The following is a 55,755-nucleotide window of genomic DNA, read 5'->3' as shown; positions in this document are numbered from 1 at the left end:
GATGTCCAGACGTTGCAGCGTCAGGGCCGTCTCATCGAGAATGGCCTCGATCCGGCGCGTCCGAGTCGCGATCGCCTGTTGCGGGCCCTGTCCGATATTGACCGCGATGACGCCGTGAATGGTATCGTCGGAGGAGATCGCACGCAGCAGCCAGAGCTCGCTTCTGGTCTCGTCGACGATGGTCCGCGACATCGGTCCGACACCGGAGTTCATGGCGGCAGCACCCGATTGCACCGTCGGAGGCGCAAAGCGTGAATCCGGTGGCTCGATGTGGCCATCGGACGTCGTCACGAAGAAGGTGGCGGGATGACCGAAGGCAAGCGCGAAATGCTGCTGAATGGCCGCGATCAGGTCGGCGATGGTAAAGCAGGACGCGAGCCTGCGCGAGAAGTCGTAGAGCGCCTGCATGTCCTTCTCGCTCCGACGGAGCCGTTCGGTCTCCTGGCGCAGCCGGGATGCCAGATTGCTGCTGACCAGCGATACGATCAGGAACAGCAGCAGATCAACCGCCTCTTGCGGATCGTCGACACGAAAGCTGTAGAGCGGGGCGAAGAAGAAGAAGTCCGCGGCCGCCATGGCCGCGATCGATGCCACCATGGCAGGCCAGATGCCCCACCTGGTCGCTGCGAAGATCACGGGGATGAGATAAGCGATCGGTACCAGGCTGGTGGCCACGTTCCGGCTGAAGGCGAGCAGGGGCGCCGTGAACAAGGCAACGCCGAGCACCGACAGCAGAAGAGGCGACACGGTGCGCCAAAGCGCGCGCGGCCGCTGATGCTCGTCCGCCGCCATGAGGCGGCCGGCTTCAACGCCAGGTCTGGTCGTCCGCATGCTCGCCGTTGAAGGCATGCGGCCAAGTGGGAGATTTACAATCAAAGTACGTGCGTGCCTTCAGGAAAGGACATCAATGATCCCAGCGAGAGCCCGTCGGCACCCCGCAGCGGATCACGTCAGGGCGCAAATCCACCCCGCGATGTCGTCAACTTACCCAGCAGGCCAACGATGGGCCGAATTGGCGTAGAAAATCTATGTCGTTGAATGCGGGCGGAAATAAAAAAGTAATAGCCGTTCAGCTCCGTAGATCTACGGAGTCGAGCAGCATGCTTGCATATTGAAGAGCGCGCCGCTCGCCCGACAACTCGGGTCGCGACGCGTGATAAAGGCCAGGCTCGTCATGCGATCGGCTGGCGGGAGGCGCGAGCGTGGCAATGGCGGCTGCGCTGATCTGCTTCGGCGGATAGAGATAGAAGTCCATCAGCGGCATGTGCGATCCGTGAGCGTTGCGCCGGAGCACGTCGCGCGCGCTCTCGCCGGCGACCGGATAGATGGCGTTCCAGCCGGCAAAGCTGCTCGCCAGGATTTCCAGCGCGAGAATCGTGCTCGCGATCTGGACAAACCCTTCATTGGCTTTCTTGGCGCTACGCGTGGTCGAGGCCTTGCGCAGCACTTGCCGAAGCTCGTTGTGGCGCTCGATCAGGGGGCCCATGCGAAACTGCCAGAGCATGTTCGGCAGCGACGCGAAGCCGTGAACCTCATGATAGGATTCGATCAGGCTGCGGCATTGCCCCATCAACGTCCCGGGCAGGAACGAGAGATCAGTTGCAGTATCGTCCCGCAAGGGACCACCTGCGACGCCCGCAGCATGAGTCACGGCTTCCATGGTCGAACCTCGCAAAGCAGAGTCTAGTCCGTACGAGAAGACTAGCGAGTCCGGCCATAAATCTTCGATCAACAATCCGGCCCACCGGCGTAGCAAAAAAATAGCCGCGTCGGGTCGCGCGATCGCATTTGCGCTCAATTCGAGCAGACACTTCGAACGACTATGTCGAAAATGACACAGCGCGAGGGAAACGTTTGCGCTGCGACATCATTCGTCCGCAAAATGTTCATGATTTCGCTGAGGCCTTGAGCAAACGGCGCGGGCAATTGATCAGTATGCGTGCAAACGACGGAGAAGCGCGTCGTTGCGCTATTTTATTTTAACGAACGCGCGCGGCAATCCGTATCGCCTTTTTCTGCGCCCCGCACGAAGGATGACGCCAAGCTTAACCAAACCGAAGAACGCCTTGAAGGCGTCGGTACCAACAGCTTGGGGCAACATGATGAGAAAGTATCTTCTGGCAGGCGCATCGCTGGTCGCGATGATGGGGATGGGCGGCGCCGCCAATGCGGGAGACACGCTTCCGCCGGCAGGCAAGACGTTCTGCGATCCGTACAAGAATTACGGCTGCCTGGACTCCTATCTCGGCAACGACTTCTTCACCCGGTTCATCAACTACTACCGGCTCGAATGGGGCAAGGACGCCGCGCCTTCCGATCCCAAGGCGCCGGCATCGCGCCGCGACGCCTGGCCGGCGACGCCGCAGAGCATTCCGCCGATGCCGTTCAGCGAATGGCCCTATGGCGGTACGACCAGCATCGGCGTCACGCGTCCGAATTCGGTCGACAGCCCGTTGATGAGTGCGCTCGGCAATACTTCGGTCGGGCAGGCGATGAACGATTCGCACATCCAGGTGTATGGCTGGATCAATGCCGGCGGAAACCTCAGCAACAACACCGTTCGCGGCGGCAACTCGCCTGCGGCGTATGATTACAATCCGAATACGGTGCAGCTCGATCAGGCTGTGGTCTACATCGAGCGCCTGCCTGATACGGTGCAGAAGGATCATGTCGATTGGGGCTTCCGTATCGCGCCCATCTATGGCGAGAATTATCGCTATACGACGGCGTACGGCCTGTGGAGCAACCAGTTGCTCCAGCAGAACAAGAATTACGGCTACGACATGCCGATGGCCTATGGCGAAGTCTTCATCCCGTACCTTGCCGACGGCCTGCTGCTCCGCTTTGGCCGCTACATCTCGATCCCCGACATCGAGGCACAGCTCGCACCGAACAACTATATGTATACGCACTCGATGACGTATACGTTCGACAATTACACGAACACGGGCATCAACGCCTCGCTCTCGCTCAACAAGAACTGGATGGTGCAGGGAAGCGTCTCCGTGGGAACGGAAGCGATGCCCTGGCATGTGGGCGCCAAGATTCCCAACGCGAACCCCAATCCATTGTTTCCCGACACGACCATGCTGAAGGATCCCGGCGCCCAACCCTCCTTCAGCGCCGGCGTCCGCTATGTCACCGACAGCGGCAAAGACGGCGTCTACGTCGTCGCGAACGGGATCAACAACGGCACCTGGGGCTACAATAACCTCCAATGGTACGGGTTGACCTACTATCACAAGTTCAACGACCAGTGGCACATCTCGTTCGAGACCTACAACGAGCACCAGAACAACGTTCTCAATCTCGATAATCCGGCTTCGGTCGCGCTCGTCGCGAGCGGAACGCCGTTCTCGCTCGACGTGATGCCGTGGAATGCGCCGTTCGGCGCGCATTGCGGCAACACGACCCAGTTGTCGTGCACCGCCTCGGTGCAGACGTTCCTGACCTATGTGAATTACAGCCCGACGAAGCTCGACAACATCTCGTATCGCCTGGAATGGTTCGACGACAAGCAGGGGCAGCGCACGGGTGTAAAGACACGTTACGTCGAGACGGGTCTGGGCTGGCAGCACTGGTTCTCACCGCAGATCGAGATGCGGCCCGAAGTGTCGATCTATCGTGCCTTGGATGCACCAGCGTTCAACGGCAATGCGAACCTCGGGATCCCGCCGAACAAGAAGACCGCCGTCATCGGTTCGGCCGACATCATCATCCACTTCTGATCCTGCGCGCGGGCCGGCGCTCGGAGCGCGCCGCCCGCATCGCGGGGCACACATTCGACAGGGGCAAACCATGAAGAAACTCATTCTCTCGACCGTCGCGTTTTGCGCATTGGGGGCGATGTCGCCGGCGCTCGGCGCCGATCTGCCGATCTACGGCAAGGCGCCACCGCTCGCGACGCCCGCTTACGACTGGTCCGGCTTCTACGTCGGCGTGTTCGGCGGCTGGGGTCTCGGCAATCATAACGTCAACAACGCGACTGGTCCGGCCGGCTTTGCCAATTTCACCGCGAACTACGAATCGACCGGTGGCCTTGGTGGCGGCGAAGTCGGCTACCAATGGCAGAGCGGAAGCATTGTGGTTGGTGTCGAGGCAGACGGATTCGGCTCGAACATCAAGGGCGGTGATAATTTCGCGCTCGGCTGGGACGACGCGACCAAGCTCGGCTGGGGCGGTACGCTGCGGGCGCGCGGCGGCATCGCGGTCGATCGGCTGTTGCTGTTCTTCACGGGTGGTTGGGCCTATGGCGAGCTGACCCACACCAACACCAATCCAGGCTTTGGCGTCGACACGTTCAAGGCGACGCGCAGCGGTTTGGCTGCCGGCGGCGGCATCGCCTATGCGATCACCGACAATCTGATCGGGAAGTTCGAGTATCGCTATCTCGATCTCGGCACTTTCCACCGCGACGCGCCGACCAACGGTGCGCTGCCTTATACGGTCGCCAACACCTATTCGGTCGTGACACTCGGACTCGACTTCAAGTTCGGTGGCAACGCGGTCGTTGCCAAGTACTGACGCGCCCAGGGGGAGGAGAACATGACCGCTAAACGGCCGGCTCGGATAGTCGCGACGATGATCATTCTGGCAGGGCTCGGCGCTTGCCTTGCCGGCTGCGTGAGCGATCTCGGCGCGACCGCGGCAGGTTCATCCGATATTCACCAGATGCGCTATTACGGAGGGCCAAAATATCCGATGTGGCCGAGTCAATGAATAGTCCTGTCCGGCCCCGGTGGCGGGGCCGGGCGAGGGCATTACCGCACCAGGTCCAGCGCCAGCGCGGGATGATCTCCCGGCATGACCGAGCCCAAGAGGGTCTTGGCCAATGGCATTCCGGCATCGGAGGATGTCAGCACGACGATCGCATCGCGTGACTGAAGGTTGGCCATGGCGAGCGCGCGAAATCCGGGATTGCTGCCCCAGTGCCAAATCGCGACCGGATGGTCCTTTTCCTCGAGTCCCCAACCAAGCCCCCAGGAAAGACGTGGTGCGGAAAGTTTCCGCGGATCGCGCGTGATCGACGAGAGCAATTGTTCGTCGTTGAGGACCGCGGCCATGAAGCGGGCATAGTCGTTCGCCGTGGTGTAGAGGGAGCTGGCGGCGATCTCATAGGGGAAACGGAGCTGGCGGGGCGAGCCCGCAACGAGCTGTGTTTGGATCGCAGGCGTCAGTTTGAACGCGGTATTGGTCAATCCAATCGGCGCAAACAGCTCCTGCTCCGCCAATTGCTGCAGCGGCCGGCCGGTCAGGGTTTCCAGCATGCGTTGCAGCAGCACGTAGCCTTCGCCGGAATATTGCCAGCGCGTGCCTGGAGCAGAAGTCTGGGTCAATGGCCCATCGGAAGCCCAATTGGGAAACCCGGCGCCATGGGACAGCAGCAAGCGCGGCGTCACGGTGCGCAAGACGTCGACCGGTACCGTGTCGACGATCGGAGCGGCCTTCAAAGCGAACAGGTTTTGGCGGTGTTGATATCCGTCAGGAAATATCTCGCTGAGCGGACGGTCCAGCGAGAGTTCTCCTCGCCGCGCCAACCGGAGCACGACGTAGGCGACAACCGGCTTCGACAGCGACGCCGCTTGAAAGACAGCATCGGATCCGGGATTCGCTCCACAGCCGGAGGCCGACAGCGCGCGCGCCTCGTGCCCATTTTTCAACATGTTGGCGGACACGGCGCAGACGTGTCCCTCGGACGCCAGCCTCGCCACCTGATCATCAAGATCGTCGGCATGGCCACGACCGGCTAGCGCCAAGGTTGCGCAAGAAGCCAACAGAAACCCGCGTCGATCCATGGGACCCTTCCGTTTCCGGCAGATGAGTTCGTCGCGTGCCGGGTCGTTCCGGCACCGTATCGCATTCGAATTGCGCCATCCTGGTGACCGATCCCGCGGCGATTGTCGTTCGGTGGATGTTCGCGTTTACCAAGCTTACGTGGATCTGACAGCGAAGGCCTGATGCCCCCAGGCCGGCGCGCATTCGCTTTTTGCTGGCGAACCCGGCCGAATGGTGGAAAAAGCAGCGATATGATCTCAATTGCGGTGGCGGCGGCCACCGGCTGGATATCGAGCGTCAAGCAAATGCGCCTTCTGATCGTCGAGGACAATGCCGAGCTGTCGCGGCTCGTGGCCAGCGGGCTGGCGGCGGCCGGCTACGAGAGCGACATCGTGGGCAGCACCGAGGAGGCGCGCGAGGCGGTGCACAATGTCAATTATGCCGCGATGATCCTCGATCTCGGCCTGCCCGACGGCGATGGCCTGTCGGTATTGCGCGAACTGCGGCGGCAGATGGAACCGCTGCCGGTGCTGGTGTTGACCGCGCGCGGCGGCGTGCAGGACCGCGTCAACGGCCTGCGCAGCGGCGCCGACGATTACCTGGCGAAGCCGTTCGCGATGGAGGAGCTGGTGGCGCGGCTGGAGGCGATCCTGCGCCGTCCGGGCCAGCTGCTCGGCCGCTCGCTGCGGCTCGCCAATCTCGTCTACGACACCGAAAGCCGCCAGATCTTCATCGACGACAAGCCGCGGATCATCTCGTCGCGCGAGACCTCGGTGCTGGAGATCCTGCTGCGCCGGCAGGGGCGGGTGGTGCCGAAGAAGAACGTCGAAGATCACATCTTCGGCCTCGAGGGCGAGGTCGCCTCCAACGCGGTCGAAGTGTACGTCTCCCGGCTGCGCAAGCAGCTCACCGAACATGGCGCCAAGGTCGTGATCCACACCATCCGCGGCGTCGGCTACATGATGGCCGAGGAGAAATAGCGTGGGCGCCGCCGGGTCATTCGCCAGGCCGTCGTTCAAATCGCTGATCTCGCGCATCGTGTTCTTGCACATCATCGCGATCGCGGTGGTCGCGATCTTCCTGCCGCTGGTGTTGTTCTGGCTGTTGAACTCGGAGATCGACCAGCTGCATCGCGCCGCGATGCGGGCCCAGGCCGAGACCCTGGCCGAGCGCATCGCGGTCCAGCCCGACGGCAAGGTGACGTTCAATCTGCCCGACAGCCTGCGCGGTCTCTATTCGGAAGCCTATGGCCGCTACCAGTACGACATCCGCGATGCCGACGGACGCCTGCTGTTCTCGTCGCACAAGAAGACCGGTAGCGTCGAATCGGAGTCGATCTCGGGCGCCGACGTGACCCAGACGATCGGCGACACCACCGTCCGCATTCAGGTGGCGGAAGACCTGTCACATCGCGACGTCATCACCGACGACATCGTGTCCAACTTCTTCCGCCGGGTCGGGTGGATCACCATTCCCATCCTCCTGATCCTGCTCGCCATCGACATCTTCATCTTCCGCCGCGCGATCGCGCCGCTCTGGATGGCCTCGGAGGAGGCCAGCAATATCGGCCCGTCGCGCACCGACATCCGGTTGCCGACGGAGCAGATTCCGCGCGAGATCATGCCGCTCGTCACCGCCGTCAACCAGGCGCTGGATCGTCTCGAGGACGGTTTTCGCGTGCAGCGCCAGTTCACGGCCGATGCCGCCCATCAACTGCGCACGCCGCTCGCGATCCTGCGCACGCGGATCGAGACGCTCGGCGACGGCGCGGCGAAGCAGGCGCTGCATGACGATATCGCGGGCATGAGCCGGATCGTCGCCCAGCTCCTGGAGATCGCCGAGCTCGACACGCTGGTGCTCGATCCCGGCGAGACGGCCGATTTGCGCGCCGTGTGCGCCGAGGTGGTCGGCGCGATCGCACCGTTCGCGATCGCCCAGCACAAGGACATCGCGCTCCGGGGCGCCGACGCGCCGGTATTGATCCACGGCAATTCCGAGATGCTCCAGCGCGCAGTCTTCAACCTCGCCGAAAACGCCATCAAGTTCACCGCGAAGGAGACGTCGGTGGACGTCGAAGTCGGCGACGATGGCTCTGTGCGCGTGCGCGATTGCGGTCCGGGCGTCACGGAAGCCGAACGCGAGCTGATCTTCCAGCGCTTCTGGCGCAGGGATCGCCAGCGCAGCGACGGCGCGGGCCTCGGCCTTTCGATCGTGCGCGGCGTCGCCGACGATCACGACGCGACAGTCGCAGTGGACAATCTCCCCGGCGGCGGCGCCGAGTTCACGCTGCGGTTCAGGCTGGCGGAGGAGGGGGCCTCCGCCGTCGGCCGAAGCTGACCGCTATTTCAGCTTGCCGGTCGACAGATCCATGATCATGCGCGTGGTCAGGTAGAGGCGCGGCACGATGGTGTCGAGCTTCACGTATTCGGCGTCGTTGGAATGCGCGCCGAAACCCGACAGGCCCATGCCTTCGACCACGGCGCCCTTGGTCTTGAGCGCGGCAAACGCGGCGTCGGTGCCGCCGCCGGTCGCCTTCTCGTCGACCTTGAGCGGCATTCCGAGCTCCTGATAGATCGTCTTGCCATAGGCGGCCACGCGACGCGAAGCGTCGTTGGCCTCGAGCGGCGGACGGCGCACCTCGAACTTCAGCTCGACCTTGGAGTCGGGCAGCAGGCGATTCTTGATCTTGTCCTGCAGCGCCTTCTCCAGCTCGTCGAAATCCGACACCTTGAGCGCGCGCGCATCGGCCTGCGCCGTGGCCTCGGCAGGGATCACGTTGCGGTTGGTGCCGGCCTTGGACACCGTCCAGTTCAGCTTCAGGCCCTGCTCGGGCTTCGACAGGTCCTTCATCTGCAGCACCTGATGCGAAAGCTCGTAGAGCGCGTTGATGCCGCCCTCGGGCCGCGCGCCGGCATGCGAGGACTTGCCGGTCACCGTGAGATAGGCCGAGCCGATGCCGCTGGTGGCGAGCCGCAGCGTGCCGTCGGTGCCGCCGCCCTCGAACGAGAACACGACGTCCTGATCGGCGGCGAATTTGGTGATGGTGCTGCGCCAGCCGGGCGAGGAGATCTCCTCGTCGCCATTGGTGAGCACGGTGAGCGTGCCATAGTCCTTGAAGTTCAGTTTCTGCAGCATCGCCACGGTGTGGAGGATGAGCGCGACGCCCTGCTTGTCGTCGGCAATGCCGAGGCCGTAGGCCTTGTCGCCGTCGATGCGAAACGGCTGATCCTTCAGCATGCCCTTCAGGTACACCGTGTCCATATGGGCGATCAGCATGATCTTCCTGGTGCCGGTGCCCTTGAAGGTGGCGTGCACGGCCGGGCCGATCTTGTCCGGCGTGTCGTCGAGACGATAGATGTCGGTGGGCTGCAGGATCTCCACCGTGCCGCCGAGCTGCTTGAGCTGGTCGGCCACGCGGCCTGCGATTACGTTCAGGCCCTCGACATCCCTGCTGCCGGTTTCGATGTTGACGAGGTCGCGCAACGTGTCGAGCAGCGGCTGCTGCTCCTTCTGCGCCAGCGCCTGGACGTCGGCCATCGGCTCGGCGTGCGCCACAGCGCAGGCGAGCCAGAGCGAGGCGATGAACGTGCCAGCGAACGATGGGGCAAGGAGCGATCGGGACATGCGCGACGGACCATTGGTTGGATGATGGCCCGGTATGCCTCCGTTTCCGGCGCTTGTCACGCTACAGTTACGCTGCACCCCTCGCCGTGTGGGTGAGGGGGATCGCGTCGACAGACGCTACTCGGTAAGCGACGATCCGTCCTGCGCTCACGGCGGCAGGAGTTCCGCTGCCTGATCAAGCTGGTCAACCGACGCAGCTTCGCTTGGCCGCTCGAAGACGAAGCGCGAGATCGTTGATATCGTGGCGTTGGCACTGCCGTCCTGGCCGATGAGGATGAGCCCGGCTCCGCCATTGGCGACGTTCAGAATGACCTCCTCGCCGATCCAGGTCTTGATCGGGTCCATTCCAATGACGAGAAATTCACCCATGGGCTGGTCAAGATATTGAAGCCGCAGTTGCGGGCCGATCTCTGCTGCGGCAATCCCCAAACCGAGCCGTTTCGCGCGCGCGTAGATTGCGGCCAGGGTCACAGTGTCGGTACCAAAGCCAAGCGCGGCGGCCGACACGGTGACGAGATCCACTTCCTTCCTTCTGGAGCTGACGGTGAAGGTCGGCCGGGCCATGATTTCCGTAGCTGATCCCCCCACATGGCAGCCGATTGCATCCAACGCGTTACGAAGGGCGAGCGGACTTGAAAGATTGCCGACAGTGATCCTCTTCCACACCGGGAGATCGGCAACGGATCTGACCGGGCTGATCGGCGCATAACTCGGGGGTGCCGCCTTCAGCTTCAATTGGTTTTGCAACACATCTCGCGCGCTGCATTGCGCGTCAGCTTTGGTCGCGAACTGGAATAGGCACAGCGCGCAGAATATCGCGGTCAGGAGCGGGCAGCGACGATGAGTTGCGGCTGTCGAAGAATGTTGCCGTGATCGGCAGTCAACGTCCTGATGAGAACAACCTTGGTCCATGGCAACCTCGCTTGCATGAGGTGCGGACAAAATGAATCAACGTGTTTTTCAATTTCTGGTCGGCCGGTCCGCGTCGTAACGGATCCCTCAAAGGGGATGCGAGCTTAAATCCGACGGCGGAGCGTGAACATTGGAAACTTCGGGGTGCGACGAATGTATCAAGGCAAGTCTGCTGACGGGACTCGCACGATAACGGTGCGCGAGCACCGATCTATCGCGGATCGCGCACCCTTTGATCGTGCTCGTGCGCAGTTCAATTCCAGCGCGATAGCCGATGCCGAACTGCGTCCTCCAAAACGGTGACCCAAGGTGGCCAGCGCACCTTGGGTCCACAACGGGAGCAGGGGGGGCAGTCGCGTCCGCGTCGACTATTTCTGCGGCGGGCCGAGATCCAGCGGCGGCAGGTCGATCTGCGGCACCTCGATCTTGACCTTGTCGAGGTCGACATTGACCGGCTTGTCCAAGAGGCCCGTCACCGTGATCGGGAAAGCGATCACGATCAGCACCATGATCATCTGCAGGCCGATCCAGGGCATCGCGCCCCAATAGATGTCCGAGCTCTTCACTTCCTTCGGCGCCACGCCGCGCAGGTAGAACAGCGCGAAGCCGAACGGCGGATGCAGGAACGAGGTCTGCATGTTGACGCAGAGCATGACGCCGAACCAGATCAGCGCCGGTCCGTCGCCGACGACGGGGCCGAGGATCTTCTGCGCGATCGGCGCGATCATCGGCAGGATGATGAAGGCGATCTCGAAGAAGTCGAGGAAGAACGCCAGGAAGAAGATGAAGAGGTTGATGAAGATCAGGAAGCCCCAGACGCCGCCGGGCAGCGAGGTCAGGAGATGCTCGAGCCAGACGCCGCCGGAGACGCCGAGGAACACCACCGAGAAGCAGGTCGAGCCGATCAGGATGAAGGTGACCATGCAGGTGAGGCGCATGGTGGATTCGTAGCCCTGCTTGATGAGGTCGCGCAGGTCGGGGATGCGGGCGGCCGAGATGCAGATCCAGGCCACCGCCAGATAGGTCAGGGCGAACGCGATCTTGAAGATCAGGTTCTCGGTGAACAGCATCGCGACGATAGTGCCGATGCCGGCGGCGATCACGCCGACGATCAGGATCTTGCGGTCGGTCGAGGTGAAGTCCTTGTGGTGGATCGCAGCGAGCACGATGGCGCCGACTGCGCCCATCGCGCCGGCTTCCGTCGGCGTCGCGAGGCCCATCATCATGGTGCCCAGCACGACGAAGATCAGCACGGCCGAGGGGATGATGCCCATCAGGCACTTCTTCCACAGCGCCCAGCCGGTCAGCGTGCGCGCTTCCAGCGGGACCGGCGGCACGTGCTCCGGCTTGATCAGGCCGAGAATGAAGGTGTAGCCGGCGAACAGCATGATCTGGAACACCGAGGGGCCCCAGGCGCCGAGATACATGTCGCCGACCGACTTGCCGAGCTGGTCGGCGAGCACGATCAGCACCAGCGAGGGCGGCACCAACTGCGTGATGGTGCCGGAGGCCGCCAGCACGCCGGTGATGTAGCGCATGTTGTAGCCGTAGCGGATCATCACCGGCATCGAGATCAGCGCCATGGCGATGACCTGCGCCGCGACCGTGCCGGTGATGGCGCCGAGGATGAAGCCGACGATGATGACGGAATAGCCGAGACCGCCGCGGACCGGGCCGAACAACTGGCCCATCGAATCCAGCATGTCCTCGGCCAGGCCGCATCTTTCCAATATCGCGCCCATGAAGGTGAAGAACGGGATCGCGAGCAGCAGCTCGTTGGAGAGCACACTGCCGAACACGCGGCCGGGGATCGCCTGGAGGAAGTTGAGGTCGAAGAAACCGAGATGGATGGCGAGGAAGCCGAAGGAGAGGCCGACCGCCGCCAGCGTGAACGCGACCGGGAAGCCGAGCAGCATCACCAGAACCAGGCCGCCGAACATCAGCGGCGGCATCATCTCCAGCGTGATCATTGGGTCGGCCTCTCGTACTTGGCGTCGATCGTCACATAGCCCTGGAGAGCCGCGATACGCTTGATGACTTCGGAAACTCCCTGCAATGCCAGCATCACGAAGCCGGCGGGGATCACGAATTTGATGGGCCAGCGGATCAGGCCGCCGGCATTGCCCGACATCTCGCCGACGTCATAGGCCTGCATGAAGAACGGCCAGGACAGGTAGGCGAGCAGGAGGCAGGAGGGGATCAGGAAGAACAGCGTGCCGATCAGGTCGAGCCAGATCTGGCCGCGCTCGGATAGCATCAAGTAGAGGATTTCGACGCGGACATGCTCGTTGCGCTTGAAGGTGTAGGACGCGCCGAACATCACCAGGATCGCGAACATGTACCATTGCAGCTCCAGCCACCCGTTCGACGAGTAGCTGAAGGCGTAGCGGATCATGGCGTTGGCCGCGCTGACCAGGCAGGCGAGAAGCACGAGCAGGTTACAGACGTACCCAATCTTCTCATTGAGGGCGTCGATGGCGTTGCTCACCGCCAGCAATGGACGCATTTTACCTTCTCTCCGTCGCGGCCTAACACTTTGGCAGGAGGCTTCAGCGCGCAAATCTCGGCCCGCGTGCGCAAAGCACGCGATCGCACGGATCACAGTCCGAGAACGATTGCGGCGTCAGTCCTCCCCTCGTGCCTTGCCGTCTTGACCGCGACCGCCAACGGGGCGGGCCGGCTTATTGCTGCCGGGCAAGCAAAGGCGAGGGCACCAAACCAGCGGGCTTGTGCGCCGTCAATCGGAAAATGGACAAATTGACGGCGGGTCAAAAGCTTAAGGCGGCGGCGGGCGATTCTGAAAGGCCTTCATCCGGCCGATCAAGAACCGGAGCAGCTGGCTGGCCGCGTTCGGCAGTTCGCGACCCAGGCGGGTGATGATGTGCGCTTCCGCCGACGCGAGCAGCGCATTTTCGACCGGAATGGCAACGAGCGATCCGTCCTCCAGATCGGCCGCAACCGAGAAGGCCGGAAGCAAGGTCACACCCAGGTCGGAGCGAACGAAATGTCTCAGGATGCTGATCGAGGTCGTGGTCAGCTTGGGTGAGAGCCCGATCTTCTCGGACGTCTCGGCCATCGTGAGCAACTGGCGCGTGCCGTAGCCGGCATGCATGATCCCGAGCGTGTGTTTGGCGATCTCGCGGAGCTTGACCGCGCGGCGGAGCTTCGCGAGCGGATGGTCAGGGCGCGCGATCAGGCAAATCGGCTGGCGGATCGCGGCGCAGGAGCGGATCCGCGGATCCTGGGGCGGGTGATAGACCAGCCCGATGTGGCAGTGATCGTCCGCGATGGCGCGGATGACCTCGCTGGTGCCCGCGAGTTCCAGCGAAATGGTCAGTCGCGGATGGCGGCGCCAGAACTCGCCGAGCGAGCCTCCCATGAGATCGGCGACAAAGCCCTCGCCCAGCACGATGTCAATGTGACCGCGATGCAGGCCCTGGAGCTCCCGCAACCGGGCCAGGGTGTCGTCCCGGTCGACCGTGTGGCGGCGATAGTGCTCGATCAGCAGCTCTCCGGCTTCGGTCGGCCGTACCCCGCGGCTGTGCCGGTCGAGCAGGGCTGCGTCGAGCTCTTGCTCCAGCAGGGCGATCTGGCGGCTCACCACGGACGGGTTCACGCCGAGCGCGTCGGCGGCGGCGCGTACGGCGCCGTAGCGCGCGGCCTCGGCTAGGTAGCGAAGCCGGTTCTCGTCGATTGGATTGATCATGGCCGGGTTACTCCTGCCAAAGTGTTGCCTATGAGGCAACATTAGGCAACCGCGCCGCTGATGCCCGGGCCGGCCCCGGATCCCTATGATTTCACGGCAATCTGAGGCGAGGGACAGGGACATGGCAGTCGTTGGCGTCGTTGGGCTCGGGAATATGGGGCGCGGCATGGCGCTCTCGCTCAAGCGAGCCGGGCATGAGGTGCTCGGGACCGATGCCTCGGCAGCGGCCCGCAGCGCGATCGCAGCGGAGGGCATCGCGGTTTTCGAAGGCGTCGGACCACTCTGCGCCCGCGCGGATCTGCTGGTCCTCTCCTTGCCGACCGCCGAGATCGTCGAAGCCGTCGTGGCCGGCCCGGGCGGCGTCATCGCCCATGCGAGGCCGGGCCTGCGTGTGGTCGACACCTCGACCTCCCATCCCGACACGACCCGCCGGCTCGCCGCTTCTCTTGCCGCGCAGGGCATGGCGATGATCGATGCGCCGGTCAGCGGCGGTCCGAAGGGCGCCATCACCGCGACCATGACCATGGTGATCGGCGGCGCGGATGACGATGTCGCCGCGGTCGAACCGATCCTCAGCGACATGAGCGCCAAGCGGGTCCATGTGGGATCGGTCGGCGCCGGGCACGTCTGCAAGATCATCAACAACCTGCTCTGCGCGGCACATCTGCTGACCGCGGCCGAAGCGATGCGCATCGCGCGCGACGCCGAGGTCGATCCGGCAAGGCTGCTCGAAGGCCTCAATGCCGGCTCCGGCCGATCCGGTGTCACGCTGGTCAATCTGCCGACATGGATCCTGAACGGCGCCTTCGATTCCGGCTTCACCATGGCGCTGATGCGCAAGGATGTCCGCCTGGCCACTCAACTCATCGCCAAGCTCGCGCTCGATCTACCGATCGCGCAGGAAACCGCGCGGATCTGGTCGGAGAGCGCCGGCTCGATCGGCGATGGCGAAGACTTCAACAGGATCGTCGAGCTGCAGCTCGGCAGGATGTGAGCGACACCATGACCCCCTTCATCGACACGCGGCTGCGCGATGCGCTCACCCCGTTCTGGCCTGACTGCGCGGCGATCGGATCTCACGTCGCGGGCCGTATCGCTCTCGGTGCGGGCGCGCTCATCACGATCGACGATCCCGCAACGGGTGCGCCGCTCTATGCCTATCATGATGCCGGCGAGGCCGTGGTCGCCGAGGCGGCCAAAGCGGCCGTCGCGGCACAAGGTGCCTGGACACGGCTGACCGGCGCGGGCCGCGGCCGCGTCATGCAGGCGATCGCGCGCGCAATTCAGGGCAAGGCGGAAGAGCTGGCGCGCCTGGAGTCGCTGTCGGCCGGCAAGCCGATCCGCGATACCCGCGTCGAGGTCGCCAAGGTCGCCGAGATGTTCGAGTACTATGCCGGCTGGGCCGACAAATTCCATGGCGACGTGATCCCGGTGCCGTCGAGCCATCTCAACTACACCAGGCGCGAGCCCGTCGGAATCGTCCTGCAGATCACGCCCTGGAACGCCCCGATCTTCACCTGCGGCTGGCAGGTCGCACCAGCCATCGCGATGGGCAACGGCGTGCTGCTGAAACCTTCGGAGCTGACGCCGCTGACCTCGATGGCGCTTGCGCTTCTCGCCGAGCAGGCGGGGCTTCCGGTCGGTCTCGTCAACGTGCTCGCAGGCTACGGCCACACGACGGGGCAGGCTGCGCTTGGCCAGCCGGCGGTGAAGAAAGTGGTGTTCGTGGGGTCGGTGCCGACGGGCCGGCTGATCGCGGAAGCAGCCGCCAAGCGGCTGCTGCCCTGCGTGCTCGAGCTCGGTGGCAAGTCCGCCAACATCGTGTTCGCCGACGCCGACCTTGCGCGCGCCGCGATCGGTGCCCAGTCGGCGATCTTCGCCGGCGCCGGGCAGAGCTGCGTCGCCGGCTCGCGGCTGCTGGTCGAGCGCTCCGTCTACGATCGCTTCGTCAAGATGGTCGCGGATGGTGCTGCGCGGCTGAAGGTCGGTGCACCCGATGCGGCGGATACCGAGGTCGGGCCGATCAACAACGCCCGGCAATACTCCCGCGTGCTCGCGATGGTGAAGCAGGGCCTGGCAGAAGGTGCGACGCTTGCGACCGGCACCGACGGGAGCACGAAGCAGGGCGGCTTCTTCGTCGCTCCGACCGTGTTGCGCGACGTCAGCAACAGCATGGCGGTCGCGCGCGACGAGATTTTTGGGCCGGTCGTTGCCGCAATCCCGTTCGACACCGAGGAAGACGCGATCGCGCTCGCCAACGACAGCGATTTTGGTCTGGCAGGCGCGGTGTGGACGGGCAATGTCGCGCGCGCGCATCGGGTCGCCGCGCAAGTCAGGGCCGGGACGTTCTGGATCAACTCCTACAAGACGATCAGCGTCGCATCGCCCTTCGGCGGCTTCGGCATGAGCGGCTATGGTCGTTCGAGCGGTGTCGAAACTCTCTTCGAGTACACCCAGGTCAAGAGCGTCTGGGTCGAGACCGCGGCCGAGCCCGCTGTGGGCTTCGGCTATGCACCGGGCGTGCGGGAGTGACGCCTGCAAGACATTCATCTCATCGTGGAACGGGGGCTTCGCATGAGCAACGTCACATCGGCATCGCCAACCGCAATCGATGCAAATCGGTCGGGCCTGCCAAAGGTCTTCGTCGGCGTCTTCGTCACCGTCCTGCTCGCTGAATTGATCGGCGCGGTCGCAGTCCCACTCGGCGGGACCTACAAGGTCGTGCTGTTGCCCTTGCTCTGGGCGCTGCTTCTTGGCGCGGCCTGGGGTCTTGCGAGTCCGCGTCTTCCGGCCGTGGTGCGGTTCGAGCTGGGGACCCAGACGATCGCGGCGGCCGCGCTCCAGCCGGCCTTGCTTCTGTTTGTCGCCAAGCTCGGATTGCTGGTCGGCGGATCGCTGCCGAAAATCCTGACCGCCGGCTGGGCGCTGGTGTTCCAGGAGTTCGGGCATTTTTTCGGCACGATGGTGTTCGGCCTGCCGGTAGCCCTGCTGCTCGGCATCAAGCGAGAAGCGATCGGCGCAACCTTTTCCGTCGGGCGCGAGCCGAGCCTCGCCATCATCGGCGAAAAGTACGGGATGAACAGCGCCGAGGGGCGTGGTGTCCTCGCCGAATACATGACCGGCACGATCTTTGGCGCCGTCTTCATCGCCATCTTCGCGGGTGTCATCACCGGTCTCGGCATCTTCGATCCGCTCGCTCTCGCCATGGGGGCCGGCGTCGGCTCAGGCAGCATGATGGCGGCCGCGTCCGGTGCGATTGCAGCTCAACAGAGCGCTGATCTTGCCAAGGATATCGCTGCCTTCGCCGCGGCGAGCAATCTGATCACGACGACCATTGGCACGTACTTCACGCTGTTTCTGTCGCTGCCTTTCACGGTCTGGGCGTACGGCGTGCTCGAGCCGATCCTTGGTCGCGGCCGCGAGGCCACTTCGGAGGAATTGACGTCGCCGGCCGCCGCCGACGCGACGCTTGCGCATCAACAGACGGCCGACGTGTCGGCGATCGAGCGCTTCTCGATCTGGATCGTGAGCACGCTCATTGCCCTGATCGGCAATTACATCGCCTACAAGACTGTGCCGGACGCGTCGGTTCTCGCCGGCGCCGCGATCATCGTGGCGGCCGTGATGATCGGTCACCTCATCTACCTGCTCACGAAGGGCTGGGTGCCGGCCGTGGTCTGGGTATCCCTTGTCGCGATGGCCCTGACCAATCCTGCCATGCCCTTTGCTGCCGAGATCGCAGCCATGACCGGCAAGATCAACTTTCTCGCGCTCGCGACGCCGCTCCTGGCGTTTGCGGGTCTATCCATCGCCAAGGACATGCCGGCGTTTCGATCGCTCGGCTGGCGGATCGTCGTTGTCTCGCTGATGGCGAATGCGGGTACGTTCCTGGGTGCGACGATCATCGCCCAGTTCTTCATGCACAAGCCGGCCTGATCGTTCCCGGTCGTGCTAGCCGCCGGTCACGCTCATGTGCCTGGAGACGCTGGGGCGGTCGTGGCGGCGGTCGATGATGAAATCGTGGCCCTTGGGCTTCAGCCCGATGGCGCGGTCGATCGCAGCCGCCAGCAGCGTGTCGTCATCAGATGCACGGAGCGGCTTGCGCAGATCCGAGGCATCCTCGTGTCCGAGGCAGGTGTGCAGCGTGCCCGTGCAGGTGACGCGCACCCGGTTGCAGGATTCGCAGAAATTATGAGTCATCGGCGTGATGAAGCCGAGCTTGCCGCCGGTCTCGGCAACGCTGACATAGCGCGCCGGCCCGCCGGTGCTCTCGGCGAGATCCGTCAGCGTGAATTGCTGGGCGAGCCGCGCGCGCACCAGTGACAGCGGCAGATACTGGTCGATGCGGCCTGAACCGATCTCGCCCATCGGCATCACCTCGATCAAGGTCAGCCCCATGTTCTTGCCATGCGCCCAGCGCATCAGATCGGGAAGCTCGTCCTCGTTGAGGTTCTTCAGCGCCACCGCGTTGATCTTCACCGCGAGCCCTGCAGCGCGCGCCGCCTCGATGCCTTCAAGCACCTTGTCGATTTCGCCCCAGCGCGTGATCTCGCGGAATTTCTTGGGATCGAGCGTGTCGAGCGAGACGTTGATGCGGCGGACACCGCAATCGGCAAGCTCCTGCGCATGCTTTGCCAGCTGCGTGCCGTTGGTGGTCAGCGTCAGTTCGCCCAGCGCGCCGCTCGTCAGATGGCGCGACAGCGAGCGTACCAGCGACATCACGTTGCGCCGGACCAGCGGCTCGCCGCCGGTGAGCCGCAGCTTCTTCACGCCCTTGGCGATGAAGGCGGAACAGAGCCGGTCGAGTTCCTCGAGCGTCAGCAGGTCGGCCTTGGGCAGAAACGTCATGTCTTCCGACATGCAATAGAAGCAACGCAGATCGCAGCGATCGGTCACGGAGACGCGCAAATAGGAGATGGTCCGTCCGAACGGATCGGTCATCGCGCTCGACAGCGCGGCGAGGGGGCTCGCTGGAGCGGGAGGGCTCGCGATAGGTCCGTTCATACCAAATGCCTTGTCACTTACGGCGACGGGCGCACCTTTGCTTCAGCGGTGCTTGAGACGCAATCTAAGCATCGGACGCGGCTGAGACAATCGGGTGGTATACGTAGATTAGCGCTTGGATTAGCGCTTGCCCGCGTTCGGATCGGGGAACGCAGAGCCGGCTGCGGGCGCTGCAGCATCGGCCGGCGCCGCGTCGGGTGCGGCTGCGGCCGGTTTCGGCTTCTTCGGCCGGTGCGGCTTCTTCTTCACCGGCTTGGGCGGCACCGCCGGCTGAAGCTCCGCGAACACCGGGTTCGGATCGGTGGTCACCGTCGCGGGCGTGGTGAAATCGCCGGGATTCTTGATCACGTTCACCGGCACGCTGGTCGGCTGGTACTTGTTGAGGACGTAATCGACCGTGAACGGAGCCTCCGGCGCGGGAACCGAGACCGAGCAGGGGGTCTTGCAGCCCGGACCGAGCGAGGTTTTGGCGTCGGCGCCCGGGGGATTGGATTCGAGCCGGACCTGGACGGTCGGCGGCGCCGATTTGAACATGTCCCAAGACATCGAGGAGCAGCCGCCAAGGCTCGCTCCCGCTAGCGCAATCGCGATGACACGACGCATGACCATCCACTTCTACTGCGACGAACCGCCACATAACCCCGCGCGGACCTTATGAGCGTCGCCTGGGGCAAGCAACCGGCGGACTGCGCATAGTTAATAGATGGTTAACGCAGGGTTCCGTGGAATAACGCAGCTATGTCAGGGCCTTGCGCGGAGGCTAGGCCGTCATCAGGCTGTTTGCGGCAGCCGGCAGGTCGCGCATGTGATGGATCAGACGGTCCGGCTTCAGATCGGCGATCGGCACGTCCGTGTAGCCGAAACTGACCCCGATCACTGGCACCCCGGCGCGACGGGCCACGCCGACATCGGTTCCGGCGTCGCCGACCATGATGCTGGCTTTGACCTCACCGCCGGCCCGCGCCACGGTCTCGCGGAAAATGGTCGGATCGGGCTTCTGGACCCCAAAAGTGTCCGCGCCGCAGATCGCCGCGAACCGCCGGCTCAGGTCGAGCTGGTCCAGGAGCCGCTTCGACAGCCATTCCAGCTTGTTGGTGCAGACCGCGAGACGATGGCCCTGGGCCGAGAACAGGTCGAGCGCCTCCAGGAGCCCCTCGAAGGGGCGCGATTCGACCGCGATATTGTCGGCGTAATAGGCGATGAAATCCGCCGTCATCCGGTCCATGTCGGCCGGCGTGACCGTGCGGCCCTCGGCCTCCAGGCCTCGCTCGATCAGCTTGCGGGCGCCGGCGCCGATCATGTTGCGGGCCGAGGCCACCGGCACGGGCGGCAGGCCTTCGCGGTCGAGCACGTAATTCAGCGCGGTGATCAGGTCGGGCGCCGTATCCACAAGCGTGCCGTCGAGATCGAAGACGAGAGTGTAGGGGGAGGTCTTTTGGGAGGAGGTCATGATCCAAGCGCTACCGGCCCGGCCGTACCGGTGCAAGGGGCGGAGCTATAAGATCGGCTTATAGACCTGTTCCCGGACCCTGTTCTCCGGGGAAAAACGAGGCTACATAGGCCCGCCGCAACCGACGAGACCTGCGGCACCCCTGACTTGAGAGGCGGCCCGGACGTGAACATGGACCAGTTGAAGCGGCAGGCTGCGGCGCGCGCGCTGGAAGAGGTGCGTGACGGCATGCAGCTCGGCCTCGGGACCGGTTCGACGGCCAAGCACTTCGTCGAGCTGCTGGGCGAACGCGTCGCCGCCGGCCTCAAGGTGATCGGCGTGCCGACGTCCGAGGCGACGCGTGCCGACGCGGAGCGCTGCGGCGTGAAGCTGACCACGCTCGATGAGATCGACCATCTCGACATGACCGTCGACGGCGCCGACGAGATCGATCCCGAGCTCAATTTGATCAAGGGCGGTGGCGGTGCGCTGCTGCGTGAGAAGATCGTCGCGGCCGCCTCGGATCGCATGATCGTGATTGCCGACGACACCAAATGGGTGCCGATGCTCGGCCGCTTTCCGCTGCCGGTCGAGGTCATCCCGTTCGGGCTCGGCGCGACCCGTCGCGCGATCGAGCAGGCATTTGCGGAATGCGGCGTTTCCGGGCAAATGGCGGTCCGCAAGGCCAAAGGCGGGGTCAAGGATGGCCACGTTTTCGTCACCGATGGCGGACACTGGATCGTCGATGCCGAACTCGGACGTATTGCGGATCCGCCCCGTCTTGCCAAGGCGTTGAGCGCGATCCCCGGCGTGGTCGAGCATGGGTTGTTTATCGGCTTGGCCAGCTCCGCTGTTTTGGCGGGTGGCGAGGGAATTCGCGTGATTGAACGGCGAAAGCCGAAAGGAGACTGGAAATGAAGAGCGCTTTGAAGATCGTGCCCGCTGCGTGCCTCGCCTTCGTGCTGGCACTGGGGGCGGTGCCGGCGGCCGCGCAGCAGCCGGCAGCTCCCACTCCGGGCGCGATTGCGGCGGCGAGGGAGATTTTGACCCTGAAGAACGCCAGCGCGATGTACGCCGGCGCGGTGCCCGGCATGGTCGAGAAGGTCAAGTCCACGCTGATCGGCCAGAACCTCAACTACCAGAAGGATCTCAACGAGCTCGCCCCGGTCATCGCCAAGCAGCTTGCCGGTCGCGAGCAGGAGATCGGCGAGGGCATGGTCGGGGTCTATGCCGGCGAGTTCACCGAGCAGGAGCTGAAGGATCTCGTCACGTTCTACAAATCGCCGCTCGGCCAGAAGCTGATCACCAATGAGCCCAAGGCCATCAGCCTCAGCATGCAGGTCATGAACGATTGGGCGCGGAACTTCTCCGAGGTCGTCGCGAGCGCCTTCCGCGCCGAGATGAAGAAGCGTGGCAAGGACATGTAACAGCACCTATCTGAGAGGGTAGCTGATCAGGAAGCCCCAGAGCCCGTCGCGGTTTGGGTTGAAGAGGTCGGAGTGGACAATGGCTGAATTCGACGTCGACCTCTTTGTCATCGGTGGCGGTTCGGGCGGCGTGCGTGCCGCCCGCATCGCGGCCGGATACGGTGCCCGCGTCATGATCGCGGAAGAGTACCGCATGGGCGGCACCTGCGTGATCCGCGGCTGCGTGCCGAAGAAGCTGTTCGTGATCGGCTCGCATGTCCGTCACGAGCTCGAGGACGCCGCCGGCTTCGGCTGGACCGTTCCGCCCGCGACCTTCGATTGGCCGACGCTGATCGCCAACAAGGACAAGGAAATCGCGCGGCTGGAAGCGGCCTACACGACGAATGTCGAGAAGTCCGGCGCGCAAGTCGTCAAGAGCCGCGCGGTGATCGAGGACCGGCATACGGTTCGACTGCTCGCGGATGACAAGAAGATCACTGCAAAGTACATCCTCATCGCCACCGGCGGCGCGCCCAATCATGGCGCCGCGATTCCCGGCATCGAGCATGTGATCTCGTCCAACGAGGCGTTTCACCTGAAGAAGCTGCCGAGGCGGATCGTGATCCAGGGCGGCGGCTACATCGCGCTGGAGTTCGCCGGCATCTTCGCCGGCTTCGGCTCCGACGTCACCGTGATCTATCGCGGCGACAACATCCTGCGCGGCTTCGACGAGGACGTCCGTGCCCACGTCCGAGCTGAGATGGAGAAGCAGGGCATCACCATCCTCACCGGCTGCACGGTGAACAAGGTCGATCGCCACGGCGAGGAATTCACCACGCATCTGTCGAACGGATCGAGCCTCGCGTCCGACCAGGTGATGTTCGCGATCGGCCGTCATCCATCCGTGGCCAATCTCGGCCTGGAGAAGGCCGGCGTCGCCATCAATCCGAAGAACGGCGGCATCGCGGTCGATCATTTCTCGAAGAGCTCGGTCGACAGCATCTACGCGATCGGCGACGTCACCCATCGCCACAATCTGACCCCGGTCGCGATCCGCGAGGGCCACGCCTTCGCCGATACCGTGTTCGGCAAGCGTACGGTGCAGGTCGATCACTCCTACATCCCGACTGCGGTGTTTTCGCAGCCGGAGGTCGGCACCGTCGGGCTGACCGAAACCGAAGCGCGCGCGCAGTTCAGCCACGTCGACATCTACAAGACGTCGTTCCGTCCGATCAAGGCGACGATGTCCGGCCGCGACACCCGCGTGCTGATGAAGCTCGTCGTCGACGGCTCGACCGACCGCGTGCTCGGCTGCCACATCGTCGGCGATTGCGCCGCCGAGGTGACGCAAGTGGTCGCGATCGCGGTGAAGATGAAAGCGACGAAGGCCGATTTCGACGCGACCATCGCGCTGCATCCGACCGCGGCCGAAGAGCTGGTGACGATGCGCACCCCGACCGCGCGCCACGTGCGCCAGGCGGCGGAGTAGGGCGCGCCCCAAGCGCTTCTCACCGACGGGGAGCCGCGAGCGGCTCCCCGCTGTTTTCACGGCGCTCAGAAATCGAACGTCATACCGGTCGTGACGGCTTCGGCCTTGTTGCCGGCAACGACGTTGTTGTTGGCGTCGCGTCCGCATACCCCGTAGCCATGTCCGCTGACACCGAGGCAATAATGCGCGCCCGGCCCGTTGCGCAGATAGCTACCCACCATGTACCAGCTCACGAACGGGCTGAAGTGGTACTTCACGCCGATGGCGTACTGATCGGCGCTGGAGTCGACTGTGTTGAGCGCGAAGTCGGCAGCGCCTGCGGGCGCGGAGACTGCGACCCCGGGCGTGGGATAGGCGTTCAGGACGCCCGTGCCCGGTGAGCCCGGCGAGGCGTTGGCGTGAGCCCAGGACGCGCTGACGTCCCATTTATCGACCGTCTGGGTCGCGCTCAGGAAGTAGCCGTCGCGCGAACGCTCGTTGAAGGCGGCCACCGTATTCTGACGACGCATGATCTCGTAGATGCCGTAGAGCTGGAGGCTGCCGATCACGTCGTTGAACTTGTAGCCTGCACCGACCTTTGCCGCCCACTCGTTGGCGATACCGACCGAACCCGGCGGCACGGTGAGAACGGTGCCGTTGCTCAGGGGCGTCACCGCCTCGTCGCCGGTGCGGTTGGTGCCCTCGTGCAGCTCGTACGCTGCGACGCCGGTGAAGCCGCCTTGGTTGTAGGTCAGCGAGGCGCTGTAGAGATTGCCGTATGAGCCGTCGGTGCAGCCTTCCGGCGCCGATGTCAGCGGGAAGCCCGAGCCGCTGCCGCGCGATGACGTCGCCGGGCAGTTGAAATCGCCAAGCGCATAGTCGCTGTTGTCCTTTGCGGTGTTCTGTCCCGGCGAGACCATGAGCGTGGCCTGGAAGCCGTTCCAGATCGGCGATTCATACCAGATCGCGTGCGCGGCGCGCCAATCGAACTCGGCGCGGAGATCGCCGCCGGTGTTGCCCATGATCGAGTTGTAGTCGCCGAGCGTGGCCGAGAACGGATCGAACTTTGCCGTCGCCTTCTTGTAGGGCGTGTCTGCCTTGCCGGCCTTGATCGTACCCCACGGGCTCTCCATGCCGAGGAAGCTGTCGCGCGTGCCGAACGCCGCGCGCTCGGTCGGTACGGCTGCGACCTCGACGAGGGACTCGAACTGCGCGACGGCCGCCCATCCGGGATAGCCATAGGGGTCGAGATTGTGCCGCGCGCGAACGCCGAAATAGGTGAGGTTGCTGGAGACGCCGAACTTCGTGCCTTGGTCGTAGACGCCGGGATTGAAGACGTCACCCGAGAGATCGACATGGCCGTAGAGCGTCACGGTGGTGTTGTCGATGAATGGATTGGCGCCGGGCGCCTTGCTGTAGAGCGGAGCGCCACCGATGCTGACAACGGTGTGCTCGGGCGCAGGAGCCGGTGAGGGCGCGACCGCCGCGTGCAGAACCGGATTGCCCTTCGGCGAGGCCGGGGCAACGGCAGTCACTGCGGCCTTCTCGCCCATATGATTGACGCGTTCACGTAGCTGCGCGTTCTCCTTCGCGAGCTTCGTGTTGCTGCGCTCGAGCGCGTCGAGGCGCGCAATGACATCATCTATAGTTGCTGCTTTGATTGAATGTATACTTGTGGTTGCGCAAAGGGCCGCAAAGCCTGTGCCGAGCAGAAAGGCCTTCTTCATTGGTTTCCCCTCTATCGCCGCAGGCTCTCAATGGGCCCGGGATAAAGTAGAAGGTAATGTATACCAGATACGGCATACAATACGCCTGGTGTGATGCTACTCACTTTCTGGGCTGAGTGTGTCCAAGCAGCAACTATTCCCAGCAAAGCGTGTCGCGCGGCGATCTGCCGCATTGCGTCGCACCCAGCCTGTTCCAGTGGAAAAAGCGAACGGCGTCCGAGGCTTGCTTCAATGGCCCCACGGCGGTTGGCCGCGCCCAAGACGCTCGGCGATATCGGTCTGAAACACCGGCGGTCCGAACGCGAACCACTCGTCGGCGACCTGGTAGACGAGCAGCCGTCTGTTCTCGGCGCAAAACCGCGTCAGCCAGTCCAGTGCCTTCTTCTTCGGCCGCTCACCGACCGGCACCACGACGTCGACCGGCAGGCCGCGCCAGAAGAAGTTGGCGGCCAGCATGATCATGCTGGATTGATCCGGCCGCATCCAATCCGGCAACGGGCTCGACGCGACCAGCCAGCCGCAGACGAATTCGCGGCACGGATGCTGCGGGCGTTCGGGATAGATCGAACATCGATGTGCGACGCTGAATGGGCATGGTTGCCCCCTGTGCACCTTGTGCCCGCGCACCTCGATCTGCAGCCAGCCATCGCAGCAGGCGCTGCAGCTTCCGCAGGTTCTGGTGATCTCGGGGCTCACGGGCGAAGCTGGTGCTCCAGGCGCATCTCGATCGCCTATGAACTACCAGCACCATTTGCGGACGGGCAAGATCTTCAGTGCACAAGATCTTCAGGGGACACGACCTGCGGCGGACGAGGCCGGGTTGGTTGGCGGCGGGCCTCGCGACTAGACGTACAAATATCCGACCGGCCTGCCTTCGGTGCGCAGCGGACGAATGTCCTTCTGCGTGATGATCTGGCTGGCCAAACCGTCGATCTCGTCGCGCTGTGTCGGTGTCCAGCTGCGAAGATCGTTCATGCCCTTGAGCAGGCCGAGCCGGAGCACCTGCGTGTTCTCACCAACGCCAGCGAGGCTGATCGAGCCCTTGCCCGCCGTCACGACATCGCCGGCTGCGAGTTCAAAGCTTTCGCCGGACTTCTTCTTGAACTCGGCCGTGCCGCGAATGACGCGGTAGATCACGACCTCGCCCTTGCCAAGGCAGTCGGCGTCGGCGGCGATCGAGGCGCTCTTCGGCAGCAGCGAGTGGCCAGGCGGATCGGTCGCGATGATGTGGCCGGTGACGAGATGGCCGCTTGGAATCTCGATCCCGATATCGCGGACGTAGACCGGCAGCGCCGATTTGACGGGGCCGTCGACGAGCGGCCTGAACAGCGCATCCAGTGCCAGCGGATCCTGAAGCCAGAAGCCGGCATCGGCCGGACGATCGTGCAGCGAATGGCTCCACGCCACGCGCGGCGTCTCGGCTTCGTTGATCTGGTCCGGGCCGACGATGGTCGGATTCGGAAAGGTGGTGGGATCGGTGATGAAGGCTTCGAGGAATTTGCCGGAATAGCCCATCGAGATCGGATCCGGCACCACCGTCTGCGGCGTCTTCAAGTTCTCGTCGGTCGACAGCCCCGACCACGTGTAGAACAGCTGGCGATGCACGATCGCGCTTTGCAGCATCACGGCACCGGGGCCGACATTATAGAAGCGTCCGTCATAGTCGAAGGTGAAGGCGCCCGAGGTCACCAACACGAGCTGAAAGCCGCCCGGCGGCAGGTGCAGATGGAAATCGGTGGGGCCGGTGTCGGGCCGATAGATCGGCAGGTTGGTCGCGACTTCGTGCAGCAGGAAGGTTTCGTTGTTGGCGTGAAAGCCTTCGTTGGCGCGGTTGTAGAGCGCTTGCGGACGATAGGTCGCTTCGAACTTCGCATTTTTGTCGCGATCGATCGCGACGAAATCCTGGGTGTTGAGGCGGAGCGGCGCGCCGTTCGGATGGGTGAGGCCGGTGGTTTTGAGATCGCCCGCAGCATGCACGTTCATGACGTTCTCCGCTCTGCGTCATTGCCAGCTTGCAATGTCATTGCGAATTTTGGGCCAGTTGGTTTGCGGAGCAGCAAACGGGCCCGGCGCTGTGGCGCGGCGAGCAAAAATCCGGTGGCTGCGCCGCGGGTTAGATCGTCCGCTCGCTCCGAGCACGCGACGCCGCGCCGAGGCCGGCGATTGCGAGACGGCAACGTTTTTTGTCTAATTTGTCGGCAAGCCTCGTCAGCGCGCGTGCACGCGGCGATTGACAATATGTTCATGTTTTGTTCTTATGCTGCGACCGAGATGGAGGCAGCCATGGACAACCGCATCAACGACATCCGCAGAACGATCAGGGCGCTCCGCGTCAGCATGCGCGAAGCCGAAGCGATCATGCATGAACAGATCAACCGCGACGAGGACTGCAGTTTCGTCGCGCAGGAAGTCATCAAGATGCGCTCGGTCATGAGCGAACTGGTGAAGGAGCGGACCGCGCTCGGCGACAACGAGCCGATCGTCGTGAGCAGCTTCTTCATCCCGCGGCGAAGGCCGACGCGAAAGCCGGCCGCTGCTGCTGCCCCGACCATCGCGTCGGTGTTCCGTCCACGCCTGGTGGCGAGGGTTTGACGGCGAGGGGGCTCAATCAAAGGAGTGAGGCGCGGCCCGATCCGGTTTGCCGGCCGGGCTGTCCGCCCACTTCGCCATCTCCATGGTCCGGGCGTCGACGCCCTCGCACCAGAAGCAGCTCGGCGTTGTCAGGCCCTTCGCGGACAGGATCGGGACCAGGCTGTGGCCGCAACCGGCGCACCAGGTGATGTCAGTCATTCATTCCCCTACGGCGTAGCAAGTTCGGAAAGAGATCTTGTCGTTGGCGAAGCTTGTGCGGGCGCTATGACGGTGCTGGAGCGCGCTGTCCGGTGTCGGTGCGCGTCTCCGATATCGTCGATGCCGCAATCCATCGCGACGCGGCGGTGATGTCGTCGCCATTTTCGCGATAGGCGCGCAGCTGGAATTCAGCCGAGCTTCCGCGCGCCACGATGGTGCGGCAGTGCTCGACCTCGGCGCTGCATTCCAGCGCGGCGGCATCCTCGGTGATGTCGTTGATGATTCGTGCAAGCCACTCCGAGATCGTCACCGGCCCGTCTTGTGACGCAAAGATGCAGTCGGTGCCGTAGCGCTGGGCGCGCCATTTGTTCTCGACCGCAACCGCGCGCTCGACCGCGGTCACTTGCTTCGACAGATGCGGCCTCAGATAGAGGTGCCGCGTCAGGCAGCGATACAGCGAGGCGACGGCAATGGCGTCGTCGACGAAGGTGCAGGTGTCGGGCGCGCGAAGCTCCAGCGTCGGGTGCTTCATGGAGGGGCGCATCGCCCACCAGATATGGCTCTCATCGGGGATCACGCCGGAACGCTGCAGCGCGCCGACATAATCGTCGTAATCGCGCCTGCTCTCGAACAGCTCGGGCAGACCGGTGCGCGGAAGCTCCGAATAGGCGGCGAGCCGATAGCCCTTCAATCCCGTCTTGTGCGAATTCCAGAACGGCGAGGACGCCGACAGTGCGATGAACAGCGGCAGATGCGGCAGCATCGCCCGCATCACCGCCATCCGCTTCTCCGGATCGGGCAGTTGCACATGCACATGCATGCCGCACATCATGTTGCGGTGGCCGATGCTGCGCAGATCCTCGATCATCTCCTCGTAGCGCGGCTTCGGGCTCGGCTGCGACATGCGCCAGATCGCGGTCGGATGCGTGCCGCAGGCCATGATGACAAAGCCGTATTGCGCGGCGACGTTGGCGACCTCGCGGCGTAGGAACCTCAGCTCTTCCCGCGCGTCATTGACATCGACATGGACGTTGGTGGCGACCTCGAGCTGGGATTGCAGCATCTCGCGCATGGCCTGGCCGCCGGTCGACCAGTTCGCCGATTCGAACAGCTCGTTGGGCGTCTGGATCGCGACCTCGAGGGTGCGGCGATCGGCGAGGAAATATTCCTCTTCGATGCCGAAGGAATATTCGGCCGTCTTGCCGCGCCCGCCGGCAGAACGGATCACGAGATGCTGCTTGTCGTCGGAAGTATCCAGTCGCAGCAGTTTCAAAACGTCTGAAGCAAATGTCATGGGCCACCCGGCAGTGGTATTACCTGCCGGCGATAATCCTCCTGGCCGGGGCGGGTTCCGCCTCGGCCCCACCGGAAATTGCAAGCTCGAACGGAACAATTTTCACGTGGTCTGACGCGCGCGCGATCAGCGCGTGGTTCGGCGGCACCTCGGTCCAGTCGGTTTCCTTGTCGAACGGCTCGGATACGACGACGACCTGGCCGTCGCCGGCCTCGCGATAATAGAGCGTGTTGGCGGCGTCGTTGACGGCGACGCGAAACGCGTAGAGATCGCGTCCGTTGGCGATCGCGCTGGTGAAGCGCAGCCGTTCGCGCAACTGGCCTTCGTTGACGAGACCGACGAGCGATTGCAGCACGGCGCGCGTTGCGCCGAGCGGATCGGCGTCGAGACCGGCACCCATCATGGCGAGGAACACGGCCTCCGAGTCGGTCGTTCCCAGCCGCGACGGATAATAGGCATCGGGGATCAGCGCCTCGACCTTGCGTCGCAGCCGGTTCCAGCTGCCGACAAAACCGTTGTGCATGAACATCCATTGGCCGCAGGCAAAGGGATGGCAGTTCTGCCGCGTCACCGCGGTGCCGGTGGCGGCGCGCACATGGGCAAAGAACAGATGCGAGCGCAGATGGCGGCAGAGGTAGCGCAGATTCTCATCCGACCAGGCCGGCCGCGTCTCGCGATAAAGGCCGGGCTCGGGATGCTCGCCATACCATCCGAGACCAAAGCCGTCGCCATTCGATCCTGCCGTCGACTGCAGCGAGCGAATGCTCTGCGCGATCAGCGAATGCTCGGGCTCGGTGACGTAAGGTTCGAACGAGGTCGTCTCGCCCCGATATGCGATCCAGCGGCACATGCGGATTCCTGTCAGGCGGAAGATGGTGTGCTGAGATGCATCAACACGCCTGACGGGACGATGGTTCCCGGCCATGCATGCCGGGAACAGTCGCCTAGGTCGGCAGCGGGATCAGCGGCGCGACCTCGCGGTCACCATGGTTCTCGCTCGCCGCAAGACCCTGCGCGACGCCGACGCGATCGGCCTCGGGCCGGTTCTGGCTCATCTTGCGCTTGCCTTCGAACCGCACCACGGGGATGCGCACGCCGACGATTCCGCGCAGCTGCGCGGCAATGAAGTCCGCGGGGGCATCACTGACCGCCCACGGCTTTGCACGCGCGCCTTCGTGCTTTCTGGTCAACCGCGTCACGACCTCGAGCAGGCGCTCAGGGTCCTGGAAGAATTCCACCGGGCCATAGGCATGCACGGCGATGTAATTCCAGGTCGGCACGACCTTTTCGGTTTCCTGCTTGGTGGCGTACCAGGACGGCGTCACATAGGCGTCGGGACCCGAGAAGATCGCGAGCGCATCGCCGATCGGCGCCAGCTTCCATTGCGGGTTGGCCTTCGCCACATGCCCGTACAGCACGCCATGCTCGCCCTCGCTCTCATCGAGGAAGAGCGGCAAGGGGGTTGCGACCGGACCTTCGGCGGTGGCGGTGACGAGGCTGGCGAGGCGGGCGGCGCGGATGGTTGCGCGGATGCTCTCGATGTCGTCGTCCCTGAAGGCGGGGGGAATGTACATGGGGTGTCTCCGTTCTTGACCCGGAGATAGCCGCAATCTGGACTATAAGAAACTGCCAGTTTTATGCAATTTGATCAGTCCAGTTCAGCGACCGCCTGTGCCAGCAGCTTGCAGCCCCGCTCGATCTGCGCCGTTTCCAGCGCCGAATAGCCCATGACGAGGCCGACCGACTTCCGCGCTCGGGGGCCGGCGAACAGCGCGGAGACGGGATAGATGCCGACGCCCCTGGCACGGGCGGCCTCGATCAGCGCGCCCTCATGCTTTTGCGGCAGGCTGTCGAACCACGCCACCACGTGCAGGCCGGCGGCCGCGCCCTCGATCGTGACACGATCGCCGAAGCGGCGGTGAAGGGCGGCAAGCAGCGCCTGCTGCCGCTCGGCGTTGCGCCGGCGTGCGCGCCTGACGTGACTGTCATAGGCGCCGCTCTCCAGCATCGCCGCAAGCGCCTCCTGCTCGATCAGCGGCGTGTGCCGGTCCATGATCTGCTTGGCGGCGGCGAACAGGGATCGCAAGCCCGGCGGCACCACAAGATAGCCGATCCGCAAGGTCGGTGAGAGCGTCTTGGAGACGGTACCGAGATAGATCACGTTGTCGCGGCCTTCCAGCGCATGCAGCGGCGGGATCGGCTTGGTGTCGTAGCGATACTCGCTGTCGTAATCGTCCTCGATCACGTAAGCGTCGTTCGCTCTCGCCCAGGCGAGCAATTGGTGCCGGCGTCCGATCGGCATCACGCCGCCGAGCGGGTATTGATGCGACGGCGTCACATAGGCGAGGCGGGCGGCGATGCCGTCGAGCCGCACGGTCTGGAGGCCCTCGGCATCGACCGTGACCGGCATCGCGACGGCGCCCGTCGCAGCAAATGTGTGCCGTGCCATCTGGTAGCCCGGATCCTCCATGATGAAGCGGTCGCCGGCATCGAGCAGCAGCCGCGCGCAGATATCGAGGCCCTGCTGCGAGCCGTTGACGACGACGATCTGGTCGACCTCGCAGCGGATGCTGCGCGATCGCCAGAGATAGCCCTGAAGCGCGGTCCGCAGCCGCAGTGACCCGCAGGGGTCGTCATAGGCGAGCCGCTCGGGCTTGCGCGCCATTGCAGCCGTCACGGCTTTCTTCCATGCGAGCACCGGGAAGTCCGACGGCGACAGCTCGCCATAGCGGAAGTTGGCGACGAGCCCGCGTGGCGGCTCGTTCCAGCGCGGCGGGTCCTGGCGCAATCGCTCGCCGAATGCGGACAGCCGCACCTTGCGCGTCGATGGCCGAGACGTCGCGCGGGCGCGTCCACGCTCCACCACGGCGCGCGCGACGCGCGGCCGGGCGCCAGGACGCGTCTCGATAAATCCTTCCGCCGTGAGCTGCTCATAGGCGATCGTGACGGTCGAGCGGGCCACGCCCATCTCACTGGCCAGCGCCCGCGACGACGGCAACAGGCCGTCAGTGCCGTAGACCAGCGACATGATCTGATCGCGCAAGGCCTCGTAGATCTGGCGAGCGCCCATGCGGCCGGCGCGGCGGTCGGGATTGGTTCTCTTCTGCATCATCCACATTCCAGGCCGGCACTTGCTACGGACCGGCGAGCTTGGAATGTGTTTCTAGCCCTGTTCGCCGAGCGTTTCGGCGTAAGTTTTGCCGTAGGGATAAAAATGTTCCTTGCGGCCCTGATCCCATTGCGCCTTGAAGCCGGGCGCCGTGATGTCCCAATCCGGGCGGCAGATCTTGCTGACGGCCCGGAGATCCCCGCGAAGCTCCTCGACGGTCGGGCGCCCGAAGAACCAGTAGCCGTTGTAGATCTTGTGAATGCGCAAGCCGGGCTCCAGCACGATGACATGCGGAATCATCGGATTGTGCACGGGGTCGGTATATTCGGCGATGTCGAGATCCTTCTGAACGATGCGCCGTGAGTCCGAGAGGAACGGCCAATGCGCGCCGACGCCGCTGCGATATTCGTTGGTCTGGGTGATGTTGTCGGTGGTGATCGTCACCAGCCGGCAATAGCCCACCTCCATCTCGCGATGAAGTTGCAGCAGCCCTTCGGCCTGGCGGCGGTCCTTCGGACAGAAGCCGCCGCGGCCGAGAACGACGATCATCGGATCGATGCCCTGCAGCTCTGAGAGCTTGCGGTGCTTGCCGGTGTGATCGCTCAGCTCGTAATCCGGAAAGGTCGCTCCCGGCACCATGTCAGTTCGCATAGGACTCTCCCATGTTCTAGAGATCGATCACGATGTCGCCTTGCGGGCGTGCGCAGCAGATCAGGACATTTCCGTCCGCCGGTGCGTCGAGCGGATCGGGCTGATAGCTGACGTCGCCGGCAACGAGCCCACTTTCGCAGTTGTGGCACACGCCGCTCCGGCACGACCAGCGCACGGGGACGTCGCAGGCTTCAGCCAGTTCGAGCAGGCTGGCGTAGGATGGTCCCCAGCAGACATTGAGGCCGCTGCGGGCAAAGGACACCATCGGTCCGGGGCCCGGTACGCCCGGCGGCAGATGCGCGGACTTGTTCGATGAAGCCGCGATGCCGGGCGTCAACGAGGGCCTGGCGCCGAATAATTCGGTGTGGATGCGATCCGGTGCCACGCCCGATGCGTGGAGGGCGGTCGTGAGGTCGCTCATGAACGCGGCCGGTCCGCAGAGATAGAAGTCGCCATCCTGGGGTACGTTGATGGTCTGGAGCAGCTGCTGGTCCAGATGTCCGGTGCTGTCGAAATCGACCTTTGGGCGATCGCCGGGATCGGGCGTGCTGTAGCAGACATGGCTGTGATGGTGAGGAAGCCTGCCCAGCAGTTCGCGCACCTCGGCGGCGAAGGCATGCTCGCGGCCGTTACGGCTGCCGTGCAGCCACCAGACCTCCCGTGTCGTTCCTTCCGCCGCGAGCGCGTGGAGCATCGCGAGAACCGGCGTCACGCCGATGCCGGCGCTCAGCAGGACAATTGGCCGCGTGCCCTGATGCAGCGTGAAGCTGCCGCGCGGCGCACCGAGCTGAACGATGTCGCCGGGTTCGAGCTCGTCGGCGACGTACGTGCTGGCGATGCCGTGTGCTTCGCGTTTGATGCTCAGACGATAGGACGCCGCATCGGCGTGGCGCGACAGCGAATAGCTGCGCGTCATCGCAGGCGTGGCGGAAGGTCCGAGCCGCACGATGACGAACTGGCCGGGCAGGGCAGCGACCCCCGGATGTCCGTCCGCCGGTTCGAGGATCAGCGACGTCACGTTGTCGGTTTCGGCGATCTTGCGCGCGACGCGATACGGTCGGAAGCCGCGCCAGGCGGGAGATGGGCTTGCCGCCGGACCAAGCCCGGCATTGCCTGTCGCCGGATTGTCCTTCTGCGCGAGCATGGCTGCGAAGGAACGACGCCAACCACGGCTCAGCGCCGGGATTTTGAGCGCGCGCTCCAGGCGCTCGCGCGGGTGAGGGGGCAAATAGAGTAGCGTGTTGATCTCGAACACGCTCATGCTCTCAGGGCCGCTGGCGACCCGCGTAATCTCATCGCCCGCCTCGACGTCACCTTCCTCGATCACACGAAAATAGAATCCGGGCCGGCCGTGCTTGACCAGCAGCGCGGCCATGTCCGGCTCCTCCATGCGAATGCCGAGCCGGTAGCAGGTGACGCGCGGCTGCGTCACCTCGAACACGGCCGAGCCGATCCTGTACCGATCGCCGATGCAGACCTCTGCGTCGGCGAGGCCTTCGACGGTGAAGTTCTCGCCGAATTGACCAGGAACGAAGTTCGATCGACCGAGATGCTCCTGCCAGTAGCGATAGGACGCATCCTGATAGACATACACGGCACGCTGCTCGCCGCCGTGACCCGCAATGTCGCCCTGGCCGTCGCCATCGATGTTGAGCCGCCGCACCCTGCGCGGGCCTTCGACAGGGGCTTTCCAGATGCCGGTATGGACCGTCCGGCTTTGCCAGGCGATGTCGCGCGGCAGGCCGACATTGACGGACAGCAAACGTGCCATGTCTGTTCTCCCTGCGACCCGCGCTCCGGCGGATTCCGGATCGCGACAACGCTAATCTGCATCCCGGCCGGCTGTTTGGCGCGTTAGGCGTTGTTAGACGTTGCGAGGCCGGCTTGCCGCGGGCTGCCCACGTTCCGATCTAGGGAAGGCCGAAACCGCAAAGCGGGAGATCGAGATGGATGACCAGGTCAAATTGGCGGCGCTGCAGCGCCACTGGGACGCGTCGGATGCGAACGATTTCGAGACCGAGCATGACATCTACCGCGACGACGCCGTGCTCGACTATCCGCAGTCCGGCGAGCGCATCCGCGGCCGACGGAACATCCAGCAGAGCCGCTTCGTGCAGCCGAACCAGAAGCGCTTCACGGTGCGGCGGATCATCGGTGGCGGCGATCTCTGGGTGAGCGAATTCGTCCTGACCTATGACGGGGTGCCGTCCTACGTCGTCAGCATCATGGAATTCCGTGACGGATTGGTGGTGCACGAAACGCAATATTTCGGGGGCCGGTTCGATCCGTCACCGACGCGTGCGCATCTCGTGGAGGTCGTTGGTTAGGAGCGACGCTCACGCCTGCACGCGTAACGGCGGCACGCACGGAACCCCGATGCGGCGGCTGGTCGCACGCGTCTCGTCTTGATTCCGGCTCATCCGGCTTTATGTCTGGGGAGAACAAGAATCCGGGCCCCTCTGGCGAGGACGCTGACAATGTCAGCAAAACCTCGCGATGTCGGATGACCTGTCCCGCGCGAATGCGATGGATCGGCCGATCGTCGGGCCTTCTTACGTTCCCTCCGACCAATCGTCCCCATCTGTAGCTCCGCGCGGCCATTTCGCAAGATTGAGGAGCGACGATGTCTGACGCCAATAATTCCAATCCGATCGAACTCGAGATCACCGAGCCGCGCAGCTTTAGCGAGCAGGCTGCGGTGGCGCTGGTGATCGCCGGCGCACTGGTTGCCGTGGCCGACCGGCGCGTGTCGCCGGTCGAGCGCGACGAGGTGATCCGCTTCATCAGGGAACGCGGATTGGCGCCGCATATCAGCGAGGAGCGCCTGTTTGCGATATTCGACGATCTCGCTGAACGGCTCGAAGAGCCTGATTTCGCCAATGTGGTGATCGACACCCTGCGGCCGGTCTCTGACCTGCCGCTGTCGTCCCATCTCATCGAGCTGTCGGAGCGCGTCGCGGCCGCGGACGAAGACGTGCATCCGCACGAGGTGCAGGCGATCAAGCTGTTGCGCCTGCTGACGCTGGTGCTGCCGCGCGCGAAGCCGGTCGGGGCGGCTGCGGTCGGCGCCGCCGCGAAGGCGTGAGCATGAGCGCGGCTTCGGACGAGCAAAAGACGAGGTCCGCTGGTGCCACCGGTCAACCGGCCGGTGGCGACCCGCGGCTTGACGCGCTCGTTCATCGGCTCCCGCCGCGCCTTGCCGGCACCGTCGACTATCTCCTGCAACCGTCCAGCCGCTGGGTCCGGATTCCCTCGGGCGCGCTGCTCGTCGTCGGTGGCGTGCTGTCCTTCCTGCCGGTTCTCGGCATCTGGATGCTGCCGCTCGGCCTCGCGTTGCTCGCCGAGGACGTACCGGCGCTGCGTGCGTCCCGCTCAAAGGTCTTCGATTGGATCGAGCGCCGCAAACCGCACTGGCTGGATCCGTCAGTTTCGAAAAATGATCAGTCATGATTGAATTCATCACCGCCGAAGCGCTGACCGCGCTGCTCCAGGTCGTCCTGATCGACCTCGTGCTCGCCGGCGACAATGCCGTCGTCATCGGTCTCGCCGCTGCAGGCCTCCCGGCCGATCAGCGCCGCCGTGCCATCGTCGTCGGCATCGTGGCCGCGACGGGCTTGCGCATCGTCTTCGCCGGCGTCGCAACCCAGTTGCTGCAAGTGATCGGCCTGCTGCTCGCCGGCGGTGTGCTGTTGCTGTGGGTGTGCTGGAAGATGTGGCGCGAGCTGCGTGAGCAGGCCGCGCATGCGAACCACCTTGCCTTCAGCCATGGTGGTGGAGCGACCAGCGCGGCTGCGCCGCGCAAGACGTTCAAGCAGGCTGCCTTGCAGATCGTCGCCGCCGACGTCTCGATGTCGCTCGACAACGTGCTCGCGGTCGCCGGTGCGGCGCGCGAGCACCCTTACATCCTGGTCTTCGGCCTGGTCCTGTCAGTCGCGCTGATGGGCGTCGCGGCCGACCTGCTCGGCCGCGTGCTCCAGAAGCAGCGCTGGATCGCCTATGTCGGCCTGGCCATCATCGTCTACGTCGCCTTCGAGATGATCTATCGCGGCTCGCTCGAGCTCGCGCCCGTCATCGCGAGCCTCTAAGTCCTGCCTTCCTGCCTACGTTTTCCTGGAGTGATCGATGTCGTCTGAACCCCAAGCACCTTTGGCCGCGCGTGCGCCGCAGCCGCCGATCGGCCTGTTTCCGCGGCTGATCTTCGGCTCGCGCTGGCTGCAATTGCCGCTCTATGTCGGCCTCATCGTCGCGCAGGCCGTTTACGTGCTGCTGTTCCTGAAGGAGCTCTGGCACCTGGTCGCACACTCCTTCGACGCCAGCGAGCAGCAGATCATGCTGGTCGTGCTCGGCCTGATCGACGTCGTCATGATCTCGAACCTGCTCGTCATGGTGATCGTCGGCGGCTACGAGACCTTCGTCTCCCGCCTGAACCTGCGCGGCCATCCCGACGAGCCGGAATGGCTGAGCCATGTCAACGCCAGCGTGCTCAAGATCAAGCTCGCGATGGCGATCGTCGGCATCTCCTCGATCTCGCTGCTCAGGACCTTCATCGAGGCCGGCAATCTCGGCACCACGCGCAGCAATTTCACCGAGACCGGCGTGATGTGGCAGGTGCTGATCCACCTGACCTTCATCATCTCGGCGATCGGCATCGCCTGGGTCGATCGCCTCAGCGAAAACGGACATCGCAAGGAGAACGGTCACGCCTGAGCGCGAGCCGCTCGCTCAGGCGCCGACGGCAAAATGAAGCGGTCGCCGTCCGCGCGCCAGCGTCTCGGACGGTGCTTCGCCGAAGGCCTGCTTGTAGCCCCTCGAGAAGTCGCCGAGGTGCCAGAAGCCGTTGCCGAGCGCCGCGGCCTTCACGGTCAATCCGTCGCCGCCGGTCATGAGCTGGATGCGAACGGCCCACAGGCGCTTGAGACGCAGATAGTGGTGCAGGCTGATGCCGTGCACTGCTTGCGTCGCGACCTGGAGCGTGCGCGCGGACACGCCGAGCGCAGTGGCGAGGTCGTCGCTGTAGAGCGGCTTGCTGCCGGACAGCTCGACGACCTCGTCGAGCTGCGCGATCAGCTTGCGGTGCCGGTCGAACGAACCGGGACGCGCGGTGCGCGCCTCGGCCGGCACCAGGACAGCGTCGAGGCCCGCGAGCAGCGTTTCCTGGATCGGGCGGTTGAGCGCCTCGAATTGACGCGGCGCATCGCATGCCGAAGCCAGCGAGAACATCTCCAGGAAAATGGCGCGCAGGCGTGCCATCGGATCGTCCTGCGTGCGGACATAGGCGAGGCCGGTGTTGAAATCCGCCCAGCCGCGATGCCGCATGTCCGAGTTGAAGCGCAGCATGACATAGGTGTTGGGTTGCTGCTCCATCGACTCCACCGGCGCCTTGCCGCGCATCACGGCGATGGTCGAACTGTCGACCTCGCCGCCATTGGTGATGGCGTGAAAGGAAAGGGGCACAACGAGGCCGATGCCGGTGTCCGTCCCGATCTCGGCTTCGTAGCGCCGCGCAAAGGCGCGCTGAAGCACGAACAGCCCGTTCTGGAGCGGCAGGATCGCGCGCGACAGCGAGAACTCGCGCGGCCGAAGCGGCGTGCTGGTGCCGAGGCCGAGCACCTCGTTGGCGCGAAATTCGCTGAAATCCGAGAAGCGCTCGATTTTCAGGACTCGCGAAGGCTTCAGCCGATTGACCGGCATGTCGATGTCCCAGGGGAAACAGCTGTCGGGGTGGAACCGAAACAATTACCAGACGGCCAACTGCTGTTCATATCCCGGAAACTACTGCCATTTCAGCGGCGATTCCTATTGCGCGTGATCGCAGGGGACGCATGCAGCTCACGCGATGTGCGGATAGGCCGCATTCTCCCGCCGCTCGCGCTCGCCCAGTTCGCGGACGATCTCCTGCAGGAACGACTCCGTGAAAGCGGGCAGGGTGCGCTCGGCGCGGACATAGATGCCGAGATCCGACCATACCGGGCTGCCCGCATTGTCGAGCGGCAGGAACACGAGCTGTGCGTCGCGCGACAGCCGGCCGATGCCGAGCTGGGTCTGGAAGGCGACACCGACGCCGCGCGCGGCGAGCTCGCGCATCAGGTCGATCGAGTTGGCTTGAATCGCCGGCTCCGGCGTCTCGGAGAGCTGCGCGATCAAGGGCTGCAGCAAATGGTAGATCGACAGCTCCGGCAGCGCGTGAATGACGGGGAAGGCGAGGCATTGCTCCAGCGTCACCGTCTTGCGGCGCGCCAGCGGATGCTCGCGCGCAACGAGCGCGCCGAGGCGAAACCGCTTCAGCGCGACCTGCCGCAGGTCGGGCGGATGCCTGAGCGCGATGGCGATGCCGATATCGGCCTCGCCCCGGCGCAGGGCTTCGAGCACATCGGACGATCCCATGACTTCCGTGGTGAAGCTGACGCGCCGGGCACGGGTCCGGTGCGAGGTGATCAGATCCGGCAGTACCGACTCGGTGAGGGACTCGATGCAGGCGATGCTGACGCTGCCGTGCCAGGCGCCGGACAGGGACGCCACGTCCGAGCGGAAGCGATCGAGGTCCTGAAGCACGTTCATGACGTGGCGCGCGAGCATCTCGCCGACCGTCGTCAGGGTCAGGCCGCGCGCATTCCGCTCGAACAAAGGTGATCCAACCTCTTGTTCAAGCTTGAGAATTTGGCGACTGACCGCTGAGGAGGCGACGTTCAGGAGGCGTGCCGCGGCGCGGATCGAGCCGGTGCGGCGGACGGCATGGAAGTACTGGATGGACGGTGAGTGAAAGCGCATGGGCAGACTATAGCTGTTGCCGAAACGGCAGCAACATGTACGAAATTCTCTGCCTTTTGAGAGCGCCGGTTTCACCCTAGTGTCGCGTGCTGACGGGCCTGCCGGGCCCGCGCAGCGACGCGCCCGCAACGATGCGGCTGGGGATTTTGGGGTGAACGAGATGATCGCTGGCGAGCTGGAGCACGGGCGTGACACCCGTCTCGTCGACCGCCGCCGCGCCGCCGCCTATGTCGGAGTGACCGCCGGCCGCTTCGAGCAGCTGGTGCGCGACAATATCGTGCCGCCGCCGGTCATGGTCGACAACAAGCGGCGCTGGCCGATCGCGTTGCTCGATGACGCCAGGGAAGCGGTCGGCAGCAGCATGCCGTCGCAGCCGGCGGTGCGCGCCGATGTCGAGGTGCACCACTTCGATCGCGACAATGTGCCGTCTTCGCGTGAGCTGCCCGATCAAGCCTGGTTCGAGCAGCGCGCGAGCTTCGTGCAGCGCGTCCGCCGTTCGCTGCTCTCGGGCAACGAGATCCGCCTGCTGCGCGAGTTCAAGCTGCTCAGGCAGAACCAGATCAGCATGTACGGTTATTACGGCAGCTTCGAAGCGCTGATGGTGCGCGGCTATATCGTCGAGACCGACCGCAAGCCGCCATCGAGCCGTCCGCTGGTGAGCTATCGCCTGACGGCACAGGGCGAGCAGGTGATCGCGGCGCTGAAGGACGAATAGCAGCTCGCAATGATCGCGCCGCTCAGACGCGCTCGATGGTCAAATCGAGCCCGAGGCGTGCGAGCATGCGCTGAAAATCCGCAAGATCATAACCCTCGCACTCTGAAACCAGGGTCCGGAAGGTGCCGGAGCCGGGAGTCGCGTACGAGCCGACCGCCGCGACGACGTCGTCGGCCGGATCGAGAAACCGCAGGCGCGGCCCGGCCTGCTCGAAATATCGCAATAGCCAGGGCAGATGCGTGGACGATAACGTCGCCACATCCGTGTCCGGATGGAGCGTGCCGAGCTTGGCGCGCACGGCGGCCAGCGTTGTTTCGGGGTCGGTCAGAAACTTGCCGTTCTCGACAAGCTCGACTAGATCCGACGCGCTGACGAGGTCGACGTTGCCTTGGCCGGCGGATTCGCGCCCGACATAGCCGCGGATTTCAGAGCTCGAGATCAATGACGCGACACCCAGCACGGCGATCCGTTTCGCGACGGAAGTCTCGAGCGCGCGCCGGACGGGTGGAAACACGCCGATGATCGGCGTCGGGCTCCAGTCCTTGAGATCGTCGAGGACCATGACCGAAGGCGCATTGGAAGCGATCACGATTGCTGCCGGGCCAAAACTCTCCAGGCGTTCGATCGTCCGTCGCATCACGGCGAGCAGCTCGGTCCGGCCCTTGCCGCCATAGGGGAAGCTGGCGCGATCGGCGAAGTAGAGCACATCCTGACCGGGAAACCGGTCCGCGATCTTGCGCGCGATGGCGTAGCTGCCGATCCCGGCATCGAAGACCGCGATGGGCCGGTTCAGGGTGACATTGTTCACGATGCAGCACGCCGAGCTGATGGAGGACGCGACGTCTCTGCATCAGCCACACGCCGATGTAAACCCACACCAGGTTGCGGATTATTTCACTTCAAAATTTCACAAACCGTCGGATGCTCATCGGGCATCGGTGCGGCATCCTGCGTCGAGACAGCCTGCCACCAAGCGTCCAGCGCGTCGCGATCGCAACCGAGCTTGACGCTCATGCCGCCGGCGAACTTGATCCAGTCGGCGAAGTGATCCTTGCCGACCGCGATCACCACGGGGATGTCGGCATCGAGCGCGCGCTCGATCAGATAGGACAGGCCCTTGCCATCGCGCTCGCGCTTGCCGAAGCGGTTGATGATGACGAGGTCGGCGCCGTGCGAGAGCGCATCCGCGATCCGCGCCCCCGCATTCTGCAGCCGTGCCAAATCGAGGCGGCAGCCTTGGGCGGCCGGGTCGAAATCCTGCGCCAGCAGCAGCCTTTCGCCGCTGTGGAGCAGGATGGCCGAGAGGCTGGAATCGGCGCATTGGCCGGCCTGCACCATGCCGACGACGCGATGGCCGCGCGTCATCAGATCGGCGGCGAAGCTGCGCAAGACGGCGTCGGGGTCCTGATCGGGCGTGTAGACGAGGGCGGCGAGGTCGCATTGCGCATCGAACATGGTCCGCCTCCGTTTCCATCACAAATGAGGAAGGGGCCGCGGAGGTTCCGCCGCGGCCCCCGGTTTTTGGATCAGGCCGCGGGCGGGCCGTTGATGATCTGGAGCTGGGTGAATTCGGCGAGGCCTTCCTCGGCGAACTCGGTACCGATGCCCGACTGCTTGGCGCCGCCGAACGGGATGTGCGGGGCCATGTCGAGATGCTTGTTGATCCAGACCGTGCCGGACTCGAGCTGCGTTGCCACCTCGTGGGCGCGCTTGATGTCGGACGACCAGACCGAGGCGCCGAGGCCGTAGGTCGTCGCGTTGGCGCGGCGGATCACGTCATCCTTGTCGGAATATTTGATCAGCGGCAGCACCGGTCCGAACTGCTCCTCGTCGACCAGCTTCGAGCCTTCCTTGATGTCGCGCACGATGGTCGGCTCGATGAAATAGCCGGGACGGTCCATCGCGGCGCCGCCGGCGACCACCTTGCCGTTCTTGTGCGCGTCCTCGAGGAACGTCTTCACCTTCTCGTACTGCATCTTGTTCTGCAGCGGCCCGAGCTTGGTGCCCTGCTTGGAACCGTCGTCGACGACCGTGCTCTTGGCGATCGCGACCAGCTCGTCGCAGAGCTCGTCATAGACGGACTCATGCACATAGAGCCGCTTGATGGCGAGGCAGACCTGGCCGGAGTTCTGGAACGCGCCTTCGAAGATGCCGGGTGCGACCTTCTTCGGGTCGACGTCGTCGAGCACGATGCCGGCGTCGTTGCCGCCAAGCTCGAGCGTGATGCGCTTGAGCGTCTGCGCAGCACTCGCCATCACCTTCTGGCCGGTGGCCGTCGAGCCGGTGAAGGAGATCTTGCGGATGTCGGGATGCTTGGTCATCTCGCCGCCGAGATCGTTGGCGTCGGTAATGAAGTTGAGCACGCCCTTCGGCACGACGTCCTTGATCAGCTCGGCGAAGCGCAGGGAGGAGAGCGGCGTGGTCGGCGCGGGCTTCACGATCAGGGTGTTGCCGGCGATGAGCGCGGAGGGCAGCTTGAAGGCGAGGATCAGGAGGGGATAGTTCCAGGGGATGATGGCGCCGACGACGCCGAGCGGGCGGCGATAGGCTTCCACCTTGCGGTCGCCGGAATTCTCGATGACCTTCATCGGCAGATCGAGCGAGCCGAGATAGCGGAAGAAGGCGGCCATGCCGAGCACTTCGCCGGTGGCATCCGCGAGCGGCTTGCCCTGTTCGGCGGTGAGCAGGCGCGCGAGCTCGCCGGAGTTGGCCTCGATCACGTCGGCCATCTTCATCACGACCTTGCGGCGGTCCTCCATCGAGGTCGCGGACCAGGCCGGGAAGGCAGCCTTCGCGGCGGCAACGGCCGTATCAAGCTGCGACTTCGAGGCGCGAGGGCATTGTGCCACCACCTCTTCGGTCGCGGGATTGAGAACCGGCATCGTCATGTCGCCGGGCACCATTTTGCCGTCGATGAGAAGATTGAAGTCACTCATAGGCTTTTCGCTCCCTTGCAGAACGGGCCGTTCGGGCCTCGCTATATCGAACTATATATCACGATCCGGCCGAACGGGCCATGGCGGCCGGTTCGATCAAATCCAGAAAAGCAGGCTGGACGCGGGTGGACATATCGATATATCGTGACGGATATAGCGAACTGCGTTCCGGGACTGGCGATGGAAATCAAGGTGAGGCAGCTCACGACCTGCGAGGTGGCGGCCGACGGCGGTGCGATCTCGCTGGGCTTCGAGGACGTGACGGGGAGTACCGCAGCCGTCAGCGTCTCGCTCAACCAGGTCGGTGCCCTCATCATGACGTTGCCCGGGCTGCTCGAGGCGGCCCTGAAAGCCCGCTACGGCGACCAGAGCCTGCGCTATGCCTATCCGCTGGCATCCTGGGCGATCGAACAGTCGACCGACACGACCCAGCGCATCATCACGCTTCAGACCGAGGACGGCTTCAAGGTCCGCTTCTCGATCCCCAAGGACGAGCAGAGCCTGCTCGGCGAAGCGCTGACGCAGCCGATGCCGGACATGTCGGTGCGGCCGAACTAGGGCTCGCTGACCTGGAAGAGCGGTTGTTCGGCGAGCCTGCTCGTCAGTGCGCGCAGCCGGGGCATGAGAACATCGGTATCGATGCCGCGTGCACGCGCGAGCCGTTCCGCGACAACGGCGGTCACATCGGCCTGGGTGAGACGCTCGAGCAACAAATACGGCTGCTTCGGCTCTATCATGGCTTCGACCGCGTTGAGCGCATTGGCAGCCTGGGCCATGCAGTCGTCGATCCACGGCTGATGCACCTTGTCCGGCGGACGGTGGTTGCCCTCATAGGCCGCGTGAAGGCACTTTTCGCACGCGCCCATCATCATGGCCGCGACCTTCAAGACGGCGCGGCGATCGGTGCCGTGGCGCGGCGTGAGCGGCTGGTCGCCACCGTAGGCTTCATCGAGATGATCAATGATCGCGTCGCTATCGATCAACGTCTCGCCGCTGTCGAGAACGAGCGCCGGAATGCGGCCGAGCGGATTACTTGCCCTGACCTCTGCGCGGTCGCCGAAGCCGGACAGTGCGTGCTGCTCAAACGGAACGCCGTAAATATTGAGCGTGATCGCAACGCGTCGCGTAAACGGTGAACGATTGACCCCGATCAGCAGCATTGCGCGATCCCGACCCTTGGTTCACGACTTGCGGGACCGGGCGATGTCGCTCTTCAGCGCTTCCAGATCCTTGTGCACCGCGCGGGCGGCGTCGCGCTCGATCTTGCGGTAGCGCGCAACGAGCTTTTCGCCGAACGGAGTCAGCATTGCGCCGCCGCCGTTCTTGCCGCCGGCCTGCGGCTCGACCGCGGGATGTCCACAGATCCGGTTGATCTCGTCGACGAGATCCCAGGCGCGCTTGTAGGACATGTCCATGGCGCGGCCGGCCCCGGAGATCGAGCCTTGCTCGCGGATCTGCTCCAGAAGCTCGATCTTGCCGGGCCCGATCCGGTCCTCGCCGTCGAGGTCGATGCGAAGGCTCAGCTGGGGAAGGGATTTGGCGCTCGCGCGCGACATGACCGGCTCTCTTGAATGACTCTAAACAGAGAGTGCCACTCTTGCCCACGGTGGACAAGGTGAAGGCGCCGGATTTCCCAGAAGATAGACCTTTGTCGAGGGCACGGGCGCGAACCCGTGCCCTCGTAGACGGCTGCGCCTTACTCCGCGGGGCTTCCGACCACCGCACCCTGACTGACGTCCTCGCGGGCGAGGATCACCAGGAGGCCCACGATGATGAGTTCGACAACCGCGAAGGCGATGAAGGCGCCGGTGAACGAGCCCCCGGAGGCGTTGATGATGGCACCCATCATCCAGGGCGCCACGAAAGCCGAGAAGATGCCGAACACCTCGGCGTATCCGATCGCGGCCGGCGCCAGCGCGTCGGAGTATTTTTCGCTGAGCAGGGCGAAGATCGCGCCACCGCCGAGCAGCGCGATGCCGCTGAGCGCTGCAAACACCACCAGCATCGGAAACGACATCGGAGTGACCACGCTCCACAGGAACATCAGCGCCGTCAGGAAAGCGAGACATGCGGTGAGCTTGATCATGAAAGGCTTGCCGAGCCGATCGGACATGTAGCCGCCAATCACCAGGAACAGCACCTGCGACAGCCCCATGACGGTGCCGATGATTGCGCCGGCCTCCGGGGGCATATGCTGCACGGTGATGAAGGCCGGCACCACCCAGGTGGCGGTACCGGCGATCGCGAAGGTGCAGGCCACGATGCCGAAGCCGCCGACCGCGATCCATTTCGAGCGGAATATCTCGCCGAGCGGCAGGTGCTGCTGCGGTGTTTCGTTGCCCCAGGTGAAACCGTCGAGGCCGAGCTCGCGCGGATTGTTGCGGACGACGACTGCATCGATGGCTGCGACCAGCAGCGTGCCGATGGCCAGCACGGCGAAGAAGGTCCGCCAACCGGTCGCGATCGTCAGGGGGATGCCGAGCGCGAAATCCATGGTGATGGCGAGGCTGTAGGCAGCGAGGATGATGCCGACCACCGAGCCGCGCCGTCTTTGCGGAAACCAGCCGAAGATCAGCTTCATATTGCCGATGAAGATGCCGGCGTCAAAGAAGCCGATCACGAGCCGGAGTATCACGAGCTGCGTGTAACTCTGCACGAACACCTGAAGCACCATGCCGATTCCGGTGCCCGCAAGCCCGATCAGCAGCATGTTGCGCGCCGTCATCGACCGGCTGACCGGCGACCACACCACCATGCCGATGCCGTAAGTCAGCGCAAAGATGCCTTGCGCAAGTCCGGCCTCGGCGGGATTGAGCTTGAGGCTCTCGGAGACGAAGGGCAGTACCGCCGCGAAGGCATACCAGTCCGCGGCTAGAAATATCTCGCAGAGGATGGCGAGCGCCAGCATGCCTTTTTGCCACCGGGCTATCCGACGGCGGTCGCTCTCGGAGATGGTCGTCCAAGTCGTTGTCAGCGTGGTCATCATCGGTTCTCGCGGTTTGCGTGTCGGTGGAATCGGCGCAGCGTCAGGCAGGCGGCGGCAGGAAATTCACCTCGTGCTCGGCGGCACGTCGCACCACCTCCTGCGGATCGGGGAGATTGTGGATGCGTTCGAACAGCTCCTTGAGCGACCGCGTCGGTGCGACCCAGAACAGGCTGGTGGCGGTTTCGCCCGATTTGTTGAAGATGCCGTGGGGGACGCCCTTGGGCATGCGCACGAGGTCGCCGGCTTTGGCCACAAAGTCCTTGCCGTCGAGCCAGAGGTCGTAGCGGCCGCTCAGCACATAGACGAACTCATCCTGGGTCGGATGGATGTGCGGCGGCACGAAGGTGCCGTCCGGAAAAACGGCATGCCAGGCCATCGACGCTTCGGAATGCTGCTTCAGCGTGTAGGTCTGGCCCAGAATGTTCCAGACGACGTTGCCAAAACCGTCCTTGGCGGGGGTTACGCCCGGAGGCATCTCGATCATGGTGCTGTCCTTTGGTGTGTGCGGGATCATTCGGCGAGGAAGTCGGTGACGCGGTGTGCGGAGGACGGCGTTTCCTCGAACACGAGATGTCCGGTCGCGGGCACCAGCACCACGCGTGCGTCGGGGAGTCCTGCTTTCCAGGCCTCTGCCTGGGCGGTCGGACGCAGACGATCGGCGGATCCCCACAGCACGAGCGTCGGCATCGCGATCCGATGCAGCCAGTGCGCGAGCTTGGGATTGCCCTGCGGTTCGCTGCGGATCAGCTTGGCAAAGCCAGTGACCTCGCGTCCGAGCCGGGCGTCGAAAGCCGGGTCGGGCGCCTTGGGGAAATAACGGAGTGCCGCGGCCGGATCGTGCGCGAGATAGGCGGGCAATTCTTGCGGCGCGATCTCGAACAATCCCGGTGCAGGCGCGCTTCCGACCACAAGACCGGCGGGTGCAACCAGCACCAGCTTGCGGATCCGATGCGGCTGACGGATCGCGAACTCCGCGGCAAGCCATCCGCCGAGCGAGAACCCGGCGAGGTCGAATTGATTAAGGCCGAGCCTGTCGAACAGATCCATGTAGTGAAGGACGTGATCCTCGACGGTGTCGATCGTCTCGGCGTCACCGGAGTCGCCGAAGCCCGCGTGATAGGGGATGATGACGGTGTGCCGCTTTGCCCAGACGCGCGCCATCTCGAAGCCGGTGAAGGTGCCGGTGCCGTGCAGGAACACGAGTGCCGGGCCGCTTCCGATGCTGTGGACGACGGTGCGCACGCCGTTGATCGTATAGTCCGCGCGCGAGAAGCCGGCGAGATCGGGCGAAGGTCTGGGGGTATCAAGCATGGTTGTCTCCGGTTGACGTCGGAAGGGCCGGGCGTTGGTGGGTCATGCGGCAGCCGCCTGACGACCGCTGAGAAGCGAGGCGAATTGTTCGACGGCGTTGGCGATCCGCGCGGCCGTCATTGGTGCGAGCGGCTCGCCTGGCGCGATCTCGCCGCTGCTGGCGTAGATCGCCGTCGAAACGGTGCAGGCTTCGAAGAAGCCGAACAGCGGGCGGAGCTGGTGCTCGACCACCAGCGAGTGGCGCAGGCCGCCGCCGACGGCGGTCAGCAGCACCGGGCGGTTGCGCAGCGCGCTGGGTTCGATCAGGTCGAAGACGTGCTTGAACAATCCGGGATAGGATCCCTGGAACACCGGGCACCCGATCACGAGGCCGTCGGCCTGCTCGATGGCCTCGACGACGGCGCGCGCGCTGTCATCGAGTGCGGTCCGGGTGAAGCCGGCGATGCCGCAGCCGGCATCGACGAGATCGAGGACCGTGGTGTTCAGTCCATGTTGCGCCTGAAGGTCGGCGGCGACGGCTTCGACCAGAATGCGCGACTTCGCCGGGCGCCAACTGTTGCCGCAGAAGCCAACGATGCGGGATGTCCTCACCTCGACGCCCTCGTCTGATCGCCTGCTCAGCCCGTCACCCCGAACACTGTCCATTGCGCGCCAGGGCCGGGGAGGCCGAGCAGCGCGCGGCCGCACTCTTCGACGATCTGGTCGGCCATCAGGATGTGCTGCGTGCCCGAATGAATGTCGCGATAGAACCGCTGCATCGGCGTGTTGTGCAGCGAGGCACCGCGGGCGGCGCGATGTGCGAAGGTCGCGACATCGGACAGAACGTCGTGGACGTGGCGCAGCGACAGCTTGATCATCGTCATCTGGTCCAGCGAGGGAGATTCACCGCCGGCGCAAGTCTCCGAGACGTCCTTCCAGGTTTCGTGGACCAGCGCACGCGCGGCGCGGAAGCGAGCTTCGGCCTGCGCGAACTGAAACTTGAAGCTCGCGCTGTCACACGACTTGCCGAATGGATCCTGGCGCTGGACGATCACCTTGACGAGCTCGTCGAGCATGCGGCGGCCAACGCCGACGGCCCACGCGGAATGTGCCCAGGCGCTGTAGCCCGCCAGTCCCAGCGCACCCTGCACGCCACCCCGGCGCGGCGCGCCAATGTCGAAATCGTAGGTCATGTGCGTGGGTACGAACAGCTCGTCGCCCTCGCTCAAGGTGTAGTCGAAGCTTCCGGTCGCGCGCAGGCCGAGCACGTCCCAATTGCCCATCAGCTTGATGGTCGCGCGCGGATGGTGTGTGACCACGATCTTGGGCTGGCCGTTGGGGCCGAAGATCATGTCCTTGCCGGAGGCGTCGGTGACGAAGCAGCCGGAATGCACCCACTCGGCGTGCTGAATGCCGCTGCCATACGCCCAGTTGCCGCGGATCATGTAGCCGCCGTCGACCGGCCGGGCGAAGCCGCGCGGCACGCCGTTGCCGGCAATCGTGATGTCGGGCCCGCCCGCGAAGACCTTCTTGATGCCTTCGTCCTCGATGTAGATGGCGAGCGTCGTGCCTTCCATGTTGTTGCCGATGACGCACCAGCCGGCCGAGGCATGTGCGTAGGCAAGCCGCTCGATCACGGTCATGGCGTCGTAAGGCAGAAGCTCGGCGCCGCCGACCTCTCGGGGGAATAGCATGGTGTAGATGCCGGCCTTGCGCAGCGCGGCCACGACGTCGTCAGTCAGATAGCCCTGTGCGTCGGCCTCCGCGGCTCTGGATTCGACCAGCGGCAGCAGCGCGTCGAGGCGCGCATGGAACTCAGCCACCGTCGGGGTCGCGGAAGGTTTGACTGCGAGTTGCACGGAAGGGCTCATGATCGGTGTCTCCAGGTCGGTCTGTCAGTCGGTCTGTTGGTGCTTCGCGCAGGGCTGCCGTGCGCGAAGATCTGGGTCGGACGGGACAGTCGCAGGCAACACTTCGCCTGCACGCGCCAATGTCAGTTGGCGCGCGACGATCGGCTCGCGTTGCTGTCGAGATGTCCCCACCGGAACCGCGTGTCGTGACGCGATCCCGATGGCCAGGATGCTAGAGACGAGGCGGCCAAGCCAGCAATCCCCCATCATGGGGGGATGGGCCATTGTGCTCTGCCGCAAAGCTGGGCCGGGAGAGCAGCGCGTTGCCGCTTCTTTTCGCTTGACCAAAGATCAGGCAAGGCAGAAATTTTAAGCCTATAATAATCGGCAATGACATGCGTGTGTCCGGGGCACGTCGCGTTCGCGAGGAGTGGCGGTGAGAGCCGAGCAGGAGCATTTGGATGGTCTGCCCGAGCGCCAGCTCGCAGATCGGCTGATGTCCATCGCCGAGAGCTGCTCGGTGCGTGCGCTTGGCGTCGCCTGCTGCTCGGCGATCACGGAAATGACGGGGTCGCCGACCGTCGGCCTCTATTTGCTCGACGGGCTCGAGCCGGAACTGGTCTACAGCCAGCACGTCGCGGAAGGTCTGCTCGACAATTACAGGGCCGGCTTCTGGAAGCATGACCCCGTGCTTGACTGCATCATGACCCGAGGCCGCGCGGTCGACGGCGAAACGGTGATCGGTCCACAGCAATGGCGGCACAGTCCGTCGTTCGAGATGCTGCACGAGTGGGGATTCGCATACAACATGGGCGGGCCATTGTGGTGCGGGCAGAAGATCGTCGGCGTGCTGTTTACCGCGACGACCGACACGGACGCGCCTTACACGATGCGGTCACGGCAGCGCATGGAGATGCTGTGCCGGGCCGGCTCGCTGGCTTTGACCAACATGACCAACGCGGGCGCGATCGACGCCCATCGTGCCGCGACCCGGGTTCGTGAGCCGGCCGCGACGCTCTCGCTCCCGCCAAGGTCTGCGGACGTCGCCATCCGGGTCTGCCGCGGCCAGACCAACAAGGAAATCGCCCGCGAGATGGGAATTTCCGACCAGACGGTGAAGGAGCACGTCGCCAATTTGTGCCGACGTTTCGGCGTGCACAATCGCACCGAGCTCGCGGCCTGCCTGCTGAGCCCGGGCGTGCGGCAATAACCTGTCGCGCCGGGTCAGACGTGGTTGACGATCAGCTTGAGCGAGCCAGCGAAAGTCGGCTGCTGCCGATAGGATCCGTGCCGCGCATCCCAGCGGCCGGCGGCGAGATCGCTGCTGAGCCGCTGTTCGAAACGCCGGACGACATCATCGGCGATAAAGCTCCAGGCCGAGCAGGCGAGCCGTGCGGCCGGATCCAGCAGCATCTCGGGCCGGCCGTAATAGGCCTCATTGAAACCATCGGTGCAGTCGAGCGGGATCGGCACGGGCACGACGTCCGTCGTGCCGCCGAGAGCCGTTGCGATGTCCTTGATCCCCGGATAGCGCACGGCCTCGACCGCGATGACCTCCGGGCAATAGGCGTTGAGCCAGAAGCGATCGAGTTCGTCCGGATCGCAGGTCATGATCGCGATCGGACCGCGCGTCACCCGTCGCATCTCGCGCAGGCCCGCGTTGAGGTTCTTCCACTGATGCACCGAGAAGGTCGACATCGCCGCAGCGAACGTCGCGTCCTCGAAGGGAAGCTTTTCCGCGACCGCATCGATCGCAGCGGGCAGATGCGCCGGCCGCTGCGCCCGCATCGATTGCGACGGCTCGACCGGGGTGACGGTGCGGCCGACCGGCTCGTAGGAGCCCGCGCCCGCGCCGACATTGAGGATCGTGCCGGCCTCGCCGAGCGCGGCATCGATCATCTCCGCGATGCGCGGATCGGGTTTGCGAAAATTCGCGTAGCCCTGGCCGATCGTGCCGTAATTGGCGTCGCCTGCGCTGCCGTCCCGGTGGCGTGGCGCGTTGTCTTGTAGTGCGTTGTCCTGCATGAGGTCTCCTACAACGTCTTGTGCGACACGTTCTTGACGACGGTGTAGCACTGCAGGCCCTCGGTGCCACCCTCGCGGCCGTAGCCGCTGTCCTTGACGCCGCCGAACGGGGTCTCCGCGACCGAGGCGACGAAATGGTTGATGGAGAGGTTGCCGACCTCAACGCTTTCGGCGAGGCGTTCGGCATTGCCGGCCGACTTCGTGAAGGCGTAGGCGGCAAGACCATAGGGAAGGGCGTTGGCCTTTTCGATCGCCTCGTCCAGCGTCTTCACCGGATTGACCAGTGCAAGCGGCCCGAACGGCTCCTCGTTCATGGCGCGGGCATCGTCGGGCAGGTCGGCGATCACCGTGAGCGGGAAGAAATAGCCGCGATTGCCGATGCGCTGCCCGCCGGCGAGCACGCGCGCGCCCTTGTCCCTGGCATCGCTGACCAGCGTCTCCATCGCGTCGATGCGGCGCGCATTGGCGAGCGGCCCGAGCTGCGTCGAAGGATCGAGGCCGTTGCCGACCTTGAGCTGGCTGGCGCGCTCTGCAAAGGATTGCGCGAACTGCTCGTAGATCTTTTCCTGCACGAAGAAGCGCGTCGGCGAGACGCAGACCTGGCCGGCGTTGCGCGACTTGCCGATCACGGACGCAGCCGCAGTCGCGGCCGGGTCGACGTCGTCGCAGACGATCACCGGTGCGTGGCCGCCGAGCTCCATGATCGCGGGCTTCATGTGCCGGCCGGCCATCTCGGCGAGATGCTTGCCGACGGGGATCGAGCCGGTGAAAGTGACGAGGCGGATACGCGACTGCGGGATGAGGTAGTCGGAGATTTCCGCGGGATTGCCGAACACCAGGTTGAGCACACCGGGGGGCAGGCCCGCATCATGGAAGGCGCGCACCAGCTGGAATGCGCCGGCCGGGGTTTCCTCCGAGGCCTTCAGGATGATCGAGCAGCCGGCGGAGAGGGCGCCGGCGACCTTTCGGGCCGGCGAGCTCATCGGGAAATTCCACGGCGAGAACGCAGCGACCGGGCCGATCGGCTGGCGCAGCACGGTGTGGCGCATGCCGGGCTCACTGGGGATGATGCGGCCGTAGAGCCGCAGGCCTTCGGTCGCATCCCACTCGATGATGTCGCAGCCACGCAGGATTTCGAGCCTTGCCTGCTCGATCGGCTTGCCCTGTTCGAGCGTCATCGCGGCGGCCATCACATCGACGCGCTCGCGGATGAGGGCGGCGGCCTTCAGGATGATCTGCGCGCGTTTCGCCGGCGCGGTGTTGCGCCAGATCTTGAAGCCTTTCTCGGCGGCGGCGAGCGCGTCGTCGAGGTCGGCTCTGGTCGCGGTCGGGACGGTGCCGAGCACGCTTTCATCGGCGGGATTGATGATCGGCTGGCCGCTTGCGCGCTTCCATTGTCCATCGATGTAGAGTTCGATCAGGGGATATTCCGCCATTGTTCTTTACCTTGCTTGTGCGGTTCTGCTTGCAGCGTCCTTGTGCGCGAGCTGGTTCAACCAACTCGTGAAGATGCGATCGGCCTGTTGTGCGACGATCGTTGAATATTCTGCCGTCCTTGCCCGAAGCTCCGGCACCGAAATCCTCGCGGAGGCGAGCTCGACGGCATGGCCGACGTACCATTCCTCGAGCTGCCGTGGATCGGCTTCGAGGTGAAACTGCAGTGCGAGCGCATTGTTTCCGAACTCGAACGCCTGGTTCTCGTAGTTTTCGTTCGAGGCGAGTCTCGCTGCATGATCGGGAAGATCGAAGGTGTCGCCGTGCCAGTGCAGAACCGGTGTGCCCTCCGCCAGCGGCGTCAGGCAGGAGGCGCGGCCGGTGTCCGATAATGTCAGCGATCCCCAGCCGATCTCCTTCACATGACCGGCATGGACGCGGGCCCCGAGCGCCTTCGCCATCAGCTGTGCGCCGAGGCAAATGCCGAGCGTCGGCAGGCCTTGGGCAAGGCGGCGCTCCAGCAGGTCAATTTCCCTTGTGAGAAACGGATAGCTGTCGGTCTCGTAGACGCCGATCGGGCCGCCGAGCACGATCAGGAGGTCCGCATCCCCGATCGAGGGGTGGCTGAGATCGTCGACCGGCGCTTCGCAGAACGAGACGTTCCAGCCCTCGCGTTCCATGATCGGTGCAAGCAGGCCGAGATCCTCGAAGGCCACATGACGGAGCGCGACGGCAGATCGGCGGCGTTGGAACATCCACAAAACCTTGTTGTGCTGGGTCTTTCGACGGCATCCGCTATATTCGAATTGATATAACGTATGTCAGGGCTCGTCCAGACGGTTCCGGGCCGGATCCGCCGCAGACATGCCCTGCATGCGGCATCAGCGTGCGGAGTGCATCTCCAGGAAGGCTTTTACGCCGGAGACCTCGCCCGTATCGGACAGGGTGTAACCGGGCAGGGCAGCGACCGCCGCCTGGAAATCGTGACTGCGGATGATGTCGAGGATGCGTCGCATCGGCTCCGTCTCCAGGAAGGCGCGTTTGCAGACGAAGAAATAGTCTTCGGTGAGAACCCGGATGAAATCGAGACCGAACTGGCGGGCGGCGGCCTCGACGCCGAAGGTCACATCGGCCATGCCGCTGGCGACGTAGGCTGCGACCGCCGCATGGGTGAACTCGATCTGCTGCGCGCCGTTGATCCTGCCCTGGTCGATCCCTTGCACGGCGAGCAGGCGGTCGAATAGGAGACGTGTGCCGGAATCGTGATCGCGGTTGACGAAGCGCACCTTCGGTCCGGTCAAATCGCGCAGCGAGGCGATCCGTAGCGGATTGCCGCGCGCGACCATCAGCCCCATCTCGCGCGTGACGAAATTGATGACGCGGTCCTCGCGCGGATCGAGCCATTCGCGGGCCGCGTTGATGCCCTGGGCGCGCAGCTCGCCGCGCGGCAGATGCAGGCCGGAGAGATCGCAAGCGCCCTGCGCCAGCGAGACCAGCGAATGCTGGTTGCTGACATAGCGCAGGTCGACGCCGATGCCGGGCTCCCGGTCGAGGAACTCGCGCAGCTTTGCAACTGCAAAGCCGTGGCTCGCATGGACGCGGATCACGGAGGGCCGCTGCTCGAGGAATGGCTTGATCTCGCTCGCCAGCTCCTGCGCCAGGTTTTCAAGCTGCGGCCCGAGCCGCGCTTGCATGCGCTCGCCGGCCCACACCAGCCGCTCGCCGAATGGCGTGAGCTTCGAGCCCTTGCCGCGCTGGGTTTCGACGAGAGGCGTTCCGAAGAACTCCGACCATTGCTCGATCAGATTCCAGACGTGCCGGTAGGACAGCTGTGCGTCGCTGGCTGCGCTCGTGATCTTCCCGGTCTTCCGGATCTCGTTGAGCACGCCCAGCATGACGACGGCGGTGCGTGGGCTGCCCTCGTGGCGAAACCGCCAGACGGCCTCGATCTCGATCTGAAGCATCGCTTTCCTTATGAAATAGACTTCATATATTGGGTGTCCAATTGCACTTCATATCATATTTACTCCAGCCAATGGGCGCCTAATCTGGTATACCAGAACAGGAGGAAATATGATGTCTGTTGCATATGACTTTGCGCACTCGCCGGCCACCGAGTTCATGGCCCGGCCGCAGCATCTGCTCATCGACGGCCGCCGCGTGCCCGCGAGCTCCGGCCGCACCTTCAAATCCCTCAATCCCGCCACCGGGCAGGTCATCGCCACCATCGCCGAGGGCGGCGAGGCCGATGTCGAGATCGCGGTGGCGGCTGCGCGCCGGGCGTTCGAAGGCCCGTGGCGCACCATGCGTGCCTCCGAGCGTGGCCAGATCCTGATGCGCTGGGCCGACCTGCTCAAGCGCAACGCCGACGAGATCATCGAGCTCGAATCGATCGATGCCGGCAAGCCGATCTCGGCGACGATGCGCCAGGATTTCCCGGCCGCCGTCGACACGCTGACCTACTACGCTGGCTGGGCCGACAAGATCAGCGGCGATGTCGTGCCGGTGCGCGACGATGCCCTGACCTACACCATGCGCGAGCCGGTCGGCGTGGTCGCGGCGATCGTTCCCTGGAATTTCCCGCTGATGATCGGCATGTGGAAGTTGGCACCGGCGCTGGCCTGCGGCTGCACCATCGTGATGAAGCCGGCCGAGCTGACCTCGCTGTCGGCGCTGCGTATCGCGGAGCTCGCGCTCGAAGCGGGTTTGCCGGCGGGCGTCTTCAACGTCGTCACCGGTCCCGGTCGCGTCGTCGGTGACGCGCTGGTCAATCACGCGGATGTCGACAAGGTCACCTTCACCGGCTCGCCCGGCGTGGGCCGCGGAATCATGAAGGGCGCGGCCAGCAACTTCAAG

57 protein-coding genes (2 of these 57 cut by a window edge) are annotated in these 55,755 nt (G+C 64.5%); 20 read left to right on the top strand and 37 right to left on the bottom strand.

Annotated features, from left to right (window positions below; genetic code table 11):
* Positions 1–831, bottom strand: partial view of a DUF4118 domain-containing protein gene (locus QA645_RS26660; protein ID WP_283044500.1) — the 5' portion only. 753 nt of this gene lie to the left of the window's left edge; the window shows 831 of its 1,584 coding nt (coding positions 1–831); the start codon lies at positions 829–831; its stop codon lies off the left edge, out of view.
* Between the two features lie 238 nt (positions 832–1,069).
* Positions 1,070–1,660: a hypothetical protein gene (locus QA645_RS26655; RefSeq protein WP_283044499.1), complete on the bottom strand. Its 591-nt coding sequence runs from the start codon at positions 1,658–1,660 to the stop codon at positions 1,070–1,072.
* 442 nt (positions 1,661–2,102) lie between these two features.
* Between QA645_RS26655 and QA645_RS26650 the strand changes: the two genes are divergently transcribed.
* Together QA645_RS26650 and QA645_RS26645 are read left to right on the top strand one after the other, a co-directional pair.
* Positions 2,103–3,728 (top strand): outer membrane beta-barrel protein, encoded by a 1,626-nt coding sequence (locus tag QA645_RS26650; protein WP_283044498.1) that lies wholly within the window; start codon positions 2,103–2,105, stop codon positions 3,726–3,728.
* Positions 3,729–3,798: 70 nt separating this feature from the next.
* The gene (locus tag QA645_RS26645; protein WP_283044497.1) at positions 3,799–4,524 is read left to right on the top strand and encodes an outer membrane beta-barrel protein; all 726 of its coding nucleotides are present in this window, start codon (positions 3,799–3,801) and stop codon (positions 4,522–4,524) included.
* A 236-nt stretch (positions 4,525–4,760) separates the two neighbouring features.
* On the opposite strand, the gene QA645_RS26640 is transcribed toward QA645_RS26645, so the two are convergent.
* Positions 4,761–5,795 carry a serine hydrolase domain-containing protein gene (locus QA645_RS26640; RefSeq protein ID WP_283044496.1) on the bottom strand — a complete coding sequence of 345 codons (1,035 nt, stop codon included), beginning with the start codon at positions 5,793–5,795 and terminating at the stop codon, positions 4,761–4,763.
* 285 nt (positions 5,796–6,080) lie between these two features.
* On the opposite strand from QA645_RS26640, the gene QA645_RS26635 reads away from it, so the two are divergent.
* Both QA645_RS26635 and QA645_RS26630 read left to right on the top strand, forming a co-directional pair.
* Entirely contained in the window at positions 6,081–6,755 is a 675-nt protein-coding gene (locus QA645_RS26635; protein ID WP_254130629.1) for a response regulator transcription factor, read from the top strand.
* Position 6,756: 1 nt separating this feature from the next.
* On the top strand, positions 6,757–8,112 hold the full coding sequence (locus tag QA645_RS26630) for an ATP-binding protein (RefSeq protein ID WP_283044495.1): 1,356 nt from the start codon (positions 6,757–6,759) through the stop codon (positions 8,110–8,112).
* Between the two features lie 3 nt (positions 8,113–8,115).
* On the opposite strand, the gene QA645_RS26625 is transcribed toward QA645_RS26630, so the two are convergent.
* From QA645_RS26625 to QA645_RS26605, 5 genes are all read right to left on the bottom strand, one after another.
* Entirely contained in the window at positions 8,116–9,399 is a 1,284-nt protein-coding gene (locus tag QA645_RS26625; protein ID WP_283044494.1) for a M20/M25/M40 family metallo-hydrolase, read from the bottom strand.
* A gap of 147 nt (positions 9,400–9,546) precedes the next feature.
* Positions 9,547–10,134, bottom strand: coding sequence for a hypothetical protein (locus tag QA645_RS26620; RefSeq protein WP_349253138.1), 588 nt, complete (start codon positions 10,132–10,134; stop codon positions 9,547–9,549).
* Positions 10,135–10,679: 545 nt separating this feature from the next.
* Positions 10,680–12,281, bottom strand: coding sequence for a TRAP transporter large permease subunit (locus tag QA645_RS26615; RefSeq protein WP_283044492.1), 1,602 nt, complete (start codon positions 12,279–12,281; stop codon positions 10,680–10,682).
* Positions 12,278–12,817: a TRAP transporter small permease subunit gene (locus QA645_RS26610; protein ID WP_283044491.1), complete on the bottom strand. Its 540-nt coding sequence runs from the start codon at positions 12,815–12,817 to the stop codon at positions 12,278–12,280. Before QA645_RS26610 ends, QA645_RS26615 begins: the two co-directional genes overlap by 4 nt.
* A 270-nt stretch (positions 12,818–13,087) precedes the next feature.
* The gene (locus tag QA645_RS26605; RefSeq protein WP_254193107.1) at positions 13,088–14,017 is read right to left on the bottom strand and encodes a LysR family transcriptional regulator; all 930 of its coding nucleotides are present in this window, start codon (positions 14,015–14,017) and stop codon (positions 13,088–13,090) included.
* 121 nt (positions 14,018–14,138) lie between these two features.
* Here QA645_RS26605 and QA645_RS26600 point away from each other — a divergent pair, with 121 nt between their 5' ends.
* From QA645_RS26600 to QA645_RS26590, 3 genes are read left to right on the top strand one after another with little or no spacing between them, the layout of a single operon-like run.
* Entirely contained in the window at positions 14,139–15,011 is an 873-nt protein-coding gene (locus QA645_RS26600; protein WP_283044490.1) for an NAD(P)-dependent oxidoreductase, read from the top strand.
* A gap of 8 nt (positions 15,012–15,019) precedes the next feature.
* On the top strand, positions 15,020–16,549 hold the full coding sequence (locus tag QA645_RS26595; protein WP_283044489.1) for an aldehyde dehydrogenase family protein: 1,530 nt from the start codon (positions 15,020–15,022) through the stop codon (positions 16,547–16,549).
* A 42-nt stretch (positions 16,550–16,591) separates the two neighbouring features.
* Positions 16,592–17,953 (top strand): DUF3100 domain-containing protein, encoded by a 1,362-nt coding sequence (locus QA645_RS26590; RefSeq protein WP_283044488.1) that lies wholly within the window; start codon positions 16,592–16,594, stop codon positions 17,951–17,953.
* A gap of 15 nt (positions 17,954–17,968) precedes the next feature.
* Here QA645_RS26590 and moaA read toward each other — a convergent pair whose 3' ends face one another.
* From moaA to QA645_RS26575, 3 genes are all read right to left on the bottom strand, one after another.
* The gene (gene moaA / locus QA645_RS26585; RefSeq protein WP_283044487.1) at positions 17,969–19,021 is read right to left on the bottom strand and encodes a GTP 3',8-cyclase MoaA; all 1,053 of its coding nucleotides are present in this window, start codon (positions 19,019–19,021) and stop codon (positions 17,969–17,971) included.
* Positions 19,022–19,141: 120 nt separating this feature from the next.
* Entirely contained in the window at positions 19,142–19,624 is a 483-nt protein-coding gene (locus QA645_RS26580; RefSeq protein ID WP_254193112.1) for a hypothetical protein, read from the bottom strand.
* Positions 19,625–19,781: 157 nt separating this feature from the next.
* Entirely contained in the window at positions 19,782–20,471 is a 690-nt protein-coding gene (locus tag QA645_RS26575; RefSeq protein ID WP_254130646.1) for an HAD family hydrolase, read from the bottom strand.
* Between the two features lie 165 nt (positions 20,472–20,636).
* On the opposite strand from QA645_RS26575, the gene rpiA reads away from it, so the two are divergent.
* The 3 genes from rpiA to gor all read left to right on the top strand — a co-directional run bounded on the left by rpiA (position 20,637) and on the right by gor (position 23,345).
* Positions 20,637–21,368 (top strand): ribose-5-phosphate isomerase RpiA, encoded by a 732-nt coding sequence (gene rpiA / locus QA645_RS26570; RefSeq protein WP_283044486.1) that lies wholly within the window; start codon positions 20,637–20,639, stop codon positions 21,366–21,368.
* Positions 21,365–21,877, top strand: a complete 513-nt coding sequence (locus QA645_RS26565; RefSeq protein ID WP_254130648.1) for a DUF2059 domain-containing protein — start codon at positions 21,365–21,367, stop codon at positions 21,875–21,877. Before rpiA ends, QA645_RS26565 begins: the two co-directional genes overlap by 4 nt.
* Before the next feature lie 79 nt (positions 21,878–21,956).
* Positions 21,957–23,345, top strand: coding sequence for a glutathione-disulfide reductase (gene gor / locus QA645_RS26560; protein WP_283044485.1), 1,389 nt, complete (start codon positions 21,957–21,959; stop codon positions 23,343–23,345).
* Between the two features lie 65 nt (positions 23,346–23,410).
* On the opposite strand, the gene QA645_RS26555 is transcribed toward gor, so the two are convergent.
* The 3 genes from QA645_RS26555 to QA645_RS26545 all read right to left on the bottom strand — a co-directional run bounded on the left by QA645_RS26555 (position 23,411) and on the right by QA645_RS26545 (position 27,034).
* On the bottom strand, positions 23,411–25,051 hold the full coding sequence (locus QA645_RS26555) for a porin (protein ID WP_283044484.1): 1,641 nt from the start codon (positions 25,049–25,051) through the stop codon (positions 23,411–23,413).
* Between the two features lie 228 nt (positions 25,052–25,279).
* On the bottom strand, positions 25,280–25,513 hold the full coding sequence (locus tag QA645_RS26550; RefSeq protein ID WP_283044483.1) for a hypothetical protein: 234 nt from the start codon (positions 25,511–25,513) through the stop codon (positions 25,280–25,282).
* A gap of 381 nt (positions 25,514–25,894) precedes the next feature.
* Positions 25,895–27,034: a hypothetical protein gene (locus QA645_RS26545; protein ID WP_283044482.1), complete on the bottom strand. Its 1,140-nt coding sequence runs from the start codon at positions 27,032–27,034 to the stop codon at positions 25,895–25,897.
* Between the two features lie 300 nt (positions 27,035–27,334).
* Here QA645_RS26545 and QA645_RS26540 point away from each other — a divergent pair, with 300 nt between their 5' ends.
* Positions 27,335–27,643, top strand: a complete 309-nt coding sequence (locus tag QA645_RS26540) for a hypothetical protein (protein ID WP_283044481.1) — start codon at positions 27,335–27,337, stop codon at positions 27,641–27,643.
* A 12-nt stretch (positions 27,644–27,655) separates the two neighbouring features.
* Here QA645_RS26540 and QA645_RS26535 read toward each other — a convergent pair whose 3' ends face one another.
* The 7 genes from QA645_RS26535 to QA645_RS26505 all read right to left on the bottom strand — a co-directional run bounded on the left by QA645_RS26535 (position 27,656) and on the right by QA645_RS26505 (position 34,666).
* Complete coding sequence (locus QA645_RS26535) at positions 27,656–27,841, bottom strand: hypothetical protein (protein ID WP_254130654.1); 186 nt, start codon at positions 27,839–27,841, stop codon at positions 27,656–27,658.
* A gap of 64 nt (positions 27,842–27,905) precedes the next feature.
* Positions 27,906–29,135: a carboxylate-amine ligase gene (locus QA645_RS26530; protein ID WP_283044480.1), complete on the bottom strand. Its 1,230-nt coding sequence runs from the start codon at positions 29,133–29,135 to the stop codon at positions 27,906–27,908.
* 19 nt (positions 29,136–29,154) lie between these two features.
* Positions 29,155–29,985, bottom strand: coding sequence for a class II glutamine amidotransferase (locus QA645_RS26525; RefSeq protein ID WP_283044479.1), 831 nt, complete (start codon positions 29,983–29,985; stop codon positions 29,155–29,157).
* A gap of 94 nt (positions 29,986–30,079) precedes the next feature.
* Positions 30,080–30,709, bottom strand: coding sequence for an FMN-binding negative transcriptional regulator (locus QA645_RS26520; RefSeq protein WP_283044478.1), 630 nt, complete (start codon positions 30,707–30,709; stop codon positions 30,080–30,082).
* A 74-nt stretch (positions 30,710–30,783) separates the two neighbouring features.
* Positions 30,784–32,247 carry a PLP-dependent aminotransferase family protein gene (locus QA645_RS26515; protein ID WP_283044477.1) on the bottom strand — a complete coding sequence of 488 codons (1,464 nt, stop codon included), beginning with the start codon at positions 32,245–32,247 and terminating at the stop codon, positions 30,784–30,786.
* A gap of 51 nt (positions 32,248–32,298) precedes the next feature.
* On the bottom strand, positions 32,299–32,895 hold the full coding sequence (locus QA645_RS26510) for a redoxin domain-containing protein (RefSeq protein WP_283044476.1): 597 nt from the start codon (positions 32,893–32,895) through the stop codon (positions 32,299–32,301).
* Between the two features lie 16 nt (positions 32,896–32,911).
* The gene (locus tag QA645_RS26505) at positions 32,912–34,666 is read right to left on the bottom strand and encodes an MOSC and FAD-binding oxidoreductase domain-containing protein (RefSeq protein ID WP_283044475.1); all 1,755 of its coding nucleotides are present in this window, start codon (positions 34,664–34,666) and stop codon (positions 32,912–32,914) included.
* A gap of 175 nt (positions 34,667–34,841) precedes the next feature.
* Here QA645_RS26505 and QA645_RS26500 point away from each other — a divergent pair, with 175 nt between their 5' ends.
* The 5 genes from QA645_RS26500 to QA645_RS26480 all read left to right on the top strand — a co-directional run bounded on the left by QA645_RS26500 (position 34,842) and on the right by QA645_RS26480 (position 37,602).
* The gene (locus tag QA645_RS26500; RefSeq protein WP_283044474.1) at positions 34,842–35,222 is read left to right on the top strand and encodes a nuclear transport factor 2 family protein; all 381 of its coding nucleotides are present in this window, start codon (positions 34,842–34,844) and stop codon (positions 35,220–35,222) included.
* A gap of 296 nt (positions 35,223–35,518) precedes the next feature.
* Positions 35,519–35,980: a tellurite resistance TerB family protein gene (locus QA645_RS26495; protein ID WP_283044473.1), complete on the top strand. Its 462-nt coding sequence runs from the start codon at positions 35,519–35,521 to the stop codon at positions 35,978–35,980.
* A 2-nt stretch (positions 35,981–35,982) separates the two neighbouring features.
* Positions 35,983–36,345, top strand: coding sequence for a hypothetical protein (locus QA645_RS26490; protein ID WP_283044472.1), 363 nt, complete (start codon positions 35,983–35,985; stop codon positions 36,343–36,345).
* Positions 36,342–36,980: a TerC family protein gene (locus QA645_RS26485; protein ID WP_283044471.1), complete on the top strand. Its 639-nt coding sequence runs from the start codon at positions 36,342–36,344 to the stop codon at positions 36,978–36,980. Before QA645_RS26490 ends, QA645_RS26485 begins: the two co-directional genes overlap by 4 nt.
* Before the next feature lie 37 nt (positions 36,981–37,017).
* Complete coding sequence (locus tag QA645_RS26480; RefSeq protein ID WP_254193130.1) at positions 37,018–37,602, top strand: TIGR00645 family protein; 585 nt, start codon at positions 37,018–37,020, stop codon at positions 37,600–37,602.
* Between the two features lie 15 nt (positions 37,603–37,617).
* Here the strand turns inward: QA645_RS26480 and QA645_RS26475 are convergent, their stop codons facing one another.
* Positions 37,618–38,586, bottom strand: a complete 969-nt coding sequence (locus QA645_RS26475) for a helix-turn-helix domain-containing protein (protein ID WP_283044470.1) — start codon at positions 38,584–38,586, stop codon at positions 37,618–37,620.
* A 138-nt stretch (positions 38,587–38,724) separates the two neighbouring features.
* Entirely contained in the window at positions 38,725–39,663 is a 939-nt protein-coding gene (locus QA645_RS26470) for a LysR family transcriptional regulator (protein ID WP_283044469.1), read from the bottom strand.
* Between the two features lie 160 nt (positions 39,664–39,823).
* Here QA645_RS26470 and QA645_RS26465 point away from each other — a divergent pair, with 160 nt between their 5' ends.
* The gene (locus QA645_RS26465) at positions 39,824–40,378 is read left to right on the top strand and encodes a hypothetical protein (RefSeq protein WP_283053342.1); all 555 of its coding nucleotides are present in this window, start codon (positions 39,824–39,826) and stop codon (positions 40,376–40,378) included.
* Positions 40,379–40,400: 22 nt separating this feature from the next.
* Here QA645_RS26465 and QA645_RS26460 read toward each other — a convergent pair whose 3' ends face one another.
* The 3 genes from QA645_RS26460 to QA645_RS26450 all read right to left on the bottom strand — a co-directional run bounded on the left by QA645_RS26460 (position 40,401) and on the right by QA645_RS26450 (position 43,314).
* On the bottom strand, positions 40,401–41,186 hold the full coding sequence (locus QA645_RS26460) for an aspartate/glutamate racemase family protein (protein WP_283044468.1): 786 nt from the start codon (positions 41,184–41,186) through the stop codon (positions 40,401–40,403).
* Positions 41,187–41,272: 86 nt separating this feature from the next.
* On the bottom strand, positions 41,273–41,833 hold the full coding sequence (locus tag QA645_RS26455) for a DUF2478 domain-containing protein (RefSeq protein WP_283044467.1): 561 nt from the start codon (positions 41,831–41,833) through the stop codon (positions 41,273–41,275).
* Positions 41,834–41,904: 71 nt separating this feature from the next.
* Positions 41,905–43,314, bottom strand: coding sequence for an aldehyde dehydrogenase family protein (locus QA645_RS26450; protein ID WP_254130672.1), 1,410 nt, complete (start codon positions 43,312–43,314; stop codon positions 41,905–41,907).
* 180 nt (positions 43,315–43,494) lie between these two features.
* Between QA645_RS26450 and QA645_RS26445 the strand changes: the two genes are divergently transcribed.
* Positions 43,495–43,872, top strand: coding sequence for a hypothetical protein (locus tag QA645_RS26445; protein ID WP_254130673.1), 378 nt, complete (start codon positions 43,495–43,497; stop codon positions 43,870–43,872).
* Here QA645_RS26445 and QA645_RS26440 read toward each other — a convergent pair.
* The 7 genes from QA645_RS26440 to QA645_RS26410 all read right to left on the bottom strand — a co-directional run bounded on the left by QA645_RS26440 (position 43,869) and on the right by QA645_RS26410 (position 49,461).
* On the bottom strand, positions 43,869–44,474 hold the full coding sequence (locus tag QA645_RS26440) for a glutathione S-transferase family protein (RefSeq protein WP_283044466.1): 606 nt from the start codon (positions 44,472–44,474) through the stop codon (positions 43,869–43,871). The genes QA645_RS26445 and QA645_RS26440 overlap by 4 nt on opposite strands.
* Before the next feature lie 21 nt (positions 44,475–44,495).
* On the bottom strand, positions 44,496–44,870 hold the full coding sequence (locus tag QA645_RS26435) for a winged helix-turn-helix domain-containing protein (protein WP_148771320.1): 375 nt from the start codon (positions 44,868–44,870) through the stop codon (positions 44,496–44,498).
* A gap of 140 nt (positions 44,871–45,010) precedes the next feature.
* Complete coding sequence (locus QA645_RS26430) at positions 45,011–46,297, bottom strand: MFS transporter (RefSeq protein WP_283044465.1); 1,287 nt, start codon at positions 46,295–46,297, stop codon at positions 45,011–45,013.
* Positions 46,298–46,340: 43 nt separating this feature from the next.
* Complete coding sequence (locus QA645_RS26425) at positions 46,341–46,784, bottom strand: cupin domain-containing protein (protein ID WP_283044464.1); 444 nt, start codon at positions 46,782–46,784, stop codon at positions 46,341–46,343.
* Positions 46,785–46,810: 26 nt separating this feature from the next.
* Positions 46,811–47,611 carry an alpha/beta hydrolase gene (locus tag QA645_RS26420; RefSeq protein ID WP_283044463.1) on the bottom strand — a complete coding sequence of 267 codons (801 nt, stop codon included), beginning with the start codon at positions 47,609–47,611 and terminating at the stop codon, positions 46,811–46,813.
* A 42-nt stretch (positions 47,612–47,653) separates the two neighbouring features.
* Positions 47,654–48,202, bottom strand: a complete 549-nt coding sequence (locus tag QA645_RS26415) for an NAD(P)H-dependent oxidoreductase (protein ID WP_283044462.1) — start codon at positions 48,200–48,202, stop codon at positions 47,654–47,656.
* Between the two features lie 26 nt (positions 48,203–48,228).
* On the bottom strand, positions 48,229–49,461 hold the full coding sequence (locus tag QA645_RS26410) for an acyl-CoA dehydrogenase family protein (RefSeq protein WP_283044461.1): 1,233 nt from the start codon (positions 49,459–49,461) through the stop codon (positions 48,229–48,231).
* A gap of 415 nt (positions 49,462–49,876) precedes the next feature.
* On the opposite strand from QA645_RS26410, the gene QA645_RS26405 reads away from it, so the two are divergent.
* Complete coding sequence (locus QA645_RS26405; protein WP_283044460.1) at positions 49,877–50,650, top strand: LuxR C-terminal-related transcriptional regulator; 774 nt, start codon at positions 49,877–49,879, stop codon at positions 50,648–50,650.
* A 14-nt stretch (positions 50,651–50,664) separates the two neighbouring features.
* On the opposite strand, the gene QA645_RS26400 is transcribed toward QA645_RS26405, so the two are convergent.
* From QA645_RS26400 to QA645_RS26385, 4 genes are all read right to left on the bottom strand, one after another.
* Positions 50,665–51,465, bottom strand: a complete 801-nt coding sequence (locus tag QA645_RS26400; protein ID WP_283044459.1) for a class I SAM-dependent methyltransferase — start codon at positions 51,463–51,465, stop codon at positions 50,665–50,667.
* Positions 51,466–51,473: 8 nt separating this feature from the next.
* Positions 51,474–52,901 (bottom strand): NAD-dependent succinate-semialdehyde dehydrogenase, encoded by a 1,428-nt coding sequence (locus QA645_RS26395; RefSeq protein ID WP_283044458.1) that lies wholly within the window; start codon positions 52,899–52,901, stop codon positions 51,474–51,476.
* Positions 52,902–52,907: 6 nt separating this feature from the next.
* Positions 52,908–53,654: a glutamine amidotransferase gene (locus tag QA645_RS26390; protein WP_283044457.1), complete on the bottom strand. Its 747-nt coding sequence runs from the start codon at positions 53,652–53,654 to the stop codon at positions 52,908–52,910.
* 126 nt (positions 53,655–53,780) lie between these two features.
* Entirely contained in the window at positions 53,781–54,863 is a 1,083-nt protein-coding gene (locus QA645_RS26385) for a substrate-binding domain-containing protein (protein ID WP_283044456.1), read from the bottom strand.
* Between the two features lie 112 nt (positions 54,864–54,975).
* Here QA645_RS26385 and QA645_RS26380 point away from each other — a divergent pair, with 112 nt between their 5' ends.
* Positions 54,976–55,755, top strand: the 5' portion of a protein-coding gene (locus tag QA645_RS26380) for an aldehyde dehydrogenase family protein (RefSeq protein WP_283053341.1). Its footprint extends 705 nt past the window's final position; 780 of the gene's 1,485 nt are visible here — the first part of the coding sequence; its start codon is at positions 54,976–54,978; its stop codon lies off the right edge, out of view.

This window comes from Bradyrhizobium sp. CIAT3101, from assembly GCF_029714945.1.
Lineage (GTDB): Bacteria > Pseudomonadota > Alphaproteobacteria > Rhizobiales > Xanthobacteraceae > Bradyrhizobium.
The sequence above is the reverse complement of the archived record's forward strand: the minus strand, read 5'-3'. Positions and strand labels throughout refer to the sequence as shown.

Bases quoted from the DNA above. Each gene is read 5' to 3' on its own strand.
- QA645_RS26655 (WP_283044499.1), bottom strand. From the start codon at position 1,660: ATGGAAGCCGTGACTCATGCTGCGGGCGTCGCAGGTGGTCCCTTGCGG.
- QA645_RS26650 (WP_283044498.1), top strand. From the start codon at position 2,103: ATGAGAAAGTATCTTCTGGCAGGCGCATCGCTGGTCGCGATGATGGGG.
- QA645_RS26645 (WP_283044497.1), top strand. From the start codon at position 3,799: ATGAAGAAACTCATTCTCTCGACCGTCGCGTTTTGCGCATTGGGGGCG.
- QA645_RS26640 (WP_283044496.1), bottom strand. From the start codon at position 5,795: ATGGATCGACGCGGGTTTCTGTTGGCTTCTTGCGCAACCTTGGCGCTA.
- QA645_RS26635 (WP_254130629.1), top strand. From the start codon at position 6,081: ATGCGCCTTCTGATCGTCGAGGACAATGCCGAGCTGTCGCGGCTCGTG.
- QA645_RS26625 (WP_283044494.1), bottom strand. From the start codon at position 9,399: ATGTCCCGATCGCTCCTTGCCCCATCGTTCGCTGGCACGTTCATCGCC.
- QA645_RS26615 (WP_283044492.1), bottom strand. From the start codon at position 12,281: ATGATCACGCTGGAGATGATGCCGCCGCTGATGTTCGGCGGCCTGGTT.
- QA645_RS26610 (WP_283044491.1), bottom strand. From the start codon at position 12,817: ATGCGTCCATTGCTGGCGGTGAGCAACGCCATCGACGCCCTCAATGAG.
- QA645_RS26605 (WP_254193107.1), bottom strand. From the start codon at position 14,017: ATGATCAATCCAATCGACGAGAACCGGCTTCGCTACCTAGCCGAGGCC.
- QA645_RS26600 (WP_283044490.1), top strand. From the start codon at position 14,139: ATGGCAGTCGTTGGCGTCGTTGGGCTCGGGAATATGGGGCGCGGCATG.
- QA645_RS26595 (WP_283044489.1), top strand. From the start codon at position 15,020: ATGACCCCCTTCATCGACACGCGGCTGCGCGATGCGCTCACCCCGTTC.
- QA645_RS26590 (WP_283044488.1), top strand. From the start codon at position 16,592: ATGAGCAACGTCACATCGGCATCGCCAACCGCAATCGATGCAAATCGG.
- moaA (WP_283044487.1), bottom strand. From the start codon at position 19,021: ATGAACGGACCTATCGCGAGCCCTCCCGCTCCAGCGAGCCCCCTCGCC.
- QA645_RS26580 (WP_254193112.1), bottom strand. From the start codon at position 19,624: ATGCGTCGTGTCATCGCGATTGCGCTAGCGGGAGCGAGCCTTGGCGGC.
- QA645_RS26575 (WP_254130646.1), bottom strand. From the start codon at position 20,471: ATGACCTCCTCCCAAAAGACCTCCCCCTACACTCTCGTCTTCGATCTC.
- QA645_RS26565 (WP_254130648.1), top strand. From the start codon at position 21,365: ATGAAGAGCGCTTTGAAGATCGTGCCCGCTGCGTGCCTCGCCTTCGTG.
- gor (WP_283044485.1), top strand. From the start codon at position 21,957: ATGGCTGAATTCGACGTCGACCTCTTTGTCATCGGTGGCGGTTCGGGC.
- QA645_RS26555 (WP_283044484.1), bottom strand. From the start codon at position 25,051: ATGAAGAAGGCCTTTCTGCTCGGCACAGGCTTTGCGGCCCTTTGCGCA.
- QA645_RS26550 (WP_283044483.1), bottom strand. From the start codon at position 25,513: ATGATCATGCTGGCCGCCAACTTCTTCTGGCGCGGCCTGCCGGTCGAC.
- QA645_RS26545 (WP_283044482.1), bottom strand. From the start codon at position 27,034: ATGAACGTGCATGCTGCGGGCGATCTCAAAACCACCGGCCTCACCCAT.
- QA645_RS26540 (WP_283044481.1), top strand. From the start codon at position 27,335: ATGGACAACCGCATCAACGACATCCGCAGAACGATCAGGGCGCTCCGC.
- QA645_RS26535 (WP_254130654.1), bottom strand. From the start codon at position 27,841: ATGACTGACATCACCTGGTGCGCCGGTTGCGGCCACAGCCTGGTCCCG.
- QA645_RS26530 (WP_283044480.1), bottom strand. From the start codon at position 29,135: ATGACATTTGCTTCAGACGTTTTGAAACTGCTGCGACTGGATACTTCC.
- QA645_RS26525 (WP_283044479.1), bottom strand. From the start codon at position 29,985: ATGTGCCGCTGGATCGCATATCGGGGCGAGACGACCTCGTTCGAACCT.
- QA645_RS26520 (WP_283044478.1), bottom strand. From the start codon at position 30,709: ATGTACATTCCCCCCGCCTTCAGGGACGACGACATCGAGAGCATCCGC.
- QA645_RS26515 (WP_283044477.1), bottom strand. From the start codon at position 32,247: ATGATGCAGAAGAGAACCAATCCCGACCGCCGCGCCGGCCGCATGGGC.
- QA645_RS26510 (WP_283044476.1), bottom strand. From the start codon at position 32,895: ATGCGAACTGACATGGTGCCGGGAGCGACCTTTCCGGATTACGAGCTG.
- QA645_RS26505 (WP_283044475.1), bottom strand. From the start codon at position 34,666: ATGGCACGTTTGCTGTCCGTCAATGTCGGCCTGCCGCGCGACATCGCC.
- QA645_RS26500 (WP_283044474.1), top strand. From the start codon at position 34,842: ATGGATGACCAGGTCAAATTGGCGGCGCTGCAGCGCCACTGGGACGCG.
- QA645_RS26495 (WP_283044473.1), top strand. From the start codon at position 35,519: ATGTCTGACGCCAATAATTCCAATCCGATCGAACTCGAGATCACCGAG.
- QA645_RS26490 (WP_283044472.1), top strand. From the start codon at position 35,983: ATGAGCGCGGCTTCGGACGAGCAAAAGACGAGGTCCGCTGGTGCCACC.
- QA645_RS26485 (WP_283044471.1), top strand. From the start codon at position 36,342: ATGATTGAATTCATCACCGCCGAAGCGCTGACCGCGCTGCTCCAGGTC.
- QA645_RS26480 (WP_254193130.1), top strand. From the start codon at position 37,018: ATGTCGTCTGAACCCCAAGCACCTTTGGCCGCGCGTGCGCCGCAGCCG.
- QA645_RS26475 (WP_283044470.1), bottom strand. From the start codon at position 38,586: ATGCCGGTCAATCGGCTGAAGCCTTCGCGAGTCCTGAAAATCGAGCGC.
- QA645_RS26470 (WP_283044469.1), bottom strand. From the start codon at position 39,663: ATGCGCTTTCACTCACCGTCCATCCAGTACTTCCATGCCGTCCGCCGC.
- QA645_RS26465 (WP_283053342.1), top strand. From the start codon at position 39,824: ATGATCGCTGGCGAGCTGGAGCACGGGCGTGACACCCGTCTCGTCGAC.
- QA645_RS26455 (WP_283044467.1), bottom strand. From the start codon at position 41,833: ATGTTCGATGCGCAATGCGACCTCGCCGCCCTCGTCTACACGCCCGAT.
- QA645_RS26450 (WP_254130672.1), bottom strand. From the start codon at position 43,314: ATGAGTGACTTCAATCTTCTCATCGACGGCAAAATGGTGCCCGGCGAC.
- QA645_RS26445 (WP_254130673.1), top strand. From the start codon at position 43,495: ATGGAAATCAAGGTGAGGCAGCTCACGACCTGCGAGGTGGCGGCCGAC.
- QA645_RS26440 (WP_283044466.1), bottom strand. From the start codon at position 44,474: ATGCTGCTGATCGGGGTCAATCGTTCACCGTTTACGCGACGCGTTGCG.
- QA645_RS26435 (WP_148771320.1), bottom strand. From the start codon at position 44,870: ATGTCGCGCGCGAGCGCCAAATCCCTTCCCCAGCTGAGCCTTCGCATC.
- QA645_RS26430 (WP_283044465.1), bottom strand. From the start codon at position 46,297: ATGACCACGCTGACAACGACTTGGACGACCATCTCCGAGAGCGACCGC.
- QA645_RS26425 (WP_283044464.1), bottom strand. From the start codon at position 46,784: ATGATCGAGATGCCTCCGGGCGTAACCCCCGCCAAGGACGGTTTTGGC.
- QA645_RS26420 (WP_283044463.1), bottom strand. From the start codon at position 47,611: ATGCTTGATACCCCCAGACCTTCGCCCGATCTCGCCGGCTTCTCGCGC.
- QA645_RS26410 (WP_283044461.1), bottom strand. From the start codon at position 49,461: ATGAGCCCTTCCGTGCAACTCGCAGTCAAACCTTCCGCGACCCCGACG.
- QA645_RS26400 (WP_283044459.1), bottom strand. From the start codon at position 51,465: ATGCAGGACAACGCACTACAAGACAACGCGCCACGCCACCGGGACGGC.
- QA645_RS26395 (WP_283044458.1), bottom strand. From the start codon at position 52,901: ATGGCGGAATATCCCCTGATCGAACTCTACATCGATGGACAATGGAAG.
- QA645_RS26390 (WP_283044457.1), bottom strand. From the start codon at position 53,654: ATGTTCCAACGCCGCCGATCTGCCGTCGCGCTCCGTCATGTGGCCTTC.
- QA645_RS26385 (WP_283044456.1), bottom strand. From the start codon at position 54,863: ATGCTTCAGATCGAGATCGAGGCCGTCTGGCGGTTTCGCCACGAGGGC.